The 56,737-nt window shown below is 70.5% G+C and carries 49 protein-coding genes, 1 pseudogene, 1 CRISPR repeat array and 1 riboswitch (1 of these 52 cut by a window edge); of the genes and pseudogenes, 27 read left to right on the plus strand and 23 right to left on the minus strand.

Features of this window, described 5'->3' with window-relative positions; translation table 11 throughout:
* Positions 1–142: 142 nt before the first annotated feature.
* A complete protein-coding gene (locus tag BLQ73_RS19430; RefSeq protein WP_245691216.1) occupies positions 143–853 on the plus strand; it encodes a sensor histidine kinase in 711 nt (236 codons plus the stop codon).
* A 31-nt stretch (positions 854–884) separates the two neighbouring features.
* Positions 885–1,213: a CRISPR direct-repeat array (repeat unit 24 nt; unit sequence CATCCCCGCGTGCGCGGGGAGCAC).
* 207 nt (positions 1,214–1,420) lie between these two features.
* Here BLQ73_RS19430 and folP read toward each other — a convergent pair.
* The gene (gene folP, locus BLQ73_RS19435) at positions 1,421–2,260 is read right to left on the minus strand and encodes a dihydropteroate synthase (protein ID WP_093171905.1); all 840 of its coding nucleotides are present in this window, start codon (positions 2,258–2,260) and stop codon (positions 1,421–1,423) included.
* 297 nt (positions 2,261–2,557) lie between these two features.
* Positions 2,558–3,427, minus strand: a complete 870-nt coding sequence (locus BLQ73_RS19440; protein WP_093171906.1) for a LysR family transcriptional regulator — start codon at positions 3,425–3,427, stop codon at positions 2,558–2,560.
* 995 nt (positions 3,428–4,422) lie between these two features.
* Here BLQ73_RS19440 and BLQ73_RS19445 point away from each other — a divergent pair.
* The 4 genes from BLQ73_RS19445 (at position 4,423) to BLQ73_RS34150 (ending at position 8,794) form a co-directional block, all read left to right on the plus strand.
* Positions 4,423–6,219, plus strand: a complete 1,797-nt coding sequence (locus BLQ73_RS19445) for an LCP family protein (protein WP_245691202.1) — start codon at positions 4,423–4,425, stop codon at positions 6,217–6,219.
* Positions 6,220–6,496: 277 nt separating this feature from the next.
* Complete coding sequence (locus tag BLQ73_RS19450; protein WP_093171908.1) at positions 6,497–7,846, plus strand: S8 family serine peptidase; 1,350 nt, start codon at positions 6,497–6,499, stop codon at positions 7,844–7,846.
* 10 nt (positions 7,847–7,856) lie between these two features.
* A complete protein-coding gene (locus BLQ73_RS19455; protein WP_093171909.1) occupies positions 7,857–8,087 on the plus strand; it encodes a hypothetical protein in 231 nt (76 codons plus the stop codon).
* Positions 8,088–8,632: 545 nt separating this feature from the next.
* Entirely contained in the window at positions 8,633–8,794 is a 162-nt protein-coding gene (locus BLQ73_RS34150; protein ID WP_245691203.1) for a hypothetical protein, read from the plus strand.
* Between the two features lie 44 nt (positions 8,795–8,838).
* Here the strand turns inward: BLQ73_RS34150 and BLQ73_RS19465 are convergent, their stop codons facing one another.
* Both BLQ73_RS19465 and BLQ73_RS19470 read right to left on the minus strand, forming a co-directional pair.
* Entirely contained in the window at positions 8,839–9,597 is a 759-nt protein-coding gene (locus BLQ73_RS19465) for an ABC transporter permease (protein ID WP_093171910.1), read from the minus strand.
* Positions 9,598–9,777: 180 nt separating this feature from the next.
* Entirely contained in the window at positions 9,778–10,554 is a 777-nt protein-coding gene (locus BLQ73_RS19470) for an ABC transporter ATP-binding protein (protein ID WP_093171911.1), read from the minus strand.
* 77 nt (positions 10,555–10,631) lie between these two features.
* Here BLQ73_RS19470 and BLQ73_RS19475 point away from each other — a divergent pair.
* Positions 10,632–10,766 (plus strand): annotated as a pseudogene (locus BLQ73_RS19475) (TetR family transcriptional regulator); the annotation flags it as partial.
* 176 nt (positions 10,767–10,942) lie between these two features.
* Here BLQ73_RS19475 and BLQ73_RS19480 read toward each other — a convergent pair.
* Positions 10,943–11,338: a RidA family protein gene (locus BLQ73_RS19480; protein ID WP_093171912.1), complete on the minus strand. Its 396-nt coding sequence runs from the start codon at positions 11,336–11,338 to the stop codon at positions 10,943–10,945.
* A gap of 126 nt (positions 11,339–11,464) precedes the next feature.
* Between BLQ73_RS19480 and BLQ73_RS19485 the strand changes: the two genes are divergently transcribed.
* Entirely contained in the window at positions 11,465–12,448 is a 984-nt protein-coding gene (locus tag BLQ73_RS19485; protein WP_093171913.1) for a helix-turn-helix transcriptional regulator, read from the plus strand.
* A 102-nt stretch (positions 12,449–12,550) separates the two neighbouring features.
* Here BLQ73_RS19485 and BLQ73_RS19490 read toward each other — a convergent pair whose 3' ends face one another.
* Both BLQ73_RS19490 and tnpA read right to left on the minus strand, forming a co-directional pair.
* Positions 12,551–13,741, minus strand: coding sequence for an RNA-guided endonuclease InsQ/TnpB family protein (locus BLQ73_RS19490; protein ID WP_093171914.1), 1,191 nt, complete (start codon positions 13,739–13,741; stop codon positions 12,551–12,553).
* Positions 13,728–14,150 (minus strand): IS200/IS605 family transposase, encoded by a 423-nt coding sequence (gene tnpA / locus BLQ73_RS19495; RefSeq protein ID WP_143020337.1) that lies wholly within the window; start codon positions 14,148–14,150, stop codon positions 13,728–13,730. The genes BLQ73_RS19490 and tnpA overlap by 14 nt, the downstream gene beginning before the upstream one ends.
* A gap of 285 nt (positions 14,151–14,435) precedes the next feature.
* Between tnpA and BLQ73_RS19500 the strand changes: the two genes are divergently transcribed.
* The gene (locus BLQ73_RS19500; protein WP_093171916.1) at positions 14,436–15,143 is read left to right on the plus strand and encodes a TetR/AcrR family transcriptional regulator; all 708 of its coding nucleotides are present in this window, start codon (positions 14,436–14,438) and stop codon (positions 15,141–15,143) included.
* A gap of 99 nt (positions 15,144–15,242) precedes the next feature.
* On the opposite strand, the gene BLQ73_RS19505 is transcribed toward BLQ73_RS19500, so the two are convergent.
* From BLQ73_RS19505 to rpsD, 6 genes are all read right to left on the minus strand, one after another.
* On the minus strand, positions 15,243–15,791 hold the full coding sequence (locus BLQ73_RS19505) for an NUDIX hydrolase (protein WP_093171917.1): 549 nt from the start codon (positions 15,789–15,791) through the stop codon (positions 15,243–15,245).
* Positions 15,788–16,531 carry a Rossmann-fold NAD(P)-binding domain-containing protein gene (locus BLQ73_RS19510; RefSeq protein WP_218125934.1) on the minus strand — a complete coding sequence of 248 codons (744 nt, stop codon included), beginning with the start codon at positions 16,529–16,531 and terminating at the stop codon, positions 15,788–15,790. Before BLQ73_RS19510 ends, BLQ73_RS19505 begins: the two co-directional genes overlap by 4 nt.
* Positions 16,485–16,994: a hypothetical protein gene (locus BLQ73_RS33485; RefSeq protein ID WP_218125935.1), complete on the minus strand. Its 510-nt coding sequence runs from the start codon at positions 16,992–16,994 to the stop codon at positions 16,485–16,487. Before BLQ73_RS33485 ends, BLQ73_RS19510 begins: the two co-directional genes overlap by 47 nt.
* Before the next feature lie 93 nt (positions 16,995–17,087).
* The gene (locus BLQ73_RS19515) at positions 17,088–17,957 is read right to left on the minus strand and encodes a helix-turn-helix domain-containing protein (RefSeq protein ID WP_093171919.1); all 870 of its coding nucleotides are present in this window, start codon (positions 17,955–17,957) and stop codon (positions 17,088–17,090) included.
* A gap of 28 nt (positions 17,958–17,985) precedes the next feature.
* On the minus strand, positions 17,986–18,717 hold the full coding sequence (locus BLQ73_RS19520; protein WP_218125936.1) for a DUF6879 family protein: 732 nt from the start codon (positions 18,715–18,717) through the stop codon (positions 17,986–17,988).
* A gap of 333 nt (positions 18,718–19,050) precedes the next feature.
* A complete protein-coding gene (rpsD, locus tag BLQ73_RS19525; protein WP_093171921.1) occupies positions 19,051–19,665 on the minus strand; it encodes a 30S ribosomal protein S4 in 615 nt (204 codons plus the stop codon).
* 78 nt (positions 19,666–19,743) lie between these two features.
* Between rpsD and BLQ73_RS19530 the strand changes: the two genes are divergently transcribed.
* Positions 19,744–20,478: a DUF2470 domain-containing protein gene (locus BLQ73_RS19530; protein WP_093171923.1), complete on the plus strand. Its 735-nt coding sequence runs from the start codon at positions 19,744–19,746 to the stop codon at positions 20,476–20,478.
* A 76-nt stretch (positions 20,479–20,554) separates the two neighbouring features.
* Here BLQ73_RS19530 and BLQ73_RS19535 read toward each other — a convergent pair whose 3' ends face one another.
* Positions 20,555–21,739 carry an ROK family transcriptional regulator gene (locus tag BLQ73_RS19535; RefSeq protein ID WP_093171925.1) on the minus strand — a complete coding sequence of 395 codons (1,185 nt, stop codon included), beginning with the start codon at positions 21,737–21,739 and terminating at the stop codon, positions 20,555–20,557.
* Positions 21,740–21,917: 178 nt separating this feature from the next.
* On the opposite strand from BLQ73_RS19535, the gene zwf reads away from it, so the two are divergent.
* Genes zwf through eda form a run of 4 tightly spaced genes read left to right on the plus strand, consistent with a single transcriptional unit; the run spans position 21,918 to position 26,901 of the window.
* Complete coding sequence (gene zwf / locus BLQ73_RS19540) at positions 21,918–23,414, plus strand: glucose-6-phosphate dehydrogenase (protein ID WP_093171927.1); 1,497 nt, start codon at positions 21,918–21,920, stop codon at positions 23,412–23,414.
* An 8-nt stretch (positions 23,415–23,422) separates the two neighbouring features.
* Positions 23,423–25,279 (plus strand): phosphogluconate dehydratase, encoded by a 1,857-nt coding sequence (edd, locus tag BLQ73_RS19545; protein WP_093172076.1) that lies wholly within the window; start codon positions 23,423–23,425, stop codon positions 25,277–25,279.
* On the plus strand, positions 25,276–26,247 hold the full coding sequence (glk, locus tag BLQ73_RS19550) for a glucokinase (protein WP_093171929.1): 972 nt from the start codon (positions 25,276–25,278) through the stop codon (positions 26,245–26,247). The genes edd and glk overlap by 4 nt, the downstream gene beginning before the upstream one ends.
* A 30-nt stretch (positions 26,248–26,277) precedes the next feature.
* Positions 26,278–26,901 (plus strand): bifunctional 4-hydroxy-2-oxoglutarate aldolase/2-dehydro-3-deoxy-phosphogluconate aldolase, encoded by a 624-nt coding sequence (gene eda / locus BLQ73_RS19555; protein WP_093171931.1) that lies wholly within the window; start codon positions 26,278–26,280, stop codon positions 26,899–26,901.
* On the opposite strand, the gene BLQ73_RS19560 is transcribed toward eda, so the two are convergent.
* A complete protein-coding gene (locus BLQ73_RS19560; RefSeq protein ID WP_093171933.1) occupies positions 26,898–28,508 on the minus strand; it encodes a glycoside hydrolase family 13 protein in 1,611 nt (536 codons plus the stop codon). The genes eda and BLQ73_RS19560 overlap by 4 nt on opposite strands.
* Positions 28,509–28,748: 240 nt before the next feature.
* On the opposite strand from BLQ73_RS19560, the gene BLQ73_RS19565 reads away from it, so the two are divergent.
* Positions 28,749–30,041, plus strand: a complete 1,293-nt coding sequence (locus BLQ73_RS19565) for an ABC transporter ATP-binding protein (RefSeq protein ID WP_093171935.1) — start codon at positions 28,749–28,751, stop codon at positions 30,039–30,041.
* Positions 30,042–30,073: 32 nt separating this feature from the next.
* Here BLQ73_RS19565 and BLQ73_RS19570 read toward each other — a convergent pair whose 3' ends face one another.
* The gene (locus BLQ73_RS19570; protein ID WP_093171937.1) at positions 30,074–30,730 is read right to left on the minus strand and encodes an ACT domain-containing protein; all 657 of its coding nucleotides are present in this window, start codon (positions 30,728–30,730) and stop codon (positions 30,074–30,076) included.
* 512 nt (positions 30,731–31,242) lie between these two features.
* Here BLQ73_RS19570 and BLQ73_RS19575 point away from each other — a divergent pair.
* The 3 genes from BLQ73_RS19575 to BLQ73_RS19585 all read left to right on the plus strand — a co-directional run bounded on the left by BLQ73_RS19575 (position 31,243) and on the right by BLQ73_RS19585 (position 34,344).
* A complete protein-coding gene (locus BLQ73_RS19575; RefSeq protein WP_093171939.1) occupies positions 31,243–32,070 on the plus strand; it encodes an aldo/keto reductase in 828 nt (275 codons plus the stop codon).
* Between the two features lie 1,076 nt (positions 32,071–33,146).
* Positions 33,147–33,395, plus strand: a riboswitch (cyclic di-AMP (ydaO/yuaA leader).
* A gap of 14 nt (positions 33,396–33,409) precedes the next feature.
* A complete protein-coding gene (locus tag BLQ73_RS19580) occupies positions 33,410–34,072 on the plus strand; it encodes a CHAP domain-containing protein (protein ID WP_093171942.1) in 663 nt (220 codons plus the stop codon).
* A gap of 44 nt (positions 34,073–34,116) precedes the next feature.
* Positions 34,117–34,344 (plus strand): hypothetical protein, encoded by a 228-nt coding sequence (locus tag BLQ73_RS19585; RefSeq protein ID WP_093171944.1) that lies wholly within the window; start codon positions 34,117–34,119, stop codon positions 34,342–34,344.
* 21 nt (positions 34,345–34,365) lie between these two features.
* On the opposite strand, the gene BLQ73_RS19590 is transcribed toward BLQ73_RS19585, so the two are convergent.
* Positions 34,366–35,382, minus strand: coding sequence for an aldo/keto reductase (locus BLQ73_RS19590; RefSeq protein WP_093171946.1), 1,017 nt, complete (start codon positions 35,380–35,382; stop codon positions 34,366–34,368).
* 1,127 nt (positions 35,383–36,509) lie between these two features.
* On the opposite strand from BLQ73_RS19590, the gene BLQ73_RS19595 reads away from it, so the two are divergent.
* The 4 genes from BLQ73_RS19595 to BLQ73_RS19610 all read left to right on the plus strand — a co-directional run bounded on the left by BLQ73_RS19595 (position 36,510) and on the right by BLQ73_RS19610 (position 40,782).
* Positions 36,510–37,529 (plus strand): LacI family DNA-binding transcriptional regulator, encoded by a 1,020-nt coding sequence (locus BLQ73_RS19595; RefSeq protein ID WP_093171948.1) that lies wholly within the window; start codon positions 36,510–36,512, stop codon positions 37,527–37,529.
* A gap of 85 nt (positions 37,530–37,614) precedes the next feature.
* Entirely contained in the window at positions 37,615–38,040 is a 426-nt protein-coding gene (locus tag BLQ73_RS19600) for an aldose epimerase family protein (protein WP_093171950.1), read from the plus strand.
* A 79-nt stretch (positions 38,041–38,119) separates the two neighbouring features.
* The gene (locus BLQ73_RS19605) at positions 38,120–39,346 is read left to right on the plus strand and encodes an FAD-dependent oxidoreductase (protein ID WP_093171952.1); all 1,227 of its coding nucleotides are present in this window, start codon (positions 38,120–38,122) and stop codon (positions 39,344–39,346) included.
* Between the two features lie 95 nt (positions 39,347–39,441).
* Positions 39,442–40,782, plus strand: coding sequence for a class II 3-deoxy-7-phosphoheptulonate synthase (locus BLQ73_RS19610; protein WP_093171954.1), 1,341 nt, complete (start codon positions 39,442–39,444; stop codon positions 40,780–40,782).
* Between the two features lie 81 nt (positions 40,783–40,863).
* Here the strand turns inward: BLQ73_RS19610 and trxA are convergent, their stop codons facing one another.
* Positions 40,864–41,241: a thioredoxin gene (gene trxA, locus BLQ73_RS19615; protein ID WP_093171956.1), complete on the minus strand. Its 378-nt coding sequence runs from the start codon at positions 41,239–41,241 to the stop codon at positions 40,864–40,866.
* Positions 41,242–41,753: 512 nt separating this feature from the next.
* On the opposite strand from trxA, the gene BLQ73_RS19620 reads away from it, so the two are divergent.
* The 3 genes from BLQ73_RS19620 to BLQ73_RS33490 are packed head-to-tail and all read left to right on the plus strand — an operon-like array spanning position 41,754 to position 44,492.
* On the plus strand, positions 41,754–42,398 hold the full coding sequence (locus BLQ73_RS19620) for a GOLPH3/VPS74 family protein (protein WP_176955550.1): 645 nt from the start codon (positions 41,754–41,756) through the stop codon (positions 42,396–42,398).
* 25 nt (positions 42,399–42,423) lie between these two features.
* The gene (locus BLQ73_RS19625; protein WP_218125937.1) at positions 42,424–43,899 is read left to right on the plus strand and encodes an APC family permease; all 1,476 of its coding nucleotides are present in this window, start codon (positions 42,424–42,426) and stop codon (positions 43,897–43,899) included.
* Complete coding sequence (locus tag BLQ73_RS33490) at positions 43,896–44,492, plus strand: GNAT family N-acetyltransferase (RefSeq protein ID WP_218125938.1); 597 nt, start codon at positions 43,896–43,898, stop codon at positions 44,490–44,492. Before BLQ73_RS19625 ends, BLQ73_RS33490 begins: the two co-directional genes overlap by 4 nt.
* A 150-nt stretch (positions 44,493–44,642) precedes the next feature.
* On the opposite strand, the gene cydC is transcribed toward BLQ73_RS33490, so the two are convergent.
* The 3 genes from cydC to BLQ73_RS19645 all read right to left on the minus strand — a co-directional run bounded on the left by cydC (position 44,643) and on the right by BLQ73_RS19645 (position 49,672).
* A complete protein-coding gene (gene cydC / locus BLQ73_RS19635) occupies positions 44,643–46,370 on the minus strand; it encodes a thiol reductant ABC exporter subunit CydC (protein ID WP_245691205.1) in 1,728 nt (575 codons plus the stop codon).
* Positions 46,367–48,004, minus strand: coding sequence for a thiol reductant ABC exporter subunit CydD (gene cydD, locus BLQ73_RS19640; protein WP_093171962.1), 1,638 nt, complete (start codon positions 48,002–48,004; stop codon positions 46,367–46,369). Before cydD ends, cydC begins: the two co-directional genes overlap by 4 nt.
* Before the next feature lie 252 nt (positions 48,005–48,256).
* Complete coding sequence (locus BLQ73_RS19645) at positions 48,257–49,672, minus strand: pentapeptide repeat-containing protein (protein WP_176955552.1); 1,416 nt, start codon at positions 49,670–49,672, stop codon at positions 48,257–48,259.
* Positions 49,673–49,972: 300 nt separating this feature from the next.
* On the opposite strand from BLQ73_RS19645, the gene BLQ73_RS19650 reads away from it, so the two are divergent.
* The 3 genes from BLQ73_RS19650 to BLQ73_RS19660 all read left to right on the plus strand — a co-directional run bounded on the left by BLQ73_RS19650 (position 49,973) and on the right by BLQ73_RS19660 (position 53,602).
* Positions 49,973–51,709, plus strand: coding sequence for an ExeM/NucH family extracellular endonuclease (locus BLQ73_RS19650; protein ID WP_245691206.1), 1,737 nt, complete (start codon positions 49,973–49,975; stop codon positions 51,707–51,709).
* A gap of 310 nt (positions 51,710–52,019) precedes the next feature.
* Positions 52,020–52,784: a hypothetical protein gene (locus BLQ73_RS19655; RefSeq protein ID WP_093171968.1), complete on the plus strand. Its 765-nt coding sequence runs from the start codon at positions 52,020–52,022 to the stop codon at positions 52,782–52,784.
* A gap of 224 nt (positions 52,785–53,008) precedes the next feature.
* A complete protein-coding gene (locus BLQ73_RS19660; RefSeq protein WP_093171970.1) occupies positions 53,009–53,602 on the plus strand; it encodes an ankyrin repeat domain-containing protein in 594 nt (197 codons plus the stop codon).
* Between the two features lie 235 nt (positions 53,603–53,837).
* Here the strand turns inward: BLQ73_RS19660 and BLQ73_RS19665 are convergent, their stop codons facing one another.
* Together BLQ73_RS19665 and BLQ73_RS19670 are read right to left on the minus strand one after the other, a co-directional pair.
* Positions 53,838–55,280 carry a S1C family serine protease gene (locus tag BLQ73_RS19665; protein ID WP_093172080.1) on the minus strand — a complete coding sequence of 481 codons (1,443 nt, stop codon included), beginning with the start codon at positions 55,278–55,280 and terminating at the stop codon, positions 53,838–53,840.
* A gap of 270 nt (positions 55,281–55,550) precedes the next feature.
* A protein-coding gene (locus BLQ73_RS19670; RefSeq protein WP_093171972.1) for a C39 family peptidase crosses the window boundary here: on the minus strand, positions 55,551–56,737 show its 3' portion. It continues 94 nt past the right edge of the window; the window shows 1,187 of its 1,281 coding nt (coding positions 95–1,281); its start codon lies off the right edge, out of view; it ends in the stop codon at positions 55,551–55,553.

Genomic DNA, 56,737 nt, shown 5'->3' on the forward strand with positions numbered 1-56,737 from the left:
GACGGTCGCGATCTGGCACAACCATCGCAGTGGTCAGCCCGTGACACGCTCCTTGATTGCCTATGACCACTGACCATTCGGAACTACTCATCTAGTCTCCGACGCCGCACACGAACTGCGCAGCCCCCTCGCCAGCATCCGGCTGCAACTCGAAGTCGCCCTCGGCCACCCCGACGGAACCGACTGGCGCGAAACCGCCGAAGGCGTCCTAGAGGACACCCTCCGGCTGTCCCGACTCGCCGAAGACCTGCTCTCCCTCGCCCGCCTCGACGAACGCGGCGGCACCCCCGCGCGGCGCGACCCCGTCGACATCGCCGACCTCCTGCGCCGCGCCGCCGCCCGGTACGGCGACGCCCGCGTCACCGTCACCGCCTCCCCGGCCGCCCCCACACCCGGCCCCACGACCGGCCCCCACGCGCCCGGCTCCCCCGCGTCTCGCGACCCCGCCCTCGCCGTCACCGGCGACGCCTCCGACCTCGACCGCGTCCTCACCAACCTCGTCGACAACGCCGTACGCCACGCCGCCTCCGCCGTACACCTGTCCGCCCGCCCCGACGGCCCCGACATCGTCGTCACCGTCACCGACGACGGCCCCGGCATCCCCCTCGCCGACCGCGAACGCGTCTTCGACCGCTTCACCCGCCTCGACACCGCCCGCAGCCGCGACAGCGGCGGAGCCGGCCTCGGCCTCGCCATCGTCCGCGAAACCGTCCTCGCCCACGGCGGCAGCGTCCACCTCGAAAACGCCGCCCCCGGCCTCCATGCCGTCGTCCGCCTCCCCAAACACCCCCGTACGGCTCCCGCCCCCACCCCGACCCACCACGCCGGCCCCGTGCCCGGGAAGCACCTCTGAGGGGCTTTGGGAAGAAGAGGACTTGGGGGACCATCCCCGCGTGCGCGGGGAACACGAGCGTCCGAACCCCGCTCACGTGTGGACCGCGGGACCATCCCCGCGTGCGCGGGGAGCACAACATCCCGCAGGACCCTCGCAAGATCTACCGCGGACCATCCCCGCGTGCGCGGGGAGCACTTCTTTCGATCTTGAGTTCGGGACATGGGATGGGGAGCATCCCCGCGTGCGCGGGGAGCACCCAACCGCGAGTACGCGGGGGCCGAGATCCGGCGGACCATCCCCGCGTGCGCGGGGAGCACGACGGCCGGATGCGGCTCACCACCCTGTTCGAGGGACCATCCCCGCGTGCGCGGGGAGCACCCTTAATGACCTGCTGGTTTATCGGCGTGGGCAGCCGTTTTTGAGCACTTCCTTGGAATCGGACAATTCGACCAGGGGGTGGTTCGAGCTCACCACGTTAGGGTGCCCGGACACTTTGCGATCCGCAAGCCTCCAAGGGGAGGACGCAGTGCGCGCGTCGGGCGGCGCCGGACGCGGCTGGGGAGAGGAGCCCGGGGGCCGGGGTGGTCAAGGGTGTCGGCGGAGGTGGGTGACGGTGGCCAGGGCTTGGCGGGCGGAGGCGGCGTCGTGGACGCGGAAGACGCGGGCGCCTTGCCAGGCGGAGATGGCGAGGGTTGCCATGGTGCCGGCGTGGCGTTGGTCCACGGGGAGGCCGCCGAGGGTTTCGCCGACGAAGTCCTTGTTGGAGACGGCGACGAGGACGGGCCAGCCGGTGGCGGTCATTTCGGTGAGGCGGCGGCTGACCTCAAGGGAGTGCCAGGTGTTCTTGCCGAAGTCGTGGGCCGGGTCGATCAGGATGGAGTCGCGGGCGACGCCGGCGCGGACGGCGCGTTCGGCGAGGTCGACGGTGAGGGAGATGACGTCGGCGACGATGTCGTCGTAGGCGATGCGGTGGGGGCGGGTGCGGGGCTCGACCCGGCCGGCGTGGGCGCACACGAGGCCCGTGCCGTACTCGGCGGCGACCTCGGCCAGGCGCGGGTCGACGCCGCCCCACGTGTCGTTCAGGAGGTCGGCGCCGGCCTTGGCCACGACTTCGCCGACTTCGGCCCGCCAGGTGTCCACGCTGATGATGAGGTCGGGGTGGCGGTCGCGCACCGCCTCGACCAGGCCGGCCACGCGCTGGATCTCCTCGGCTGGGCCGACGTCGTCACCGGGGCCCGCCTTGACCCCGCCGATGTCCACGATGTCGGCTCCGCCCGCCACAGCCTCGTCGACGGCGGCCAGCGCGGCGTCGAACCCGAAGGTGCGCCCCCGGTCGTAGAAGGAGTCGGGCGTGCGGTTGACCACCGCCATGATCGCGAACTGGCCGGGCCCGAACCGGCGGCCACGCAGACGCAGATTAGACATCGGAGCGAGCCTAATACCCATCGTGCCGCCACGCCTACGCCGATGGCCGCCTCGCGCGTCACTCCCCCGGCCCGGCCCGCGGGCGCGGCCCTATCTGGCCTGTCTGCGGCGCGTCGACCGGTACGGCTACCGCAGCGGCCCGCCGGCGAGTCTCGCCGAGACATGGGGCCGGGAAGGACGCCTCGGGGGCCGGCATGAGGCCGAGGCCGGGCGTCACAGCCGTACCCCGACTCGGCGCCTCGCCGTACCGCCGCTCGCCCGGCGGGCCACCCCGGTCCGGCCTCCCTGCCCCCGGGCTCAGGCGGCTGTGCCCTTCTCGGCTACGGCGAGGAATTCCTGGGCGATGGCGGAGAGGCGGCGGCGGGCATGGACGATGGCGACGACGCGGCGGATGGACGGGTCGAGGGCTCGGACGACGAGGCCGGCTCGGACGGCTTGTTCGGCCATGGCCCGGTACCAGAGGAGGGAGGCGATGCCGCTGCGGACGGCGGTGAGCCAGCCGCCGGTTTCGTCGGTTTCGAGGGTGCCGGCGGGGCTGACGCCGTACTTGGCGAAGAGGGCGTCGAATTCGCGGCGGCGGGCGGTGCCGGCGGCGGGGAGCAGGAGGTGCAGCCCGCTGAGGCTCCCGATGGGGACGGGGTCGGGGAGTTCGAGGCCGGGGGGCGAGATGAGGACGATCTCCTGGCGTTCGAGGGGGCGGGTGATGAGGTCGGCGGGGACCGGAAGGTCGGTGAGGCCGAGGTCGGCGCGCTGTTCGCGGATGGCGGTGACGACGGCTTCGCGGCCGTCGCAGCGGACGATGTGCACGCGGACGCCGGGGTGCTCGGCGGTGTAGGCGGGCAGGAGCCTGGCGGACAGGCCCGGTTCGAGGCTCGGGGTGGCGGCGATGCGCAGTTCCGCGTCGGGGGCGTGGCCGTGGGTCGCGAGGGATTCGATTTCGTGGATGGCGTTGAGCGCCTCGCGCGCGAGTTTCACCACCCGGCGGCCCTGCGGTGTGACGACGACGCCCCGCCCGGAGCGTGCGAAAAGCGTCATGCCGAGCTCCCGCTCAAGATCTCGGATCGCGCGTGAGAGAGCGGGTTGCGCGATGTACAGCGACCTTGCCGCGTCGGTCATGGTGCGGTGTTCCGCCGTCGCGACCACATAGCGGAGCTGCTGCAGATTCATGGCATCGAAGCTAGGACAACTCCACGTGATCGGTCTGGGACATCGCGGAGATCACCTTGGATGATTTCGGACTGTGACCGAACATGACTACATCCGTGACCAGTGGGAATGCAGTGCGCTTGTGTCCCGAATCCGAAGTCCTGGCCGGTCTCACGCCCGATGACCGGTCGGCCGTGTAAGTGGTCCCTTGTCCCGCCACCGACCCCTGAATGACGCGAAGGACGCGACAGTCGCCGGGAATCCAGGAATACTGCACTTTCGCACCGGCCACACGGCCTCTTGCTCGGGGAGCGGGAGAAAGCAGGTCCTGGGGATGCGACACTACGGTCGCACATCCAACGACATTGCCCCCGCTTTACCGTCCGTTTACGCCGCGTTGGCTATCTGTCTGTGATGCCCAACTATGGGGCGTAGAATCCTGGAAATTCCGTAGACCAACGGGGGCCAAGGGCATGTTTCGCCAGGTTGGCCATGACCTGGCGTGACCATGAGAGAGCGGAGTGACGATGGGCCAAGGGGGAAGCTCGGAGGAGCCCGCCGGCGAAGGGCGCAAGCGGCGCCCCCGACGACGATCCGCTTCTGGCGGCGGACGCACGACCCCCGGTGCGCAGGGGGCGCGCCCTCAAGGCCAGGGCACACCGGCACGTCCCGGCGGCACCGCCCCCGGGGAGCCCGGGCGACAGGGCCCAGGACAGCCGAATCGGCCCGGGCAGGGCTCCGGCGACCCGGTCGCGCGGCCCCACGGCGCGGGCGGCCCGGAGCAGGGCGGTCCCCGGGGAGCCTCAGGGCGCCCCTCCCCGGACCGGACGCAAGGACCCGGCGGTACGGCCGGCGGCCCCCGGAACACGGCAGGCGGGGCCGACGGTCGGCCGAGCGCGGGAGGCGCGCCGGAGGCGGGCTCTCGAATCCCGCAGAACTCCGCAGATGGCAGGCAGGGACCGGGCGACCGGAACGGGCCGGGACAGCGGCAGGGGCAGGGACAGGGCCGCGGAGCCGTGAACGGCCCCGGCCGCGAGCACGCGGGCCCCGACGCGGCGGGCGGGCCTGGCCGTACCGGCGGCTCGGCCGCCCCAGGAGACCGGAAGGGCCAGAGGGGTGCGGCGGACGGCGTGCCCCGGCCGGGGCACGCCACCAAGGGCGCCGGCGGGGCCGAGCGCCACGCCGTCCCCCCCGCGGGGAGCGGCTCGGCGTCCGGGGGCGGGCCTCAGGGCCGCCCGGACGCGGGAGCGCCGGGCTCGCCGAACCGCCCCCCCTCCCGCCCGGCGGCCCCCGCCGGCTCCTCCCGCCCGAAGGCGGGTTCGCCCCGCATCGCCAAGGGGGTGACGACGGCCTCGATCATCGGCTGGACCGGCCTGTCCGCACTGGTCCCCGGCGCGGCCCACCTGCGGGCCGGACGCCGGCGCCTGGGGTTCACACTCCTCGGCATCTTCGGCGCGGTCCTGGTGGCGACGGTCGTCTTCGGTGTCCAGGTGCTCAACGACACCGGAATCGTGGCCAGGGACAGCACCCTGATGATCGTGTCGATCACGCTGGGCGTGCTCGCGGTCACGTGGTTCGCCCTCGTGATCGTGTCCTACACCGCGCTCAGCCCTCGCAGGCTCACAAGAGGCGGTCAGATCATCTCCGGCGTCGCGGTGGGCATGCTGTGCGTGACCGTGATGGCGCCCTTCGCCCTGGCGGCCAACAGCCTCGTGACCGCCAGGAACACGATCAACGACATCTTCCAGCCCAATCAGGGCGCCGAAGCCCACCCGGTCAAAGCCGAGGACCCCTGGCGGGGACGCGACCGGGTGAACTTCCTGATGATCGGCGGCGACGCGGCCGGCAACCGGGAGGGCATACGCACCGACACCATGATGGTGGCCAGCGTCCACGTGAAGACCGGCAACACGGTGATGTTCAGCCTTCCGCGCAACCTGCAGTACGTGCGTTTCCCTCCAGGCACGCAGCTGGCCGCCAAGTTCCCGAACGGGTTCAACATCGGCGAAGGACTGCTCAACGAGGTGTGGTACCACATCGAGCTGGATCCGCAGATCACAGGCGCCAAAGGCCAGGGCCCCAAGGCCCTCAAAGAGGCCATCGGCCACACGCTCGGGATGAAGATCGACTACTACGCCCTGGTCAACATGTACGGCTTCGCCGCGCTCGTCGACGCCATCGGGGGTCTGAAGATCCGCGTCACACAGGACGTCCCCTGGGGCGGCACGTTCGGCACGGCGGGCACGATCAAGGTGGGCTACCGGACGCTGAACGGCGAGGAGACCCTCTGGTACGGCAGGTCCCGCGTCGGCACTGACGACTTCTCCCGCATGGAGCGCCAGCGCTGCGTCATCGGGGCGCTCGCCAAGCAGGCCACCCCGAGCGTGCTCCTGCAGAACTTCAACCGCATCGCCGGGGCCACCAAGAACATGGTCCGCACCGACATCCCCCGCGACCTGCTGGAGCACCTGGTTCCGCTCGGTATGAAGGTGAAGGACGCCAAGATAAGCAGCGTGCAGTTCAAGCCCCCGGCGATCCATCCAGGCAACCCTGACTGGCACAAGATCCGCACCATCACGGCGCGGGCGCTGCGCAACTCGCTGCGTTCCGAGCGCCCCGCCACGGCCGCCGCGTCACCGGGCGCGTCGTCCACGCCGTCGTCCACGCCGTCAGCGGGTGCTTCGGCTACGGCGACCGGGGCGGGAACCGGTACGGCCGCGGCCCGCCCGACGCCGCTCCAGACTCCCACGCCCAACCAGACCGCGAACGCGAACGGCCAGGCCGAGGCCCTCGAGAACGCGTGCGGCCTCTGACGGGCCGACGCCGCAGGTCGAGGTAGCCGCGCGGTCGCGGCAGCGGGGACATCCCCGGTGCCGCGACCGCCCGTCGACCTCCAGTCGTCTGCCCGTCGTCCGCCCGTCGACCTGCTTGAACGCCCCCGTGGTGATCAGAAATCCGGCTGGGATTCGTCGCCCTTTCTAGGTGAATAGCCTGGTCAGGAGGCATATCACCCGGTGGACATCGACGATCTCGATGACCGAACGTGGTCATGTCCGCTCCGCTGTCCCCCGATCACCACGGTGGTGCGCCATGCGAGTCATGATCCAACTCCGTCCCTCCTCCGACGTGGTCGCGGCCGTCGCCGACCCCGACCTCACCGCCACGGCGGCCGACGTCGCCGACAGGCTGCCTGGTGTCGTCCTCGACGACACCTACACCCCGGTCGCCGTCCCCCACCCCATCCCCGCACCGGGCGGCGACCCCCTGTCCCTGAGGCAGCCGCTCACCTACTCCCTCGCCCGCGAGGACGCCTCCGTCATGGTGCGCGGCGAGATCGCCGACGACGAGCTGTCGACCCGGCTGAACCTCCTTCCCCTGCTCCGCCGGGACGTCGTCGGCGTCTACGCCGACCCCGTCATCGAGACCAGCCTCGTCTGCGGCGGCGACCCCGCCGTCGGCGACTGGCACGACGTGGCCAGGCTGATGCGCGTCGAGGAGCTGCACGCCGCGGGGCTCGACGGGTCGGGTACGGCTCTCGCCGTACTCGACAGCGGCGTCAACGCCGCGCACGTGGCGCGGCAGCTCGGACGGGACGTGACACTCGACACGACCCGCAGTTGGAGCCCCTCGACGGTGGAGGGCGCCCCCGGCGAGTTCGACGTCGACCACGGCACGATGTGCGCGTTCGACGCGCTCATCACCGCGCCGAGAGCCTCAGTGATCGACATCCCGCTGCTGCTGTCGCGGGCGCGGGGCGGCACCGCGATCGGCGGAGTGCTGTCGGACGCGGTGGCCGCGTTCAGCCACCTGCGCGGCGTGCTCGACGCCCAGCCGGTCGAGACCCGCGCCCTGGTGGTCACGAACAGCTGGGGCTCGTTCTCCCCGCGGTGGGACTTTCCCGCTGGCCACCCGGGAAACTACTCCGACAACCCCTCTCATCCGTTCAACCTCATCGTGGCGAGCCTGGAGCAGGCGGGAGCCGACATCCTGTTCGCGGCGGGCAACTGCGGCGGCGACTGCGCCGACAGCAGGTGCGGCTTCGCCGACCGGCCGATCGTCGGGGCGAACTCCCATCCGCTCGTGCTGTCGGTCGGCGGAGTGGATGTCAGGGCCCGGCGCGTCGGCTATTCGTCGCAGGGGCCGGGCAGACTGTCGAACCGCAAACCCGACCTGTGTGCCTACACCCATTTCTCCGGGTCCCAGGCATATGCCCCCGCCCCGGATTCGGGTACCTCGGCCGCCTGCCCCGTCGCGGCGGGCCTGGTCGCGGCCATCCGCACCCGTTGGCCGGCGGCCCGCCTCTCCCCCGCCGAGCTCCGCACAGTGCTCCGCCGTACCGCCGACCACCCGAGCGGCGCCGGGTTCGACCATGATCTCGGCTACGGCATCGTGGACCCGGCGGGTGTCCTTGCCGCCCTCCGGCGGCGGGCGGGCGCGTAACGTTGCCCCTATGGTGCTTATCACCGTACGGCTCCCGCTTGAGGCGACCCTGCCCGGCGCGATGCACCACTACGGCCTGGCCAAAGACGAAGTCGACCTCAACTACGGGCTGGTGCCCATCGACCCCGTGCAGGGACTTTACGCACTACGTGTCACCGAGGACGCCTCTCACCGGCTCGGAATGGCGGTCGAGGGGCCTTACGCCGACCCCAAGATCGAGCCCTTCGGCCCTCCGCTCTAGACGCCCGAACCCACGCGGGCCCAGGTCCCGCAGGCGCGTTCTCCAATGAGATCCTTTCCCGCGGCAGGCCGCGCACGCCCGTCCTACGGGCGGTGCACGCCGGACGACCGGCTGTGTCACCCTGATAGGAACTGCCGACCGAACAAGTGCCGCCCGACCGAGTAGGGCAGGGGGACCTGACGTGGCCAGCGAACACCACAAGCCGCCGGGGCAACGCGCCTTCCTGCGGCGTCTTCTCGAAGAGAGTGCGGTGCGGCTCGGGGTGGCCGTCGTCGGCGACGTGGTGTTCGGCTGGCGTGACCGGACCATTGGATCGGCCGTCACATCCTCTGACGGCCGATTCTGGCTTCGCGCCACTGCTGAGCATCAGGACTGGGCGCAAGGCGAATCGTGGACAGGAAACCGCGACGCGGCAGAGATAGAGGGGGTGCCGAAGGTGGATCTTGGACTGGGAGTATTGGGGAACGGGTCCAGCCGGATATGGCGCCGCCTTGCTCTACTGTCACAGTCTCCTCGTACGTGAGACAGCCGAGAAGGTGCGCGACGTGTTCGCCGACGTGCTTGATACTCCCACCGGCTATGTCGCGCAGCTCAGCGCCGCCGCGCATATTCTCGGACGCGCCTATCGCGTCGATGACTATGCCGAGCTCCAATATCCTGTCCGAGAACATGCTCACCGGCTACTTGCCGAGGTGGAGAGGTCGTAGACCTCCCTCTAGCTGGAGAGGGATGCATTGGCGCAGCGGGTCTGTCAGGCGTTCAACCGCTGGAAGACGCGGGTGGCGATCGCCACGCAGGCCACGGTGAACACCGTCGTGATGGCCGCGCCGAGGGCGACGGCGGCGGTGAGGTAGTGGCCGGTGAGCAGGTCGCGCAGGGCGTCCACCATGTGGCGGAACGGCGTGGCCATGGACGCGGCGTTCAGCCAGGCGGGGGCCGACGACATGGGGAGCAGCGCCCCCGACAACAGCACGAGCGGCACGACGGCGGTGGTCATGACGGGGGCGAACAAGTTGTCGTCGAGCACCAGCGCCAGCGCGTTGGAGATCGCGGCGAGCCCGACGCCGGCGACGATCAGCAGGACGAACGCCAGCGCCATGCCGAGCAGCGGGGCCCGCAGGCCGAGCGCCGTGCCGGCGGCGAGCAGCAGTACGGCTTGGGCCGCCAGCGCGACCGAGGACCCGAGGGCCTGGCCGACCAGTAGCGAGACCCGGGGGGCGGGGCTGACCCGCAGCCGGTCGAGGACACCCGACCTGGCGTCGAACACGATGCCGAACCCGGCCATGCCGGCACTGAGCAGGCCGAGCTGCACGAGCAGACCGGGGACGAGCATCTCCCAGGAGCCGAGGCCCGACAGCAGCGGGCCGAACAGGACGAGGAAGAGCAAGGGCTGGACGGCCCCGAAGAGCAGGGCGATCTTCTGGCGTGCGGCGTTGCGGAGGTGACGGCGGAAGATCACCCAGGTGTCCTGCAGCACGCGGGTCCGCTCCGGCGTCGTCTGGGATGGCATGTCGTCGGGTCCTTTGTGTCGTGGGTGTGGTGTGGATGGCGGCCGGCCCCTGCGCCTGGGGGTGTCAAGACGCGGGGCCGAGGGACGGCGGGCGGACGGCGCGTCGGCGGTCGGGCCATGGAAGGGGGCACCGGGGGAACCGGCGCACGAGATCCGCGGGCCGGGGGTCGGCGCCGGGGGTCACACGAGGGCCTTCGGCTGCGGCTCCTCCTTGGGGGCCTTCCGCCCGGTCAGCCACCGGAACACCTCGTCCAGCGTGGCCGTCCCGCCGGGGACCCGGCTCTTGAGCTCGCCCGGTGAGCCGTCGGCCACCAGCGTGCCCCGGTCGACGATCAGCAGGCGGTCGCACAGGGCGTCGGCCTCGTCGAGGTAGTGGGTCGACAGCACGACGGTGACCCCGTGGTCCTCGCGCAGCTCGCGCACCAGGTGCCACAGCTCGGCCCGGGTGCCCGGGTCGAGGCCGAGGCTGGGCTCGTCGAGGAACAGCGCGGACGGCCGGTGGAGCAGTCCGAAGGCGAGGTCGAAGCGGCGGCGCTGGCCGCCGGAGAGGGTCTCGCCCGCGCGGGGGGCGAGGTCGGCGATCCCAAGGAGCTCCATCACCTCGCCGGCGCGGAGGAGGGCCTCGCGGCGGCTCATGCCGTACAGCATGGCCTGGTCGGCGAGTTCCTCTCCGAGGGGCCGGCCGTAGCCGGTGGCACCGCTCTGGGCGACGTAGCCGATGCGCCGGCGCACTCCGACCGGGTCGGCCAGCAGGTCGTGCCCGGCGACGACCGCCGTGCCCGAAGTGGGGGGCAGCAGGGTGGTCAGCATGCGCATCGCGGTGGTCTTTCCCGCGCCGTTGGGCCCGAGCAGGCCGATGATCTCGCCGGGGTCGACGGCGAAGGTGAGGTCGCGCACCGCGTCGACGGCCGCGCCGGCTTTGCCGTACGTCTTGCCGAGTCGGGAAACCTTGATCACCCGAGCACCTCCAATAGTTAGAGTGGCACTAATTTTGCAGCGACTCTAACTATTGGGCAACCCCATAGACTGAATTCATGAGTGAAGGCTTGCGCGAGCGGAAGAAGCGGGAGACCCGCCGCTATATCGCCGACATGGCGATGGGGCTGTTCATGGAGCGCGGGTTCGACAACGTGACCGTCGCGGAGGTGGCACGGGCCGCGGACGCCTCGGCGCTGGCGCACATCAAGCAGAGGCTGACGTTCGCGCGCTACAGCCGCTCCAAGATCGCGCTGATGTCGAAGCCGTAGACCCCGGTTGTCATGATTGTGAGCATCGGATGTTCCTCCATCTGCCTGCTGCTCGTGCCGGCTAGGCCGGCACGAGCAGCAGGAGTGGCAAGGTCGCGTTACGCGACGGCGGTCCCTTCGAGTTCGACCATCTGGCCGGGGATCGCCAGTCGCGTCACCCCGAGCATCGTGGTCGTCGGCGCGACACCGGCGGCTCCGAGCCGTCCGGCGAGCACGCCGTAGTGCGGGAACAGCGCATCCACGTCGGTGGTGTACACATTGAGACGGACGAGGTTCGCCAGGGACATGCCGGCCTCGGTGAGCACGGCTTCGAGGTTGTCCGCGGCCAACGCAAGCTGGGCTGCGATGTCCCCGTCGTGCTCGGGTCTACCGTCCTTGCTCATCGCGGTCTGTCCCGATATGTAGAGGGTCCGGGTCTCCCCGGAGACAACCTCACCCTGGTTAAACCCCATATCCAGCGACCACGTCACCGGGTTGACTACTGTTCGTTCCATTGCCACTCCAATCGTTGCGACTGCGTGCGCCCGGCAGCTCGATAGCCGCTGTCCTCGACGCCCACAAAACCAGCTTTCCAATGAATCACGACACCTTGTGTCATGTTTTTTGATCAGAATGAAACTATGCGCGCCGATCGGTTGGTCTCGCTGGTGCTGCTGCTGCGCCAGCGAGGTCGGATGACTGCGGACGAGCTCGCCAGCGAGCTAGAGGTGTCCGCGCGCACGGTGCTGCGCGACATCGAGGCGCTGTCCACGGCCGGCGTCCCGGTCTATGCCGAGCGCGGACGGCACGGCGGTTTCTCCCTGCTACCGGGGTTCCGAACCGAGTTGACCGGGCTGAACCATGACGAAGCTCTCGCGCTGCTCACCGCCGGGTCGGGTCGTGGCGAGAAGGTCTTCGGCCTCAGCACCGCGCTTGCTTCCGCGATGCGCAAGGTGGTCGACGCGCTGCCCGAAGGGCACCGTGCCAGCCTGGACGATGCCGCCAAACGGTTCCTGGTCGAGCCAGAGACCGACCTACTCTCACGCCGGCTGGTCACCGAGGACGTGGCAAGCGGGGTCATGGGCGTGGTCCGCCATGCCGTGCTGACCGGGCACAAGCTGCGCTTCCACTACGCCGCACCGGACAAAGAGCCCCGTTGGCACACCGTTGACCCGATCGGGCTGGTCACCGTCCGCGACCGTACCTACCTGCTGGCCGCCAAGTCGGGAGAGGATCGCACCTACCGGCTGACGCGCATGTTGACTGCCGAAGAGCTTCCGGAGCTCGCCGATCGTCCTGCTCAGGTTGACCTTGACCGAATCTGGGCCGAACGCAGCGCCCAGTTCTTGTCTGAGAACCACATCCCTGTACTGGTCAGGGTCAAGCCCGCGCGACGGGAGGAACTGCTGAGCACCGCGCGCGCTGTCCGCGCCGAGGAACCAGAGGCAGATGGTTGGGTGCGTCTCGACGTGACTTTCGAGGACCTCCGACACGCCGTGTGGGCAATCTGGCAACTAGACATGGCCGCTGAAGTGCTCGCCCCTGAGTCGCTGCGTGCAGCCCTACGCGACCGTGCAGAAGCTCTTGCTGCCACCTACGGAACGCGGCAACCACGAGCAGAGTAGGTAGGCCGCCAGCCGCCCTACGCCAGCCCGATCACGCCGGTGCTCTCCCGATGAGCCTCGCACGCGGTGACTCCTCCGCCCCCTAAAGGAGGCGGCTTCTCGCTAAGCCGCTTCCGCCGCCTCGCGAAGGGCAAGCCCTGCCCTGAGAATGTTGATCGCCGCGTTGACGTCGGCGTGCGCGGTATGCCCGCACGCCGAACACGCGAACTCAGCCTGGGTGGTGCGGTTCTCCTTCGCGCAGTGCCCGCAGCGGGCACAGGTGCGGGAGGTGTTGCGGGGATCGACTGCGATCAGCTCTCGACCGGCGCTTTCAGCCTTGTGCGACAGGATCGTCAGGAACACCCCCCAACCCGCGTCCAGAATGCTCCGGTTGAGTCCGGCTTTCCGGGCGACGTTGCAGCCCGGCCGCTCGATCGTGCCGGACGCCGAGCGGGTCATGTTCGCGATCCGCAGGTCCTCGTGCACGATCAGGTCGTAGGCGCCGACCAGGGCCAGCGCGGCCTTGTGCGCGCCGTCCAAGCGTTGCCGCCGCACCTTGGCGTGCAGCGCCGCGACCCGGGCGACGGCCTTGCGTCGGCGTTTGGATCCGCGTTTCTTGCGGGAGAGGTCTCGCTGCGCGACGGCGAGACGGTCAGCGGACGCCGCCAGGTGGCGCGGGTTGTCGAGGTGCTCGCCGTCGGAGGTGGTGACCAGCGAGGCGACGCCCATATCGATGCCCGCGACCGCAGCTGCGGCGGGCAGGGTCCGGGCGGGCACGTCGTCGCACGACAGGACGACGTACCAGCGGGAGCCTTCCCGTTTGACGCTGATCGTCTTCACCGTGCCCAGGACGCGGCGGTGCTGGTGGACGCGCACATGTCCGATGCCCTGGAGCCGGACGAACGTCACGGTGGGGTGTCCGGGCTGGGAGTCCCACCGGCAGCCGTCGCCGTCCTTGGGCCACTCCGCGGTGTCGAACCAGCCCTTGCCCTTGAAACGGGGGAAGCCGGGCGTGCGGCCCTGCTTGACCCGGTCGAAGAAGGCGCGGAACGCCTTGTCCAGGCGGCGCAGCGTGGCCTGCTGGGAGGAGAACGACCAGCGGGCCTGCCCGCCGGGGTCGTCGGCGCGGATGTGCTTCAACTCGCCCGACTGGTCGCCGTAGCGGATCGTCACGCACGCCTTGCGGTAGGCGGTGCGGCGGTGCTCGAGGGCGGCGTTGTAGAGCTGCCGGTGGTCTTCCAGGCACGCCGCGAGCGCGATCTCCTGATGCCGGGTGGGGCGCATCAGGAACTTGAACGACCTACGCACGGCCATCCCCCTTGGGGGTGCGCTCGTACTGCGTTTCGATGTAGCGCTGCACCGTCTCGGCGGACACGGCACCGACGGTGGCCACGAAGTAGGACCGTGACCACAGCGTGGGCAACTGGGAACGCAGGTGCGGGAATTCGGCGCGCAGGTGGTGGGAGGTGAATCCCTTGAACTGGTTGGCCACGTACGACGGCGAGTTCTTCGGGTGCGGCTTGACGAACAGGTGCACGTGGTCGGGCATCACCTCAAGCGCCACGATCTGCCGGCCGTGCTCGTCGGCCTTGGCACGGATCAACTCCTCCAGGCGGGTCTTCACCCGCCCGCCGAGGACCGGGCGGCGGTACTTCGGGCACCACACGACGTGGTATCCGAGGTCATACGCCGCACCGGGGGAGGTGCGCACCTGACGAGTCACACGATCGTTATAACAGCACCATCCATCTAATGCGCTATGAACGGAGATCTCTGATGCGCAGACCGGACGGGTCAGGGCACGCCCGGGCCTTGGCGGCCCTCCCACTCCCGATTCCCCCGTCGCCTAAAGGCGACGGTCCCCTCGGGAGAAACTGATGGGCGAGACCGAGATGATCGCCGATCGGGTCGTCCCGATGGACCAGAGCCGAGTGATCGGCGAGGCGACGTGAAGGACCCCTAATTTTGCAGCCACTCTAATTATTGTGCAACCCCATAGACTGACCCCATGGGCGAAGGGTTGCGTGAGCGGAAGAAGCGGGAGACCCGCCGCTACATCGCCGACATGGCGATGGGGCTGTTCATGGAGCGCGGGTTCGACAACGTGACCGTCGCGGAGGTGGCACGGGCCGCGGACGTGTCGGTGAACACGGTGTTCAACTACTTCCCCACCAAAGAGGACCTGTTCGCCGACCGGCAGGACGAGGTGGTGGGGCACCTGGCGGGGGTGGTGCGGGGGCGGCCCCAGGGCGAGAGTGTCGTGGCGGCGGTCCGGCGCGACTTCCTCGACGCGCTCGACACGGGCGACTGGCGCTACGGCCTGCACGAGGGCGCGACGGAGTTCAGCGACGTGGTCGAGGCCAGCCCCGCGCTCCAGGCGCGCTTTCGCCTGCTGCACGATCTGCGCGAGAACGCTCTGCTCGCCGCGCTGCGGGAGGAGGGCGGCCGCGACGACCCGCGCGACCGCGTCCTGGCGTCGCAGCTCGTCGCCGGCACCCGGGCGCTGTCGGCGTGGGGGGTCTCCCTGCTCCGCGCGGGCGAGCCCCTCGCCGCCGCGGCCATGCGCCTGCGCGCCGAGGCAGCCCGCTTCTTCGCCACGCTGGAGCCGTACGGCACCGCCCCGAAGACCCGCAGGGGAGCGCCTCCGGCGCCCAGTGCACTCCCCGGAAACCCTGACGACGGCCGCGCCTCGGGGAACGGCCCGGAAACGAGCTGAGGGGCGGCCGTGTGGCGACCGCCCCTCAGAATTCCGCGCGCGGGCGTGCGCGCAGGCCGTACTGGGGTGCTCACTACCACGTGTGGCGAGGCGAGCCGATCAGAGAGCGGGGAGCTTGGCCGCCAGCTTCGGGGTGGGGGCGTCGGTGAAGGTCCGCCAGGCGTAGCCCTCGACCTCTTCGGCCTGGAGCACCACCTTGGGCCCGGTCACCCGGAACACCCATCGGATGTCGGCATGCCAATGTTCCGGCTCATCCTTGGCCGGGTTGGCGGGGATGAGGTGGACGTCGATGTCGACGGGGGTGACATCCTGCCCCGGCGAGTTGACCGCACCGTCCCAGGAGATGCCGGTCTCCTCCTCCAGCTCCCGCAGCGCGGCGAGCATCAGCCCGTTATCGTCGGACTCCAGGTGGCCGCCGGGCAGGAGCCACCGGCCGAGGGCCTTGTGGTGGATGAGCAGCAGCCGGTCGGTGTCGTCGATGACGACGGCCCCGGCCGTGACGTGGCCTCCGTCGAAGGTCTTGCGAGAGGTGAGATCGGTTCCGCGTTCAAGCGCTCGGGTGAGGGGCGCCAGGTGCTCGGCCTCGCCGGGGTAGCGGTCGAGGTAGCGGGCGACGGTGGCGCGGATCTCGTCGGTGGTGATGCTCAAGAAGTGGCTCCATCGAAGTAACGCAGCCAGGTGGCCGCGATGAACGAACGGGTGGTCGCGTCGAGCTCGTGCAGGCCCGGCTCGTGGCCGGCGGATGCCAGAGTTGCCAGGGCGGCCAGGATCTCGGCCTGGACGAGGAAGATGAAAGCACCCACGCACGCGCCGTGCAGGAAATTGACCGCGTTCCCGTCGGCGAGCACGTAGAAGTAGTGCCCGGTCCGGGCATACCGCGTGATGTGCTCCCCTGCCGGGGTCCGCCCGTACAGACCACCGAGGGCGTCAAGCTCCAGCTCGTCGTCGGAACTGGTCACCGACGCGATGTACGCGCCGTTGGCGACGGCCGCGAAGTCATCCTCCTTGAGCGCCAGGTTGCCCGTGGCGCACACGATCAGCCCTGCCCCGGCAAGCGCGCGGGCAAGGGTGGGGGCTGTCCGGTGGCCCTGGCTGAGCGCCTGGGTGCGCTGGACGGGGTCGGAGTCGTAGACGGTGACCGCGACGTGCTTGGCGTGCAGCATCGCCGCGACCGACCGGCCGAGCTTCCCATACCCGATGACCGTTGCGGGGCGGCCCTGCAAGATGTCCCCACGGGAGCGGATCAGGGCCTCCGCGGAGAAGGTGACCGACTGGCCCACCAGGTAGTCCTCAGGGTCCTTCAGCGGAGACCGGGCGACGCTGAAGACAGGGCACGGCAGCTTATCCAAGGCCGCGTACCGCTGATGGCCGTTCTCGGTGTCTTCCACCACCCCCACGATCCGCCCCGAGAAATGCGCGCACATGTGCTTCAACGTGGGCGCGAAGTACCCTCCCACATCCAGCAGCACCCACATCGCGCCCGGCCGCCCGCGCTTCCAACACCGCGAGGACGTGGCCGGGGTCGGTAAACGCGGCCCGGTCCAACTCCTCCACCGGCATCAGCCCGGTGATCTCCCGCAGCGCCCGGGCGTCGATTGACTTCGGTTTCGGCAGCACCGCCGCCACCCCGACCGCTCTGCCGACCGCCCGCAGAAACGCTGGGCGCTCCGGCAACAAGTGGGTGATGACCAACGCCATCGTGTCGCCCGAGGCGGAGAACCGGCTGGTGACCTTCTTGAAGAAGGCGTCCACCCGGGAGACCTCGAAGTCCTCCATCACAACCACGACGGCCCGGGGCGGGTCGATGCTGGTTTCGGTGTCGACCTCACGGGGCCGGTCGCACGCTGGCATTGGTGGCCTCCTTGCCTGAGCGGTCTGGTCCGTTGCTCAGAACGCTAGGTGCCGCTCGCCTGCAGCGCCTAGGAGGTTGCCAAGGTTTGCCATCTATTCGCGCTCCAGCGCCTCCAGCGCGCTCCGGATGAGCGCCCGCGCTTTGTCACCGTGGACGGCCAAGCCGGACAACACGGTGAAGGACTTCCGGTAGAGGGCGATCTCTCTGGGCTGGGTGATGTTCAAGACGCCTGACACCAGCTCAACTGCTACAAGCTCGTCGTCGAACATCACGAACGACTCCTCGGGCCAGACCTTCAAGCGCGGCGCGTCGGTAGGGATGATTCCCAAGGAGACGGCCGGAAGCGACATCACGGTGAGGAGATGCTGGAGCTGCACGGCGTGCGTGGCGGCGTCGCACGTGCGATACCGCAGGACGGCCTCCTCGATGACGAACAGGAAGCGGCAGCGCCCCGACCATAGGACCTTCTGCCGCTCCATGCGCTCGGCGACCGCCTCGGCGACGTCGTTGACTGTGAGGCGGAGCGTGCGGCGCACCGCGTCGAGCTGCGCCGTCGTCGTCCCCGGCGTCTGGAGCAGGCCGGGGACGATCTTTGTCTGGTAGCTGCGGACCATGATGGCCCGCTCGTACACGGGCCGGACGGCTGTCTGCGCCTGCTTTAGGCCCGAGCGGTGGAGGCGGTTGTAGCTGACCCACATGCCGGCTACGGCGTTGCGCTCGGCCAGCAGTTCCTCTGTCCGTTCGGCCGGCACTTGGCAGACACGGCACCAAGTGCGCAGGTCTTCGGCGGAGATGGGCCGCTTACCATTCTCGACCCTGGAGACCTTCGCAACGCCGGGCCATCCGGCCAGCCGGGCCAGCTCCGTTCCGTTGAGCCCAGCGGCCTTGCGGATCTCACGGAGCTGGTCGGCCAGATGCTGGCGCGCCTCCTGGGCGCCGGACGATGCGGAGGTCGGGGGCATGGTGTCCTGATGCGAGGTCGGCGAACAGCTATTCGGGATGGTACTTCCCGTGCGGGATCGCGAGGTCCCAGAGCCGTTCGAACGCTGCGGCGTGCTCAGCGACCACGACCGTCTCCCGGATCATCTCGTCGCCGATCCTCACGCCTTCCGAGTCGTAAGAGTGCAGACGGAGCGCCCGGTTGTCGAAGATCCAGAAGTCACTGGCAGGCAGCAACCCTGGATTCTCCGGACGAGGCAGCCACCGCACCTCCTCCCCGGCAGCGACGTTCACCGCGTCGGTGATCTCGTACTCCCAGCGGACGTACTCGGTGACAGGCTCCGACACTACCCGCAGGCGGCGGACACGCACGCCCCGCGCAACGGCCGAGCCGATCAGCTCGCGCCACCGTTCGTCACGCTCGTCATCGGGATGCCTGCCAGTCTCCTTCCACGTGACGAACGCCGGGTCCTCCGGCCCGTAGAAGTCCCGCAGCTCCAGGTGGACGGCCGAGCGCTCGGTGTCGGCGAGAAACTCGGCGAACGTCGCCTGCCCCGGCCCCTTCAAGCCCTTCTCGTAGGTGTCCGCCGCAGCGTCGGCGATCGTCGGCCACATGCTCGCGGGCATTCGGAACACCGCCTCATCGGCCCCGATGCTCACGTGGTCGGCCACCTCCGCGATTATGCCCGGGTCGGTCACCACCTTCCCGACGAAGTAGCCGTCCCGTGTCTCCGGGTCCACGCACACAGCCGGGCAATTGTCGTGCTGGGAGTCGGGGTCCATGCCCACGAAATCTAGCGACACGCGATCCTCCAGGGCTCAGAGTTTGCCGTGGATTGCCGTTAAAAGCTTCGCCCGTCACGCCGTTGAAGGCAAGACCTCACGGCCGAGTGGTGTGGAGTCGCAGGCACACGAGGGGGCTGCCCGGTCACCAGCGCGCACCGTACGGCACCGCCCCGCAGGCCCGCAGGGGAGCGCCTCCGGCGCCCAGTGCACCCCCCGGCAACCCTGGCCATCCCGGCGGCCGGGCCTCGGGGAACGATCCGGAAACGAGCTGAGGGCGGTCGCGTGGCGACCGCCCTCAGCGGGGCCGCGTGCGGGGACGCGGCGGGTGGGTCAGCGCGAGTAGTGCTCGACGACGAGTTGCTCGTCGACGGGCACCGCGACCTGCTCGCGCTCGGGACGGGCGAGCAGGGTGACGCGGAGCTCCTTGAGGTCCACCGAGAGGTAGGGCGCGGTCCGATCGTCGGCGTAGATGCCTTCGGTCGCGGCGACGAACGGCTGCATTTGGCGTGACCTGGAGCGCACCCCGATCGTCTGGCCGGGTTTGACCAGGTAGCTGGGGATGTCGACCTTGCGGCCGTCGACCGTGATGTGGCCGTGCGTGATGTATTGCCGCGCGGCGTAGATTGAGGGGGCGAGGCCCGCTCGGAGGACGATGGACGCGAGGCGCGTCTCCAGCAGCACGACGAGCTCGGCTCCGGAGCGGCCCGGCTTGCGCAGGGCGATGTCCCAGTAGCGGCGGAGCTGCTTTTCCGACACGTCGTAGTACCACCGGAGCTTCTGCTTCTCCATGAGACGCGTGCCGTAGTCGCCCGCGTTGCGCCGGTTGGTCTTTCGTCCGTGCTCGCCCGGCGGGTAAGGCCGCGCCTCGAAGTAGCGCACGGCCTTCCTGGTCAGGGGGACGCCCGCACGCCTCGAAAGTCGCACTTTGGGCCCGGTGTAGCGCACGTTCACCTCTCTATGGTTAGGTAATACTTACTAAGGCAAGCCTTACCTTAACAGATGATCGACTCTAGGAGACCGGGAATGCAGCAGCCGCTCACCGCCCCTCCGATCCCCGAAAGGATCCGCTCGCTGGCCGCCGTCGCGGTGCCCGGCCATGTGTCCGTCGCGGGTTCTGAGTCGCCCGCGGCCACCGCCCGGGGCGGTGTCGACGCCAAGGGCCGTCCGATCCTGCTCGTCCGGCCCGGCGAGCCGCTGCACGCGGCGGCGGGCGAGACCGTGGTGACGGTCGACCTCACCGCGACCCGCAGCCTCGGCGCGGTGGAGCAGCCGCGCGGGCTGCTCAAGGTGCAGGGGTGGGCCGAGGAGGTGCCGGCGGCGGACGCGCGGGTGGCCGCGATCGCGATCGCCGAGCGCTGCCCGGACGAGGGGCTGTTCGAGGCGTTGGAGCGCAGGGGCGAACCGGGCGCGCCGCGCCTGCTCCGGGTGGATGTCGGCCAGGTGATCTACCTCGCCGGGGGCGAGTCCGGTGTCCTGGACGCCGGTGACTACCTGGACGCCTCCCCCGATCCCTTCGTCGAGGCGGCCGAGAACATGATCCGCCACGTGAACGCGGCCCACCGCGACCAGGTGAGGACGGTCGCGGCGTCCGTCATGGGTGAGCCGGCGCCCGAGGCGTGGCTGTGGGAGCTCGACCGGTTCGGCGCGACGCTGCGCGCCGGGCTGGAGCGCCCGACGCTGATCCGCCTCCCGTGGCCCCGGCCCACGGCCACCTGCCAGGCTCTGGAGCACGCGCTGCGCTGCCTGCTCTGCGACTGAGCGCGACCGCCCGGCGGCAGGCGGGTACGGCGAAGCCGCCCCGGGACCCTCCGGGGCGGCTTCGCCGTACGCGGCGTCAGAGCGGCTGCGCCGCCAGGCCCGCGTCGATGACGTCGGGGGCGAGGACGTGGTCGACGACCATCAGGGCGCATCCGGTGATGCCCGCCCCCGGCCCGAGGCGGCTGAGTTCGATGCGCAGATTGCGGGTGGCCAGGGCGGTGGAGCGGCGGTAGACGACTTCGCGCACCGCTCCCACGAGCGGCTGGAACGCCTCGGCCACTTCGCCGCCGAGCACGACGACCGACGGGTTGAGCACGTTGACGGCGGTGGCGATGACCTCGCCGAGGTTGCGGCCGGCCTCGCGCACGATGGTCATGGTCTCGGCGTCGCCCGCTCTGACCAGGGCCACCACGTCGGCGAGGGAGGTGACGTCCCGGCCGCGCTCCCGCAGGTCGCGCAGGATGGCGGTGCCGCTGGCGACCGAGTCGACGCAGTCGACGTTGCCGCACCGGCACAGCACGCCCGAGCCGTGCTGGACGGGGATGTGGCCGATCTCTCCGGCGGCGCCGAGCGCGCCGCGCAGGATCTGCCCGCCCGCGACGATGCCGGCGCCGATGCGGGTGGACACCTTCACGTACAGGAGGTCGGCGACCTGGTCGGCGTAGGCCGCCCGGTGCTCGCCGATGGCGATCACGTTCACGTCGTTGTCGACGAAGACGGGCACCGGGAAGCGTTCGGCGATGATCGGCGGGATGACGACGCCGGTCCAGCTCGCCATGACGCGGGCGCTCTCGGCGCGGCCGGCGGCGAACTCGACGGTGGCGGGCACGCCCATGCCGACGCCGCGCACCAGGGAGGCGGGGCGGTCTCCCAGCAGGTCGGCCCAGGTTTTCAGCACGAGCGGCAGGACCGCGCCGGGGCCTTCCTCGACGTCGATCGCGAGGTCGGTGCGTTCCAGCGCCGTGCCCGACAGGTCGCAGACGGCGATCTGGGTACGGCTCGCGCCGAGGGCGGCGGTGAGGATGACCCCGCCGGCGGCGTTGAAGACGAGGCGGGTCGGGGGCCTGCCGCCGGTCGACGGCCCGTCGCTGTCCTCCACGACCAGGCCGTGCTCGATGAGCTCGCTGACGCGGAGCGAGACGGCGGGTCGGGACAGGCCGGTGACGCGGCCGAGGTCGGATCGTGTGACGGCCTCGCCGGTGCGGATCAGGCGCAGCACCTCTCCGCTGGTGGCGAGTGCTGCGGCGGTACGTCGAGACATCAAGAAGTAAGTCAATCACACCCCCTTCGGACATGAGAAGTCACCACTTATTCATCTTGAATAACAAAACTAAGCTTGAACACGACCAAACATCCGGGATAGTGTCCCGTTCTGTCCTTCTTTGGTAGATCGTTCGGAGCACGACCGTGTACAACCCGCGCAGCCAGCAGAGCCTCCGTTGAGCGCGGCCCCCGCGCGAAGGCCCGCCGACCTGGTCATCTTCGGAGGCACCGGGGACCTCGCCATGCGCAAGCTGATCCCCGCCCTCTACCACTGCGATCGCGACGGCCTCCTCCCCTCCGGCACGCGCGTCATCGCGATGTCCAGGAGCGGCCTCGGCGACGCCGACTACCGCGACAAGGTCCGCGCCGAGGTGAGCGTGCCCGGGGCGACGCCGGATGACTGGCGGCGCTTCCTCACCCGACTGCACCACGTGTCCGTCGACATCTCCGCCGGCGTGTCCGCTGGCGGCACGAACGCCGGCACCGGATGGGACCACCTCACCGCGCTGCTCACCGGCGGCGAGGAGCGCGACCGGGTGTTCTACCTGGCCAGCCCCCCGATGACCTTCGGGCCGTTCTGCCGGGGGCTGGGCGCGGCCGGGCTGGTCACCCCCGCGTCGCGGGTCGTGCTGGAGAAGCCCCTCGGGCGCGACCTCGCCAGTGCCCAGCGCATCAACGACGAGGTCGGCGAGATCTTCTCCGAGTCGCAGATCTTCCGCATCGACCACTACCTGGGCAAGGAGACCGTTCAGAACCTGCTTGTGCTGCGGTTCGCGAACGCCTTCCTGGAACCCATCTGGAACTCCCTGTGGATCGACCACGTGCAGATCACCGTGGCCGAGACCGTGGGCACCCCGGGGCGGCGCGGCTACTACGACCACGCCGGCGCGCTGCGGGACATGGTCCAGAACCACCTGCTGCAGCTCCTCTGCCTGGTCGCCATGGAGCCGCCGTCCCGCAACGACCGCGAGGCCATCCGCGACGAGAAGGTCAAGGTGCTGCAGGCGCTGCGGCCGATCTCCGGCACCGAGGCCGACCGGTTCACGGTCCGCGGGCAGTACACCGCCGGACATGTCGGCGGCTGTGCCGTACCGGGCTATCTGGACGAGCCGGGGAGCACGCCGCCGACCGAGGCCAGCGGCCGAGTCGAGACGTTCGCGGCGATCAGGGCCGAGGTGAAGAACTGGCGCTGGGCCGGGGTGCCGTTCTACCTGCGCACCGGCAAGCGCATGCCGTTCCGCCACTCGGAGATCGTGGTGCGCTTCAAGGACGTGCCGCACTCCATCTTCCCCGGCGGGTCCCCGAACCGGCTGGTGCTGCGGCTCCAGCCGAGCGAGGGCATCGAGCTGCACCTCATGGCGAAGGAACCGGGCGCGGGAGAGGTCGCGCTGAGGCCGGTACCGCTGTCGCTGAGCTTCGGCCAGGCGTTCCAGGGCCGGGTGCCCGAGGCGTACGAGCGGCTGCTCATGGACGTGCTGACCGGCAACCCGACGCTGTTCATGCGCCGCGACGAGGTGGAGGCGGCCTGGCAGTGGATCGACCCGATCCTCGCCACCTGGGAGACGGCCGGCACGCCCCCCGAGCCGTACCCGGCGGGTACGGCGGGGCCCGACGGCGCACGTGAACTGCTCGGCCGCAGCGGCCGGACCTGGCATGAGGAGGAACCGGCGTGAACACCGTGATGAGCAGGATCGCCGAGGTCACCGAGCGCATCCTTGCGCGCAGCGCGGCCGGGCGGGCCGCCTACCTCGACCGGGTGAGCCGCGACGCCGACGCCGCGGCCGAGCGCGGCCCCGCCCGCACGGCGCTCGGCTGCGCCAACCTCGCCCACGGCTTCGCCGCCTGCGGCCCGGCCGACAAGCTGGACCTGCGCGGGGCGGCCAAGCCGGGCGTGGCCATCGTCACGAGCTACAACGACATGCTGTCGGCGCATCAGCCGTACGAGACCTACCCCGCGGTCCTGAAGGCCGCGGCGCGCGAGGCAGGGGCCGTGGCGCAGGTCGCCGGGGGCGTCCCGGCGATGTGCGACGGCATCACGCAGGGGCGCGCCGGCATGGAGCTGTCGCTCTACAGCCGGGACGTGATCGCGATGTCGACGGCCATCGCGCTGTCGCACGACATGTTCGACGCGGCGCTGCTGCTGGGCGTGTGCGACAAGATCGTGCCGGGTCTGCTGATCGGCGCGCTGCGGTTCGGGCACCTGCCCGCGCTGCTGGTGCCCGCCGGGCCGATGACCTCGGGGCTGCCCAACAAGGTCAAGGCCCGCAGCCGGCAGCTCTTCGCCGAAGGCAGGATCGGCCGGGCGGAGATGCTGGACGCGGAGGCGCAGTCGTACCACTCGCCCGGCACGTGCACCTTCTACGGCACCGCCAACTCCAACCAGGTGCTCATGGAGGTCATGGGGCTGCACCTGCCGGGGGCCACGTTCGTCAACCCGCACACCGAGCTGCGCGCCGCGCTGACGAAGGCGGCGGCGCGGCGGGTGGTCGAGCTGACGGCGCACGGCCGCGAGTACACCCCGGTGGGCCGGTTGGTGGACGAGAAGGCGATTGTGAACGCGGTCGTGGCGCTGCTGGCCACCGGCGGCTCCACCAACCACACGCTGCACCTGATCGCGATCGCCGCCGCCGCGGGCATCGAGCTGACGTGGGACGACTTCGCCGACCTCTCCGCCGTGGTACCTCTGCTCACGCGGATGTACCCGAACGGCCAGGCCGACGTGAACCACTTCCAGGCGGCCGGGGGCATGCAGGTGCTCATCGGCGAACTCCTCGACGCCGGGCTGCTCCACGGGGACGTGCTGACCGTGGCGGGCCGCGGGCTCGACCTCTACCGGTCGGCGCCCGAGCTGAAGGACGGCGGGCCGGTGTGGCGCGAGCGCGCCGAGCCGAGCTCGGACACCGAGGTCCTGCGGGGGGTGGCGGAGCCGTTCTCCGCCGACGGGGGGATCCACATGCTCAGCGGCAACCTCGGGCGTGCCGTGAGCAAGGTGTCGGCGGTCAAGCCGGAGCACCTGGTGGTCGAGGCCCCGGCGCGGGTGTTCGACGACCAGGCGGAGCTGCTGGCGGCGTTCGAGGCCGGGGAGCTCGACGGTCTGGACTTCGTGGCGGTCATCCGCTACCAGGGGCCGAGCGCGAACGGCATGCCCGAGCTCCACAAGCTGACGCCGCCGCTGGCCGTGCTGCTCGACCGGGGGCAGCGCGTGGCGATCGTGACCGACGGCCGCATGTCGGGCGCCTCGGGCAAGGTGCCCGCGGCGATCCACCTGTCGCCGGAGGCCGCGCGGGGCGGCGCGCTCGCCCTCGTCCGCGACGGCGACCTGATCCGGCTCGACGGGGCTGCGGGCACGCTCGACCTGCTGGTCCCCGAGAGCGAACTGGCGGAGAGGACGCCGTCGGGCGCGCCGCCGGCCCGCGGCGCGTGGTCGGGCACCGGACGCGAGCTGTTCGAGGTGTTCCGGCCCGGCGTCGGGCCCGCGGAGCGCGGGGCCTCCGTCTTCGACAGCGTGTTCACCGCTTCCGCGGGGCAGGCCGAATGAGCGCCCCGCTGACGCTGCCCTGGCTGGTCGCCGACATCGGAGGCACCAACGCCAGGTTCGGCCTGGTGAACGAGCCCGGGGGAAGGCCCGAGGCGATCGCAGTACTGCCCGGAGCCGACTACAGCGGGCTTCCCGGAGCCGTAGCCGCCTATCTCGATGAGCATGGGGGCGGAGTGCGGCCGGGAGCTGCCTGTCTGGCTGTGGCGGGTCCGGTCAAGGGGGACAGGTACAAGCTCACCAACGCGGGCTGGTCGGGGTCGGTGCTCGACCTCGGCCTGCCCGAGGTCGAGCTGCTCAACGACTTCGAGGCTCTCGCGTTGTCGTTGCCGTACCTCGAAGGGGACGATCTCGTCTCGCTGGGCGGGCCGCCGCCGGGCGACGGGGTGAAGGCCGTGCTGGGCCCGGGCACCGGGCTCGGCGTGGCCGGTCTCGTCCCGACGCCGACGGGGTGGATGCCCGTGCCGGGTGAGGGCGGGCATGTGGCGGTGCCGGTGGTCGACGAGCGCGAGGTCGAGGTCGTCCGCGTCCTGCGCGCCGACGGGGTGCCGCACGTGGTCGCCGAGCACCTGCTGTCGGGGCCGGGGCTGTCCCGGCTCCACCGGGCGCTGTCGCTGGTCCACGGCGTGGAGGCCCCGCGTCTGAAGGCGGCCGACATCGTGACGCGGACCGGTGATCCTCTGTGTGTCGAGGCCATCGAGGTGTTCTGCGGGCTGCTGGGGAGCTTCGCCGCCAACGTCGCGCTGACGCTGGGGGCGAGGGGCGGGGTGTACATCGGCGGAGGTGTACTCCCGCGCATAGTGGACATGGTGGAAAAGAGCGATTTTCGGGCGAGGTTTTCGGCCACCCCGACCCTGGACGGCTACCTCACCGCGATCGCGACGACCCTGATCGTCGCGCCGCAGCCCGCACTGGTGGGAGCGGCGCTCTGGCTCACCCAGCGGTCCCGGCACCGCGCGTTGAACGTTTGACCGGCATTCGAATCCCGAGGAGAACGCCTGATGAGCAGCCTGCTCGACCTTGCCCCTGTCGTGCCCGTCGTCGTGATCGAGGATGAGAAGACCGCGGTGCCGCTGGCCCGCGCCCTGGTGGCGGGAGGTCTGCCGGTCATCGAGGTCACGCTCCGCACCGAGGCCGCCCTCGCATCGATCGAGAGCATCGCCGCCGAGGTGCCCGAGGCCGTGGTCGGCGCCGGCACGATCCGCACCTCGGCCGACGTGCGTGCCGCCACGGCCGCCGGGGCGGCCTTCCTGGTGTCACCCGGCACCACCCCGGAACTGGCGACCGCCCTGATGGCCGCCGACGTGCCGTTCCTGCCGGGCGCGGCCACCGCCTCCGAGGCGATGGCCCTCGCCGAACGCGGCATCACCGAGCTGAAGTTCTTCCCCGCCGAGGCCGCGGGCGGGGTCGCCTACCTGAAGTCGCTGGCCGGGCCCCTCCCGGACGTGCGCTTCTGCCCGACCGGCGGGATCCGCCCGGACACCGCGGCGGACTACCTGGCGCTGCCCAACGTGGGGTGCGTGGGCGGCACCTGGCTGACCCCCGCCGACGCGCTCGCGTCGGGCGACTACGCCCGGGTGGAGCGCCTGGCCGCCGAGGCGGCCAAACTGAGACAGGGGCTCTAGCCCCACCAGGCGGCCGAGTCGGGCGGGAGCCGTACGGCGTCGGCGCCCTGCGCCACCTCGGCGCTGGCCAGCAGCAGGTCGCCGCCGGGGCGGGGCAGGTCGACGGCGCGGGGCGAGGTGTTCACCGCGCACACCAGGCCCGCTCCGCGGCGGAACGCCAGCACGCCCTCGGGCGCCGGCAGGAAGGCCAGCGGGCCGTCACCGAGGTCCGGGTGCTGTCGCCGGATGCGCAGCGCCTCCCGGTAGAGGGCGAGGGTGGAGCGCGGGTCGGCCGACTGGCGCTCCACGCTCAGCTCTGCGAAGGACTCCGGCACGGGCAGCCAGCTCGCCGCCGACCCCGGCGGGCCGAAGCCGAACGGCGGCGCCGCGCCTCCCCAGGGGATCGGCACGCGGCACCCGTCGCGCCCCTCCCCCGGCGACCGCAGCCGCTGCGGGTCGCGCTGCGCCTCCTCCGGCAGGTCGAGCACCTCGGGCAGGCCGAGCTCCTCCCCCTGGTAGACGTAGGCCGAGCCGGGCAGCGCGAGCGTGAGCAGCGCCGCCGCCCGCGCCCGGGCGAGGCCGACCGGGCCTCCGCCGTATCGCGTGACGTGCCGCTTGACGTCGTGGTTGGACAGCACCCACGTGCAGGGCGCCCCCACCGACCGCGCGGTGCGCAGCGACTCGTCGATCACCTCGCGGAACGAGGCGGCGTCGAAGCCCGCGGTCAGGAAGTGGAAGTTGAACGCCTGGTGCAGCTCGTCCGGCCGCACGTAGCGGGCCAGGCGCTCGGGGGTCGGGGCCCATGCCTCGGCCACGCCGACGCGGTCGCCCGGATAGGCGGACAGAACCCGCCGCCACGCCCGGTGGATCTCGTGGACGCCGTCCTGGTCGAAGTACGGCAGGACCTCGGTGCCGAGCATCTTCGCCTGCTCTCCGGGCCCGACGTCCGGCAGCCCGGCGGCCTTGACCATGCCGTGGGCGACGTCGACGCGGAACCCGTCGACCCCGAGGTCCAGCCAGAACCGCAGCACCGACTCGAACTCCGCCCGCACCTCGGGGTGGTCCCAGTCGAGGTCGGGCTGCTCGGAGGCGAACAGGTGGAGATACCACTCCCCGTCGGGCAGCCTCGTCCACGCCGGCCCGCCGAAGACCGACTGCCAGTCGTTGGGGGGCAGCTCCCCCGCCGTGCCGCGGCCGGGCCGGAACAGGTAGCGGGCGCGCTCCGGGCTGCCGGGCCCGGCGGCCACGGCCCGCTGGAACCAGGGGTGCCGGTCGGAGGTGTGGTTCGGCACGACGTCGAAGATGACCTTCATGCCGAGGCGGTGGGCGTCGTCGATGAGGCCTACGGCGTCCGACAGCGTGCCGAAGACCGGGTCCACATCGCGGTAGTCGGCCACGTCGTAGCCGAAGTCGGCCATCGGGGACGGGTAGAACGGCGTCACCCACACCGCGTCGACGCCAAGACCGGCCAGGTGCCCCAGGCGCTGCCGCAGCCCGGGCAGGTCACCGACCCCGTCGCCGTCGCCGTCGGCGAAGCTGCGCACGTATACCTGATAGATCACCGCGTCGCGCCACCATGGTGCGGTCCGCGCTTCCGGCTCGCCGAGATCACGGATGAGATCGGTCATTGGGCCCCCCTTTAGCGATCGCGACGCTCAGAACCGTAACTGTACGGTCACCCGGATCGCAGGCGGACATCCGAAAGGCACGACACTGGACGCCCCCACGCAATGCCAGGCGAATTATGCCGACATCTCTGGTGATTGCTATGGACATGGGACGTCTTCACGCGGTGTACTACCTCATCAATCACATAACGCACATTGCTGGATCCGGGCACTGCGGGCGCCCGGGGGGAACGAGCGACCATGAGCACCGTCGTCCTCGACAACGTGTCCAAGGTCTACCCGGGGGGCGTCCTCGCGGTGGACCGGATGAATCTGCGGGCCAACGAGGGGGAATTGCTCGTACTTCTCGGTCCGTCCGGATGCGGGAAGTCCACGCTGCTCCGGATGATCGCCGGCCTTGAGGAGATCACCTCCGGAGACCTGTGGCTCAACGGGGAGATCGCCAATGGGATGCCCCCGCGTGACCGGAACGTGGCCATGGTCTTCCAGAACGGTGCCTTATACCCCCACCGGACCGTGCGGGGCAACCTCGCGTTCCCGCTGGAGATCGCCAAGGCCGATCCCAACCTGGTCCGAGACCGCGTCACCGAGTTGTCGCGGGCCCTGCGCATCGACGAGACCCTTGACCGCAGGCCCGGCACGCTCTCCGGCGGCCAGCGCCAGCGGGTGGCGATGGGCCGGGCCATCGTGCGCCAGCCGTCCCTGTTCCTGATGGACGAGCCGCTGTCCAACCTCGACGCCGGCATGCGCACCGAACTCCGGATGGAGATATCCGCGCTGGTCAGAGCCCTCGGCATCACCACGATCTACGTGACGCACGACCAGGTCGAGGCGCTCACCCTGGCCGACCGCATCGCGATCATGAACCGCGGCGTGCTCCAGGACGTCGGCACCCCCGGGCAGATCTACAACGACCCCGCCACCGCCTTCGTGGCGGCGTTCCTCAGCTCCCAGCAGCTCAACCTCGTGGCGTGCACCGTGCGCGCGCCGCAGAACCAGTACATCCTCCTGGACTTCGGAGCCCACCAGCTCACCATCCCGTGGAGCGACCCCCGCGCGTACGCGATCTCCCAGCACACCGGGCAGCAGATCATCGTCGGCATGCGGCCCGACGCCCTGTCACCGGTCCCCGACACCTATGAAGGGGCCACCCTCTCCGGACGGGTGCGCACCCTCGAATACCACGGTCACGAGTGGCTCGCCTACATCGAGGCGGGGCTGCCCTCGGTGGCCGCCCCCGAGCCCCCGGACCCGCGCGGCCGCGCGGCGGACCTGGAGCAGCGGAACGGCTCGGGAGGCAGGATCAGGGCCATGGTGCGCCGCCTGATCTCCGGTCCCCCGGACGACGACATCCCGGACCACCCCAGTGGAAGCGCCTCGAACTCCGGCAGCCACCGCCGCGCCGACCTCATCGTACGGCTCGGCGCCCGCCCCGCCTGGCGGGCGGGCGACGGCGCGCGCGTCGCCGTCGACCTCAGCCGCCTCATGGTGTTCAAGCTCGACGGCTCGCGGATCGACACGCCGAAGCGCTGATCGGCGGGCCCCGCCGCGGACGCCGGGGACTCTCACACCCCTTCGGCCGCCACCGGGACGTTCCTCGCCCCGAGGGCCATCACCAGGGAGATGATCTCGACCACCCGCGCCGCCCGGTCGACCTCGGCCCGGTGGAACGGCGGGCCGCTCGTGCGGGCCACCACCAGATAGAGGCCCTCCTCCCCCAGGGGCATGCCCATGGAGGGCCGTCCGTCCCAGCCGAAGGCGGCGGGTCGTTGCAGCCCCAGCGAGCCCTCGGCGACCTCCCGGGGGTCGAGCGGGTCGGGCGTGTGCATACTGCGGTGCAGGATCTCGGCCGCGGGCGTCAGTATGACCGCCCAGTCCGCCGCGACGACGCCGGGCAGCGCGTCGACCAGCGTCAGACAGGCCCTGGCGGGGTCGGCCGCGACATGGCGCAGCAGGTCGTAGTCGGGCGCGGCTCCGGGCATCTCGCGGGTCGGCCAGACACCCTCGACCCGCACCCCGGGCACCGCCGCCAGGCGATCGGCGACGTCCTCGCCGCCCATGAAGCCCGGCCAGGCGACGGTGAAGTCGTCCACCGCCCTGCCCGTCTCACGTTCGAGCACCGTCAGATGGAGAATGTCCGCCCCCAGCGCGCCGAGCACCCGGGCCACCTGTCCCAACGCCCCCGGCCGGTCCGGCAGCGACACTCTCACCCTCAGCGACATCACACATCACCTCTCTCGCAGCACGTTCATCCCCCACGGCCATCCCCCGCGGCGATCCCCACACCGCGCCGCCACCGGCGCGCCGCACGCTCACGGGGCCGGCCGCCGCCGGGCCGCCGCGGCCTCTCTGAGAGGCCTGTGAGAGCGCCCTGGCGGCGCTCCACGCGCTCGGCCGCATCGCCTCCGTGGTACCCGCCTCCGCGACGCCCCCGTGAGGCCGGCGCGGGCGCGGGGCCGGTCGTGTCCGCCGTGTCCAGGCCACCATGCCTGACACGTGTTTCATGGCTGTTCCAGCCATATGTCGGAAATGTGGCTGGATTCATAGTGTGCATGAGTCGGTCGCCCCAGACGGGGCTTGACGTGGATTTCCCGCGGGCTTGCATGAAACTTCAGCCACGTCACAGGCTCAAGCCCGGCCTGGCACCCCGCGTGTCCCCGGTTCCCCGCCCGCCACGAATGCGATCATGGTGCGTCGGCACCCGTCCCTGGCGGTTTCCCCTTCGGAGCATCGGATGACAACGACGGAGATCACCCTCAACAACGGTGTGGCCATGCCCCAGCTGGGGTTCGGGCTGTGGAAGATGACCGACACCGAGGCGGAGCGGGCCGTGGCCACCGCTCTGGAGGCCGGCTACCGCAGCCTGGACACGGCCAAGCTCTATGAGAACGAGGAAGGCGTGGGCAGGGCCGTACGCGCCTCCTCCGTGCCCCGGGAGGAGCTGTTCATCACGACGAAGCTGTGGAACGACGAGCACGACCACCACCGGGCCCTCGCCGCCTTCGACACCAGCATGAGCAAGCTCGGGCTCGACTACCTCGACCTCTACCTCATCCACTGGCCGGCCCCCGGCCAGGACCGCTACCTCGACGCCTGGCGGGCGCTGGCCGAGCTCTACGCCGACGGCCGCGTACGTGCCATCGGCGTGTCCAACTTCACCGCCACCCACCTGACCAGGCTCATCCAGGGGTCGGGCATCGTCCCGGCCGTCAACCAGATCGAACTCCACCCATGGCTCACCCAGCGCTCCCTGCGCGCCTTCCACGCCGAGCACGGCATCGCCACCGAGGCATGGAGTCCGCTCGGCCAGGGCCGGGGCGTCCTCGGCGAGCGGGCCGTCACCGACGTGGCCGCCAAGCACGGGAGAACCCCCGCGCAGGTGGTGCTGCGCTGGCATGTCCAGCTCGGCAACATCGCCATCCCCAAATCGGTCACGCCTTCGAGGATCTCCGAGAACCTTGACATTTTCGGTTTCGAGCTTGATGACGAGGACATGGGCGCGATCTCCCGTCTCGACGCGGGCCGCCGCCTGGGGCCGGACCCCGACGTCTTCGGCGCCTGACACGGCTTCCCCGGCCCCCGCTTCCCCGTAGACGTCGGCGGATCGGGCGGGCGCGACACCGTACGGACGACACGAGGACGTCCCATTCCTGAAATACACGGTGAGCATTTATGACTCATTAGGAAATGACGGTTTATGAAACGTTACTCATTTCATAACAAGAGCGATTCGCAACCGCCTCGCCATGGCCCGTATTCGTCTCCCGGGCGTCACGGCATGGAATGCCCCCCGGGAGGTGCACCGGCACCGCACAGCCGGGATCCGGATTCCCCTCTCCTCCACCCTGAAAACCGGCAGAAGACCTCAAAGATAGGGAATCCCGACGCATCACCAGCCTCGAGATTCCCAAAAGACCCATAAGCTTCTTTGGTCGCGCATGCATCGTTAATTGCACAAGCATCACCAGCCTCTCAACACCGCTCACACCGTACGATCCGAACAGGCAGGACACCGCCTCCCATCTGCGACGCAGGGCGGGGGCCGGGCAGGGCACCCCCGGCCCGGCGTGAACGGCGAGCGGGAGCGACGCCCGAGCCGAGCCACGTCGGAGGACGGACGCGTGGTCGTCGAGGGCGGCGGCGAGGCACGGGAACGCCCACCGAGAACCTGTACGCCGAAGGCCCGGATGACCGGGAAAGCGCTGCTCGGCTCTCGGCCGAGTCCGCTGTGAAACATGTGCCGGCAGCCGGGAAGAAGCACCTTCCCGACCGACGCCTCCACGGCGTGCACCATGACTCGGATCTTTACGAATCCCGGATGAAACCGCTGGACACCCCTCTGTCCAGGCAAAGAAGGGCCGCCCCCCGGCCCCCGGGACGGCCATCATTCCATGATCATCCACGCCGTTCCCATGACCTTTACCCACGATGTGCAAGGTCCCGTTATCGCCGCGATATAGGGGGGTTTGGGGACTTTACTCCCTTTGATCAAAAAATAAGTTGGTTTAAGACGTTTGTGTTTCCTTGTCCGGTGTATTACGTTGAGGGCACTCAAGGCAGTCGTCGTACGTGATCCCACACGTGCAGCCGTTGCCATCACATTGCCCGGACCGTGTCCCCACAGACGATCACTCCACGGAGACACGGCCGCCGAATCCGCGACATGCGGAACCGGGGACCCACCGAGCGCCGCTCGTCCAGTCCCGGACCCGGACCTTAGGCCGATTCCCCCCGGAAGACGCCTTCCCCGCCGGGCCCACCCGACCTGACGACGAAGCTCACGTCCCAACAGGGGTGAATCAGCACGGCCGCCCACGCGGCCCGCGCTGTAGGGCACTTCCAAGCCCGAACCCGTCAGCTAACCCGGTAGGCGGCATGGAAGCAAGGGAGTTCACCCCCTCATGCGCAAGTTCCCCTTTACCCCCAAGAGCACGAAGCGCCTCGCCACCGTCCTGATCGGGGCCGCTCTGGCCACCGGAACCGCCTCCGGAGTGGCCCTGGCCGACAGCTCGGTCAACCACCAGCCCGCCAAGACCCCGCTTGAGCTCAAGGCCGCGTCCCTGCCTCAGGTGACCGCCAAGCAGCTCATCGACCTGGCCACCGCGCAGGTCGGCATCAAGGAGAACTCCAGCGGCGGCGGAACCAAGTTCCAGCAGTGGTACGCGTCCTCTGAGCGGGCCCGCGAGACCCTCGCCCGCGACGGAGGCGGCACCCCCTCGGCCTACGTCAACGCACCCTGGTGCAACATGTTCGTCTCCTGGGTCGGCGACCAGCTCGGCATCCGCCCGACCGTCGGCTGGGACGCCTACACCGTCGCCCACGCCAAGTGGTTCCAGAAGAACCAGCACTGGGGCAGCAAGGCGGAGCCCGGAGCGGTCGTCTTCTTCGCCTGGGGCGGCGGCGGCGTCGAGGGCATCGACCACGTGGGCTTCGTGGTCAAGGACAACGGCGACAGCACCATCACCACGGTCGAAGGCAACACCGGCAACGGCGCCGTCGAGATCCGCCAGCGCAACAAGTCCGACGTGGCGGGATACGGCTATCCCGTCTACGCCAAGGCGTAATCAGCAGGACGTACGCCAAAAAGAGGGCCGCACGCACCCACCGCGTGCGGCCCTCGCCATGTCCGGAGACACCCGGATATGATCGCGACCGGTCGGCCGTCCGCAGGGCGGCGGACCGGCGCTACCGCCTGGACAGTTCCAAGATCTCGGCCGAGCTGGGCTTCCGGCCGTACATCCCCTTCGCCCAGGGCCTGGCGGACACCGTGGACTCGTACAAACGCAACCGCGCCTGGTGGGCTCCGCTCAAGAAGGCGGCGGACGGCACCCTCTAGCCGTCGCGTCCCCGGGCGCGCTCACCGGCCCTCCGGCGGCACGCCTCCGGTGTCGGGCGCGCCTCCGGTGTCGGGCGCGCCTCCGGTGTCGAGTGGAGGGAACAGCGTGTCCAGCCTGGCCAGGAGGTCGTCGTCGAGGGCGAGGGCCAATGCCCGCTCCGCGCCGTCGAGGTGCTCCATGGTCCGGGGGCCGATGACGATCCCGGTCACCCCGGGCTGGGACAGCACCCAGGCCATGGCCACCTCGGCCGGGTCCAGCCGGAGATCCGCGCAATCGTCCTCGTAGAGGGCGATGGCCCGCCGGTGGGCGTCGAGCGCGACCTTGGCGCGGCCTTGGGCGGTTTTGACGGCGGTGCCGTCGCCGAGTTTGCGCAGCGCGCCGCCGAGTAGGCCGCCGTGGAGCGGAGACCAGGCGAACACGCCGATGCCGTACGCGAGGGCGGCCGGGATCAGGTCTACTTCGACATGCCGGGTCACGAGGTTGTAGACGCACTGCTCGGAGACCAGGCCGAGGAAGCGCCGGTCGTGGGCCGCCTCCTGGGCCGCGGCCAGATGCCATCCGCCGAAGTTGGACGACCCGACATAGCGGATCTTGCCCTGCTGGACCAGGGTCTCCATCGCCCCCCACACCTCCTCCCAGGGGGCCGACCTGTCGACGTGGTGCATCTGGTAGAGATCAATCCAATCGGTGCGGAGCCTGCGGAGCGAGTCCTCGCACGCGGCGACGATGTGCCGGGCCGACAGGCCGCCATCATTGGGCCAGTCACTCATCGGGCTGAACACCTTGGTGCCGAGGACGACTTTCTCCCGCCGCCCGCCCCCTCCGGCGAACCACTCGCCGATGAGCTCCTCCGTCAGCCCCCGGTAGACCTGCCACCCGTAGTGGTCGGCGGTGTCGAAGAAGTTGATCCGCCGGTCCAGCGCCTCGTCCATGAGGCGGAAAGCGTCCTCCTTGGAGGTGCGGACGCCGAAGTTCAGGGTTCCGAGGCACAGCCGGCTCACCTTCAACGCGGTACGGCCGAGCCGCGAGTGCTGCACGTCCCCACTTCTCCTCTCATCTGCTTCTCGAACCGCCGCGCGCGAAGCCGCCGGACGCGGTCGAACACCGGGGAGTTATTGAAGGAGGCAGGCCCGCCAACGAAACGCGAGACCCATGGGAAAGTCTCACTTTTAGCCCCCGACGGGTCGGCGAAACCGCTCCACGGCTCGAATATGAGCGCTTGTCCGAGCGGACCGGTCGGAGCGCGTCGCCATGCTAATGGCTCCTAATGCCACAGTGGGCTGCCTCGCAGCCGACTCGGCATTAACGCAGGGTATAACACCGCACCATGGGTCACAAGGTATGCCCCGGCTTACAGTGCCGCATGGAGCGGTGCCATCGCGAGGCGGGGACGCCCCCGGTGGCCGGGCGGCCCGACTATCTGCGGGAATATGACGGCGAGCGCAATGACCTGGGCTTATTCGGCGCCGGTGTGAAGCGGTTCGATTACGCTCGCGAATCCGCGGGACGCCGGGGATGTCCGGGGACGTTCCCGGGACGTCCTGGAGACGTTCCCGGGGACGCGGCGTCCCAGATGGCGTCCCAGATGGCGTCCCAGGTCGTGTCCCGGGTGGCGTCCCAGGCCCGTGCCGTACGGCGAGGCGGCGCGCGCGGAGCGCTCCCGGCGGGGAGGGAAAAACCCGTCCCGCAATCCCGCTGAATGCCGTCCGTATCTCCGGGTTACGTGAATTAAGGCCTGCCGCGCACCCGGCACCCGGAAATCGTTACGCTCTGTGAGCGCATTTCGACCCGGCGGAGCGTGCCCCCGCGGTGGGCAGGTCCTTTCCTTAACCCGCGGCCCGTGCGCCCTATCGGCCGCGCGGGTTTGAAAGGGGCCCACGGTCCGGCGAATACCTCGGCCGGCGGCGCCGGGCATTAGTCGCCCGTCTCCGTAGGGAGCGTCCGGGCGGTGTGCGGGGCCTGCCGTAGGGAAAGCCCTGTCCGCTCAAGAAAAAAGACAAAACATCTCCCATATTTTCCAGCGGAACCCCTGCGCCTCGGCCACAATAGGGGGCGCATCCCGGGCGGAGCCCCATGCACTTCTCCGGTTGTTCCTTGTCTCGCCGGAGACCCGCGGGATGACAGGAGAGAGACTCACTGACCACCACCTCAAAGGGGCTGGTTCATGTCCGGGATCCAGCGCACGACCGTTCGACCGACCCTTGAGGCGGTCGCCGCGAGAGCCGGTGTCGGGCGCGGCACGGTCTCGCGGGTCGTCAACGGGTCGCCCAAGGTGAGCGAGAGGGCCCGCGACGCCGTGCTCCAGGCCATCGACGAGCTCGGCTACGTCCCCAACCGGGCGGCGCGCAGTCTGGTCACGCGGCGCACCGACACCGTGGCCCTGGTGGTGTCCGAGAGCCGCCGGCGGATCTTCGACGAGCCTTTCTTCGCGGACACCATCCGGGGCATCGGCGCGGCGCTGTCGGAGACGGGGCTGCAGCTCATCCTGGCGATGGCGCAGTCGAGCGAGGAGCACGAGCGCCTCGCGCGCTACCTGACATGCCAGCATGTGGACGGCGTGCTGCTGCTGGCCCTTCCCGCCGGCGACCCCCTGCCGAGCCGCCTGGAGGCGATGGGGGTGCCGACGGTGATCGGGGGCAGGCCCGTCGGAGTCGACCCCGCGTGCTACGTGGACGTGGACAACCGGGCGGGGGCGCGGCTGGCCGTCGAGCATCTCATCGCCCGGGGCCGCCGCCGGATCGCGGCCATCGCCGGCTCTCAGGACATCGGTGCCGGGGTGGACCGCCTGGCGGGGTTCCATGACGCCGCCGACCCGGCGGGCGTGGCGGGCCCCGTCGCCTACGGCGACTTCAGCGAGGTCGGCGGCATGGTCGCCATGCGTGAGCTGCTCGCGGTCGATCCAGGCGTCGACGCGGTGTTCGCGGCGTCCGACCCGATGGCGATCGGGGCGATGCGGGTGCTGCGGGAACGCGGCCTGGCCGTGCCGGGCGACATCGCCGTGGCGGGGTTCGACGATTCGGGCGCGGCCGCGCACACCGATCCCCCGCTCACCACCGTGCACCAGCCGACCGACACCATGGGGCGGCGGATGGCGCACCTGCTGATCGCCCGCATCAACGGCGACACGCCGCTGACGCCCGCGGTGATCCTCTCTCCGCACCTGGTCGCCCGAGCGTCCACCTGAAGCCCCGCGGCGGACGACGATCCGGCCTGGAAGGTTGAGCGAACCCGTCCTCCGCCCGGCCGACCGCATCATGAAGGGACCATCTGTGCCCGACTCCCCCGCGCCCATCGACGCCGTGCCACGACGCTACATCCTGAGCCTGGGCGGCTGGCATGCGGAGATCAACGAGCGGGGCGCCGCCGTCCTGTCGCTGAGCCGCGGCGGCCGGTCCCGCCCGCCGCTGCCGAGGGTGCCGTACGGCCCCGCCGCCGACGCCGACTGGCGGCTCACCGAGCTGGTCGTGGTGGAGGACGACTGCGGGTTCGCCACGCTGGTCCACGTGCTGCCGCCGGAGGACGGGAGACCGGAGCTGCGGCTCCAGGTGAGATACGACTTCAGCATCGAGGGGTTCACCACCGCGTTCACCGTCGAGAACACCGGCGGTCGCGCCGGGGCGGTGGAGCTCGGCGGCACGGTGGTGACCCTGTATCCGGGTGACAGGCATGTGAGCGTGTCCACCGACTCCGTCTGAGCGTCTCCGACGGCGATCGCGCCGCGCCGTTCAGCGCGGCGCGTTGCCGTGTCCGGCGTCCCGGCGATGAGATGGGGTCATGGACACGGCATGTGTAATCGCAGGTGGCGGCCCTGCCGGGGCGATGCTGGGCCTCTTGCTCGCGCGTTCGGGCGTCGATGTGACCCTGCTGGAGAAGCACGCGGACTTCCTGCGGGACTTCCGCGGCGACACGATCCATCCGTCGACGCTTCACGTGCTCGACGAGCTGGGGTTGGCCGAGGAGTTCCACCGTCTTCCCCACCACAAGATGTACTCGTTGACCTTCCAGGCCGACCGCGGCAGCAGCTTGGTGGCCGACCTTCGCGGGCTCCCGGGGAAGTACAACTACATTGCCTTCATCCCGCAATGGGATTTCCTCACCCTGGTGATCACAGAGGCGAGGCGCTACCCCAACTTCCGGCTGATCATGGAGGCGGAGGCGACGGATGTGATCCACGAGGACGGTGTGGTTCGCGGAGTGCGCTATCGCGACCCTTCCGGCACCGAACACCGGATCGGGGCGAGACTGACCGTCGGAGCCGACGGCCGGAGCTCGGATGTGCGGCGGGCCGTCGGCCTCGCGCCCCGGGATCTCGGCGCTCCCATGGACGTCGTCTGGTTCCGGCTCCCGATGGAGGAGGGAGACCCCAAGGACATGTTCCTGCGGGCGTCCACGGGCGGTTTCATGGTGTGCATCAACAGGGACACCTACTGGCAGCTCGCCTACGTGATCGCGAAGGGCGGGTTCGGGCGGCTGAAGGCGGCGGGGATCGAGGGGTTCCGGGAGTCGGTGGCGCGGCTCCTGCCGTACTTCGCCGGACGGCTGGAGGGGATCAGGAGCTTTGACGACGTGAGCGTGCTGGTGGTGGCGCTCAACCGGCTGCGCCGCTGGCACCTGCCCGGGCTGCTGTTCCTCGGGGACGCCGCGCACGCGATGTCCCCGGTGTTCGGCGTCGGGATCAACCTCGCGATCCAGGACGCCGTCGCGGCGGCCAATCTGCTGGCCGAACCGCTGCGCTCCGGGGCCGAGATCCCCGACTCGATGCTGGCCCGCGTCCAACAGCGGCGGGAGTTCCCCACGAAAGTCACCCAGTTCGCCCAGCGGATCGTCCAGAATCGCGTGATACGCCCGACGCTGGAGGCCATGGCGGCCCCGCCTCCGATTCCCGAGTTCGTGAACGCCCTGCCCTTCACCCGGTCGGTGGCGCGGCGCTTCGTCGGTCTCGGGGTGCGCCCGGAGCACGTACGGATCGCTCCGGCGGCCCCACCTGGTGGTCTGGGATAGTCTGACCGGAGAAATCCCCCCGCTCCACCCAACCGTTTCTCAGAGAACGGACAGGCTGCCGACCTGAGTTCACAGGTGCAATAGCCTGGTGTGTTGTGAGCGCTGAACCGATCAATCTCGATTCCTGGCGGGAACTCCCCGCCGCTCAGCAGCCCGAGTGGCCTGACCGTGACGAGTTGACCAGGGTCGTCGGCAAACTCGCCGTCGCCCCACCGCTGGTGTTCGCCGGCGAATGCGACCAGCTCAAGACCGAGCTGGCCGCCGTCGTGCGCGGCGACGCCTTCGTGCTGCAGGGCGGCGACTGCGCCGAGACCTTCGCCGGAGCGACCGCCGAGGCCGTCCGCAACAAGATCAAGACCCTGCTCCAGATGGCCATCGTCCTGACCTACGCGGGCAGCGTGCCGGTGGTCAAGATCGGCCGGATGGCCGGGCAGTTCGCCAAGCCGAGGTCCAGCTCGGTCGAGGTCCGCGACGGTGCCGAGCTCCCCGCCTACCGGGGCGACATGGTCAACGGCTTCGAATTCACCGCCGAGGACAGGAGGCCGAACCCCGAACGGCTGCTGCGCGCCTACCACTCGGCCGCGGTCACGCTCAATCTTTGCCGGGCTTTCACCAAGGGCGGATACGCGGACCTGCGCCAGGTGCACACGTGGAACCGCGACTTCGTGGCCGAGTCACCGGCCGGGAGGCGCTATGAGCAGCTCGCCAGAGAGATCGACCAGGCTCTGTCGTTCATGCACGCGTGCGGGGCCAACCCGTCGGAGTTCCACACCGTGGAGTTCTACTCCTCGCACGAGGCGCTGATCCTCGACTACGACCGCGCGCTCACCCGCATCGACTCGCGCACCGGCCTGCCGTACGACGTGTCCGCGCACATGGTGTGGATCGGCGAGCGCACCCGGCAGCTCGACGGCGCCCACGTCGAGTTCTTCAGCCGGATCCGCAACCCCATCGGCGTCAAGCTCGGCCCCACCACCTCGCCCGACGACGCCTTGGCCCTGGTGCGCAAGCTCAACCCCGAGAACGAGCCGGGACGGCTGACCTTCATCACGCGCATGGGCGCCGGCAGGATCCGGGACGTGCTCCCCGACCTCGTCGAGAAGGTCACGGCGAGCGGCGCTCAGATCGCGTGGATCTGCGACCCCATGCACGGCAACACCTTCGAGGCTCCGAGCGGCCACAAGACCAGGCGCCTCGATGACGTGCTGGACGAGGTCGCGGGCTTCTTCGAAGTGCACCGCGCCCTCGGCACCCACCCGGGCGGCATCCACATCGAGTTCACCGGCGACGACGTCACCGAGTGCGTCGGCGGCGGCCACGCCATCGCCGAGGACGACCTGTCCCGTCGTTACGAGACCGCGTGCGATCCGCGGCTCAACCGCAGCCAGTCGCTCGACCTCGCGTTCCGCGTCGCGGAGCTCTACCGGGCGATCTGACGGGCGGCCTGATCAAAATCGTGAAGGGCCCGGGCCGTATGGCCCGGGCCCTTCACGGGTTCGCGGCACCCGCCGCGGCGGTCACTTCTTGTCGTCGGCGGCGCTCATTTCGGAGGCGATCTCGGAGCGGATCGTCTCCATGTCGAGGGCGCGGACCTGACCGATGAGGTCTTCGAGCGCGGCGGCGGGCAGCGCGCCGGGCTGCTGGAACACGACGATGCCGTCGCGGATCGCCATCACGGTCGGGATGGACCGGATCTCGAAGCCCTCGGAGAGCGCGGGCTGGGCGTCGGTGTCGATTTTTCCGAAGGTGATGTCGGTGTGCTTATCCGATGCCTTCTCGAAGATCGGTCCAAATGTGCGGCATGGACCGCACCACGCGGCCCAGAAGTCCAGCAGCACAATCCCCTGGTCCGCGACCTCATTGAAGTTCTGCTCAGTGATCTCGACCGTCGCCACCAGTGGTTCCTCCGTCTCGGCGTTTGCTGTCCAGGTGTGACAACCACCCGCCGCCGCTCAGCATTCCATGCTTCGCCGCCGCTGCGCCCGCCCCGCGCCGAATCTTTCGGGACGGAGTTCGGCGCCGCGCGCCCTGGCGGGCCGTGCGCACAAATCCTGGCGCGTTCCAATCTTCACGGCCGAACAGGGGCGCCGTGGCTGCCACTATTCGGCGGCAAACGATGGCACGCAATGCCCATAGGACAAAAACCGGGTTAGCCATGATCCGAAACTCCCCCGGCGGTGAACACGAGCCCCGCCCATGTTCCAACCATGCACTTCACCCGAAGACAGGCGAATCATCATCGACTTCCGGCGGGGACCGAAACCCTATCCAAACGATCTCCGGACGGGACATATAGGCAGGTTCCGGACAGCCCACATCCCAAAAACCGCAGGTAGAACGATTCGAAACTCGAACGTTATGTATATATCGATATAAAGTGTGAAATCTGGATATACGATCGCGGTTCGTGTCCAAAGATCATCTTTCGGGCTTCCGGCTGGCCGATGACCTGTTCTTTGTCTTGCACAACGACAGGACCGGCCGGATGCGGCTGAACCAGCGAGTGACAGGCCTAGGACTGGCCGGCGCCGTACTCGGCGAGCTCATGTTGGCCGGACGTATCACGGCAGGCATGGCCGTGGGAGAAGTGCGACTAGCCGTAGTCGACATGACACCCACTGGCGACAATCCCACGCAAGAAGCGCTGAATCACATCATCGCCGAACCGTCGCACTCCTTCCGTACCTGGCTGCAGTTCCTCGGCCAGACGGCACAGGCCAACGTGGCGGCCCGGATGATCGAATCCGGCCACATCCACAGGCCGCGGCGATCATGGCTGAGCAAAACCCCCGCCTACATTCCGGTGGACACCAACACCGCGGTGTGGCCCACCGGGCGGCTCAACCTTGCGATGCAGCGCCGAAACGCGCTCACCGAGCAGGACGCGGTCCTGCTGGGCCTGCTTATGGCCTGTGGCGGCGAGAGGGCTTTTCTGTGGGAGCGCGACCCGGAATACCTGGCCCAGACGACCGCCTCACTCCCCGCGCACCTGCGCGAACTCATCGCGCAAACCGAAGCTGCTGTCGGCGACGCCGTCATCAGCCGACGATGAACCCACCCCCTTCACGGAGTACGTAATGTCCCTCAAAGAGCACAGACCCAGTGCCGTTACTTCGGCGCTGGCCAAGGACCGCCTTGGCGTACCGTCGGTGATCTTCTTTGTTATCTCGGCCGCCGCGCCGCTGACCGTTGTCGCGGGCAGTGTGAGCACGGCGTACGCCGCAACCGGCGTGACCGGCGTACCACTCGGCTTCCTCCTGCTCGGGGCAATCCTCGGAATATTCGCTGTCGGCTACGTCACCATGGCCCGCCATGTGGTGAACGCGGGAGCCTTCTACGCCTACACCGCCAAGGGCCTCGGGCGGCCCGTGGGCGTGGCCACCGCCTGGGTCGCGCTCCTCGCCTACAACGCGCTGCAGGTGGGGCTCTACGGCGCCATCGGCGCCTCTACGCAGCCGCTCATCGCGGACGCGTTCGGCGTGGAGCTCCCCTGGTGGGTCATCGCCCTGTTCTTCTGGGCGCTCACCGGAGCGCTCGGGCTCATGCGCGTCGACCTCAACGGCAAGATCCTCGCGATCCTGCTCCTGACGGAGATCGCCGTCGTGCTGCTCTTCGACGTCGTCGACCTGGTGAACCCCGCCCCCGGCACCGGCTACAGCCTGGACGTCTTCGACCCCGCCAACCTGTTCGTCCCCGGCATCGGCGCCGTGATCGCCACCTGCGTCGCGTCCTTCTCCGGTTTCGAGTCCTCGGTGGTGTTCGCCGAGGAGTCCAAGGACCCGCGCCGTACGGTGCCCATGGCGACCTACATCGCGCTCGCCGTCATCTCCATCCTCTACGCCTTCTCCGCGTGGGCGATGACCGTGCCGATCGGCACCGACAAGATCGTGCAGGAGGCCCGCGACCAGGGGCCGAACCTCTACTTCGCCACACCGGGCGAGCAGCTCGGGTCGACCGTCAGCACCATCGGCTCGGTCCTGCTCGTCACCAGCATCATGGCCGCCCTGATCGCCTTCCACAACACCATCTCGCGCTACTTCTTCGCCCTCGGCCGCGAGCGCGTGCTGCCCGAGATCTTCGGCCAGACCTCCGCTCCGACCGGCGCGCCGCTCACCGGGTCGATCACGCAGACCATCGTCGGCTTCATCGTGATCATTCTGTACGCGCTCTTCGACCTTGACCCGTTCATCCAGATGTTCTTCGTCTTCGGATCGTTCGGCGGCCTCGGCGTCCTGCTGCTCCTGTGCGCCACCTCGGTCTCCGTGATCGCCTACTTCGCCAAGAACCCCGCCCCCGAGACCGCCTGGCGCACCAAGATCGCTCCGGCGATCGCGAGCATCCTGCTGCTCATCGTCATCACGCTCGTCATGGTGAACTTCGACACGGTGCTCGGCGTCCCGCCGGACTCCTGGCTCCGCTGGGCGCTCCCGGTCTTCTACGTGGTCGCCATCGTGTTCGGCGTCCTGTACGGCCTGTCGCTGCGTAAGAAGCGCCCCGAGGTCTATGCCGCCATCGGGATGGGCGCCCACGCCTCCGTGAGGAGCGGCCAGTGACCGAGGTCGTCCACGTCACCGACACGCCGGGGGCCGCGGAGGCCGTCGGCGAGGTCATCGCCACCGCGTTCCACCCGGGCGCCGCCCAGGTGTGGGCCGTTCCGCCGGAGGACATCCGCGAACAGGTCTGCCCGCCCTACTTCGCGATGTTCGCGGAGCACGCCTTCACCTACGGCGACGTCTACGCGACCAGCGACATGTCCGCGGTGGGGGTGTGGTTCCGCAACACCGAGCCCTACCCGGACCCGCCGAACCTGGTGGAGCGCGCCGTGGAGATCGCCGGGCCGTACGCCGAGCGCCTGCTCGCCGTCGGCGACGCGCTCGCCGCACGGCACCCGCACGGCGAACCCCACCACTACCTGAACTTCCTCGCGGTACTGCCCGGACACCAGGGCAAGGGGCTCGGCGCCCTCCTGCTCGACGCGCACCACGGCGCCGTCGACAAGGCGGGCCTTCCGGCCTACCTGGAGGCCAGCAGCCTCCGCAGCCGGGCGTTCTACCTGCGCCACGGCTACCACGACCTCGGCGACCCGATCGACATTCCGAACGGCGGCCCCCCGATGTACCCCATGTGGCGCCCCGCCCAGAGCTGACGCCTCACACCTGACGCCTTACGCCCCCGGCCCGCCTCCGCACCCGCGAGGCCGGGGGCTCCGTCGTTCTCAGGGCCGCGTCGTTCTCGGAAGCCCGCCATTTCGGCCGGCCGCCACGTCATTTCGGACGTCCGGGGGCGCGGCGCCGGATCAGCGGGTAAGCGCCTCGGACCGCCAGAGGTCGCGGTAGTAGCCGGGTTCCGCGGCGAGGACGGCGTGGGGACCCCGCTGCGTGATGCGGCCGTTCTCCAGCACGAGGATCTCGTCGACCTGGTCGAGGCCGCGCAGACGGTGGGTGACGAGCAGCGTGGTGTGCCCGTGGGTCGCGTCGAGGAGGTCGGCCATGAGGGCGTCGGCGGTCTCCTCGTCGAGGGCCTCGGCCGGCTCGTCGAGGACGAGGACGGGCGGCGCGCAGAGGAGGGCACGGGCGAGCGCGAGACGCTGCAGCTGACCTCCCGACAGGGTGCGGCCGTCCTCTCCGAGCGGCGTGTCCCATCCGACGCGCTCGGCCCACCGGTCGAGCCTGGCGCGTCTCAGGGCCTCGCCGAGGGCCGCGTCGTCCGCGCCGGGGCCGGCCAGGCGGAGGTTGTCGCGGAGGCTCGCCGAGAAGACGTACGGGTCCTGGGTGAGCCCGGTGACCCGTTCCCGAACGTCGTCGGGCGACAACTCCCGGATGTCGGTGCCGCCCAGCGTGATGGTGCCCGACTCGGGGTCGACGAACCGCATCAGCGCGCTGATCAGAGTGCTCTTGCCTGCCCCGCTCGGCCCCACGACGGCGACGCGGCGGCCGGGGGCCAGGGTGAGGCTGACGCCGTCGAGAGCGGCGGGCCTGTCGGGCGCGTGCCGTACGACGAGGTCGTCGACCTCCACGGTCATCGGCCCCGACGGCGCGGGCGCGGGGCGTTCAGGGGCGCGTACGGCGGGCGGGGTGTCGCCGACCTCCCGTAGGCGGCTCAGGGCGCCGAGAATGCCGGGCAGCCTTTCGCCCGCGGCGGCCAGAGGCAGCACGGTCTCGAAGGAGACGAGTGCGGTGAGCGCGAGCACCGCGGTCGTGACCTCGCCGATGCCGGCCGCCTGGGCGGCCAGGACCACCATGACGACCGTGACGCCTTGGAGCAAGACGCCGACGGCGGCGGTGAGGGCGTGGGCCCGGGTCCTGCGGCGCTCCAGGGCCGCGAGGCGGCGGTCGGCCTCGGCGGCGGCGCGGACCGCGCCGTCCCCGGCGCCGTAGGCCGCGAGGTCGGCCGCGCCGTGCACAAGATCGGCGACCCGCTCGGCGAGTTCGGCCCGGGCGGGGGCGATCGCGGCCGACCAGCGGCGGGCTACGGCGGCGGTCGCGGCGGGGACGAGCACGCCGGCCGCACCGAGGCCGGCGAGCATCGCCAGGCCGGCCGCGGGGAGGAGGACGAAGCCCAGGGCGACCACCGTCAGGCCGGTGACGAGCGCCGCGGCGAAGGGCAGCAGGCAGCGTACGAGGAGGTCTTGAGCGGCGTCGGTGTCGTCGACCATGCGGCTGAGCAGGTCGGCTCCCCTGCGGCGGAGCACTCCGGCGGGGATCAGCGCCTCGTAGAGGCGCTGCCGGGTGGCGGCCTGCGCCCGGAGGGCGACGTCGTGGCCGGTGAGGCGTTCGCCGTACCGGAAGACGCCGCGGGTGGTGGCGAAGGCGCGGACGGCGACGATGGCGACGCTCAGCGCGGCCAGCGGCGGCTGCTGGGCCGCGCGGGTGATCAGCCAGGCGGCGCAGGCGATGAGCGCCACCGCGGCGAGCTCGGCGACGGCCCCTGCGGCCACCGCCAGCGCCAGCCGTCCGCGTGAGCCGGGGATGAGCCACGCGCGGGCGACGGCCCGGCCCGCGCCGGTGTCCGGAACCGTGATCACGCGACCTCCTCAAGCACCCGCGCTCCCGACACGCGCACCACGCGGTCGGCCAGTTCGATCATGGCGGGCCTGTGGGCGACGACGATGGCGGTGCGCCCTTCGCTCAGAGCCCGCGTGGCCTCGACGACGGCCGCCTCGCTGCGCCCGTCGAGCCGGGCCGTCGGCTCGTCGAGGAGCAGGACGGAGGCCGAAGGGCGGCAGAACGCGCGGGCCAGCGCCACCCGCTGGCGCTGGCCGGCCGACAGGTCGGCGCCGCGCTCACCCAGCACCGTGTCGTACCCCTGCGGCAGCTCGGATACGAAGCCGCCCGCCTGCGCCCGCTCGGCCGCCCGCCGCACCAGGGCGGGATCACCTCCGAGGGCGATGTTGTCGGCGACTGAGGCGGCGAACAGGTGCGGCCGCTGCGGCACGAAGGCGAGCCGTTCGCGCCAGGCGGCGAGGTCCAGGTCGGCGAGGTCGACGCCGTCGACCAGCACGCGCCCCTCGTCGGGGGCGACGAAGCCGAGCAACACGTGGAGCAGGGTGCTCTTGCCCGCGCCGCTCTCCCCGACCAGCGCCACCTTCTCCCCCGGCGCGACGACCAGCGAGACGTCCTCCAGTGCCGCGTCGTCCCTGCCCGGATAGCGGACGGTCACACGCTCGAACCTGATCTCCGGCGCGGCGCCGGGCTCGATCCGCCGCCGGCCGCGCCGCGCGTCCCGCGTCTCGCCTTCCAGTACGGCGAAGGCCGCGTCGGCCGCGGCCACCCCCTCCATCGACGCGTGGAACCGGGTGCCCATCGCCCGCAGCGGCAGGTACGCCTCGGGCGCGAGGAGCAGCACCAGCAGGGCCGTGTCGAGGTCCAGCGTTCCGGACAGCAGCCGCAGGCCGACGGGCACGGCGACCAGCGCCAGGGAGAGCGAGGCGACGAGTTCGAGCACGAGGGCCGACAGGAACGCGACCCGCAGGGTGCGCATGGTCGCGGACCTGTGGGCCTGCGCGACATCGGCGATCACGCCGGCCTGGAATCTGGCCCTGCCGAAGGCCCGCAGTGTCGGAAGGCCGCGCACCACGTCGAGGAAGTGGCCGCCGAGCTGGGCGAGGGCCTTCCACTGGCGCTCGGTGACGACCTTGGTGTGCCATCCGACGAGCGCGCCGAAGATCGGGATGAGCGGCAGGGTCAGCAGGACGATGACGGCGCTCGCGAGGTCGGCCGTGAACAGGCGCACCAGCACCGCGATCGGCACGACGCCGGCGACGGCGACCGCGGGCAGGTAGCCGGTCAGGTAGGGGTCGAGCGCGTCGAGTCCGCGTCCGCTCAGGGTGACCAGTTCGCCCGAGCGGTGGGTGGTGAGCCGCGCCGGGCCGAGGTCGCCGATCCTGGTCAGCAGCCGTCCCCGCAGGGCCGACTTCACCCCGGTGGCTCCGGCTCCGGCCCACATCCCCTGCGCGAAGTGCAGCAGGGCCCTGACGGCCGCGGCGGCGGCGAGCGCGCCGAGCGCCCAGATCTCGAAGCGGCCCGACAGGGCTCCGGCCAGGAGTTCGGCCGTGACCAGCACGAGGAGCCCTCCCATGACGGCGGCGGCCAGGCACAGGGCGAGGTGCAGGCGCACCGCCCGGTCGCCGCGGGCGAGGTTCAGGAGATCTCTGTGCATGGCCTCTGCGGGGTGGCTCGGTGACCGGTCGGAAGAAGGACGGCGCGGGCTCGGCGCGGCGTCCCGGGCGGAACGTGCGCCAGACCAGCGCCTGTGCCGGGATCAGTAGCGGCGCGAACGGCACCACCACGAAACCGGGCACGTTCAGTGTTTCATCAGCGGTCGCCCGTCCCACGATCGGCGGTGCCATAAGCACCCGATATCATCCGGCGCCGTTCACGCCGTTCACGCCGTTCACGCCGTTCACGCCGTTCACTCGGATCCGGGCGGGTGGGCGGTTCCGGGCGGGTGGGCGGCCGGTGCCTTCCCCGAGCTGTGCGGCGGCCACGTGGTCAGATGCTCGGTCGTGCTCCACAGCACGGCCCCCGCCGTGAGCACCGCGACCAGGGCCAGCCAGGCGAACACCCGGCCCATGCGCAGGCCGTACCCGCAGGCCAGCCAGGAGATCGACAGCAGCCAGCGCGTCACGCTGCGGCTGCCGTGCCTGCGCATCTCCATCGCGGCGAAGGCGAAGTCCGCGGCGGTGCGCTTGTCCTCGGTGACCGCGCCGAGCCCGGTGTAGAGCGCGGCCAGGCGGTCGGGCGTCGTCGCGCCGCCCGCCTGCGCGTCCAGCATCTCGGGCGACCATCCCCGCCAGGCCGCCTCGTCGGCCAGCGCGGCCCGGGTCGACCACCAGCGCAGCGGCGGCCACCCGAGCCCGACGCGGACGCCGCGCGGTGGCGCGGCGAAGTTGCAGCGTGACAGCCGGAGCGCCTCGGGGGTGTGCAGGCCGTCGAAGCGGCAGGTGGACAGGTCCATCTCGGAGAGCGTCAGCCGTTCCGCGTGGACCCCGCGCAGCGAGGTCAGGCGCGACCCGCGCCCCGTCACCGTCGCGGGGCCGCGGAGTACGGCGCCGGCCAGGTCGGCCTCGGCCTCGGCGAGGCGCAGGCGGCTCGGCCCCAGTACGGCGACGCGCCGCAGATCGACCGAGCACCCGGCGGCGGCGACCTCCAGGGACTTGTCCGCGCGCGCCCCCGCGAGGGTGATGCGGCGGCCGACCGAGCTCGGGGACAGGTAGACGGCGGCGGTGAACCTGACCGCGTCGAACACGGCCGAGCGGGCGAACGCCGACCGGCGGAAGGACACCGCCCGACCGAACCTGCTGCCGCGGAAGCTGACCTCGTCGCCGAAGCGGGCCTCGTCGAAGGCCGCGAACCCGTCGAACCTCGCGCCTTCGCACGACAGGGCGCGTTCGAACCGGGCCTTCCCGAACAGCGCGTCGCTTCCGACGATCACGCGGTCAAAGGAAGTGTGTCCGGCGACCCGGACCTCATGAAAGGAGAGTTCACGGAGGAAATGCGCGCCACGAAATGAGACATTTCGCTTAAATCGAGCATCGAAGAAGGAGGCGAGCCGCTCGAAACGGGCGTCGTCGAATGACACATCCCCGGTAAACAAAACCTCCCGGAAACGGGCTTCCCCGGTGAACCTGGCACCGTCGAACCGGGCCCGGCCGAGCACCGGGACACCTTTGTCGCGTGCCGCGTCGAGGAGAAGGGAGAGCAGGTCGTCGTCCAGTGCCGTACCGCGCGCGTCAAGCGCCTTTCCCGGCGCGAAGGAGGCGAGAACGTCGGCGAGCTCGTCCTGGTCCAGATGGGCGAAGCACCGGCCGTACGGCCGGTGCGCCACGCCGCGGCATTGGGGCGTGGCGGCACAGCTTGTCCAACCCGAGCTGTGCAAGGGGGATCGTGCGGGGGCCATATCCATCCCATACCCGTATATCGGTGGACAGGTTCGGAGATCGGCGACCGAACTCACACTTCTGGGTTGGTCAGGTTACGCGAGAGGCAGGGTCCGGCGGGATCTACAGCGAGACGTTACAGAGGATTCATCCCCTCATTGAGTAGATGTGTCAATACTTGCGAATATCACTTGGTTACTGGGGATAATCTGGCAAATACCAAGTAATACAACCGTATGCTGCGAGTTATGCGCGCTCTCTCACGGGCGTACTCCGCCCTGGCGGCCGTACTGGCAGCCGCCCTCATCACGCTTCCCGCCGCCCACGCCACGAGCCCTCAGGCGGCACAAGCCGGCTGCGCCGTACCGGCCACCCACCAGATCGCCGAGGTCCAAGGCACGGGCGACACCAGCCCGCTCGCTGGGCAGACCGTCCGCGTCGAAGGCATCGTCACAAGTGACCTCCAAGGCGCCGGCCAACTGCGGGGCTTCTTCCTGCAGGACCCCACCCCCGACGCCGACCCGGCGACCTCCGACGGCCTGTTCGCCTTCGCCGGAACCGCGCTCGCCGACGTCGCCGTCGGCGACCGCGTGCTCGTCAGCGGAAAGGCCGTCGAATTCAACGGATGGACGGAACTGTCCCCGGTCAGCGCGGTCGACCGCTGCGGCACCGGGACCGTCAAGGCCGTGCCGTACACCCTGCCGCGCCCCGCGGGGTCGACGTTCGAGCCGCTGGAGAGCATGCTCGTCACCTTCCGGCAGTCGCTGACGGTGTCCGAGCACTACAACCTCGGACGGTACGGCGAGGTCACCGTCTCGTCAGGCGGTCGGCTCTACCAGCCGACCGACCGCCCCGGCGCGGACGCGGCGCGGAACGCGCGGCGCACCCTCCTCCTCGACGACGGCTCCACCGTCCAGAACCCGCCCGTCATCCCCTACACCGATCCCCGCGTGGTCCGCGTCGGCGACAGCGCCTCCGGCGTGACCGGCGTCATCGGCTACGGATTCGGGCAATACCGCCTGCATCCCACCAAGCCCATCTCCTTCGTGCGGACCAACCCGCGCCCGTCCCGACCGCGCCCCGTCGGCGGCAATGTCAAGATCGCCAGCCTCAACACCCTCAACTGGTTCACCACCCTCGGATCCCGCGGCGCGAGCGACGCCGCCGAACGCGACCGCCAGCTCGCCAAACTCGTCGCCACGCTGAAAGCCCTCGACGCCGACGCCGTCGGATTGATGGAGGTGGAGAACAACGGGCAGACCGCGCTCGACGCCCTCGTCGCCGCGCTGAACGCCGAAGTGGGCGCAGGCACCTACGCCGCCCTCGCCCATCCCGCCCCCGGCACCGACGCCATCCAGGTGGGCGTCATCTACAAACCCGCCGCGCTGCGGCCGGTGGGCGACCCGCAGACCTCCGCATCGCCCGTGTTCCGCCGCCGCCCGCTGATCCAGACCTTCGCCCGCGCCCGCGGCGGGTCCACGCCCTTCACCCTGCTCGTCAACCACTACAAGTCCAAGGGCTGCGACGGCGCCACCGGCACCGATACCGACCAGGGCGACGGCCAGGGGTGCTTCAACGCCGAACGCGTACGGCAGGCGCAGGCCACCCTCGGCCTCATCTCCGACCTCGCCCTGCGCAACCCCGTCGTTCTCGGCGACTTGAACGCCTATGGAGAAGAAGATCCCCTCGACACCCTCCGCGCGGGCGGCCTGACCAGCGCCACCAAGCGTTTCGTCCCCGCCTCCCAGCGCTACAGCTACGTCTTCAACGGCCTGTCCGGGGAACTCGACCACGCCCTCGTCGGCCGCGGCCTGCTCCAGCGCCTGACCGGAGCGACCATCTGGCACACCAACGCCGACGAGGCCCGCATCCTCGACTACAACACCGAGAACAATCCACCGGCGCTCTACGAACCCGGCCCGTTCCGGGCCTCCGACCACGACCCGGTCCTCCTGGGCCTCGAACTGCCCGCTGGGCGGCGCTGACCGGGAACGGCCGTGAGCGTCGAATCCGCCCTCCGGCGGGGGATCCCGCCGGAGGGACCGGCGCACTAGGCTGGCAGACTACGACGCGGCCGGTTGAGGCGCGGCGTGGCCGGCGTGCGGTGCGCACGCACGGCCATGCCTTGTCGCCGTCGGCGGCCTGTCACGACACTGGTTCTCTCCCACCGGCCGGGCGGCGCCACGCCGCCCGCGCGCGGACCAGTGGAAGCTGCACGCTCATGCGAGGTCCATTCACGTTCTGGTGTACTCGGCGCCGAACGTCGCTCCACCCACGGCTATAAGAGGTGCGACTTTGGACGGCTACTGGGAGTCGATCGCCATCGCCGCCCCGGTGATCGGGCTGGCGATCGTCGTCGAACTGCGTCTTCTCCAGGCGGAGTGGCAGAAGAGCCGCTGCACGCCGAGACTCCAGATGACGCTGGCCGCGCCGTTCATCGCCTACCTCTTCTGCGCGGCCTTCGTGGAATACGAGGCCCTGGTGCAACTGCGGTCGGAGCCCATGACCAGAGCCTGGGCCTCCTTCGCCGAGTTCACCCTCGGCGCGGGGCTCGCCGTACTGGTCGTCGGCCCCGTCTCGACCCACCTGCTCCGGCTGCCCGCGGTACTCACCGTGCTGCGCTACGCGCTGACCCCATGGCGGACGATCACGCATATGCGGCTCAGGCAACTGCTCAAGCACCACGCCGACCGGCATCTCAGGCTCCGCATCTCGATCCGCGAAGGCGAGATGGCGGCGTCGCTGCACGAGCTGCGCATCGCGCACCTGCAACTCCTTGAGCCGGGGCGGTCCGTACCGAGGGACCTGCTCGACCAGCGCGAAAGCCTCAACGGGTACGTCACGGACGAGACCTCGGCCCTCCGCGAGCTCGAACGGAAGACGCGCGGCGTCGAAGAGCGCATCGTCCGACTCCGCCGCGACCTGCGCCGCGCCACCCACGAGCCGGCGTCCGCCGGCCGCCGCGGTCTCGCCCGCCCGTCGAACCGGCGCCCCTCCGCCGCGGGAGTGGCCTCCGGCCGCCTGAGCGAGCCGGACTGGGCGTGGCGTCCGGCCGCCTGAGCCGGGCGGATCCGCGCGGGAGAGCACCGTCTCCGCGGTTCGGCGGCGGGCCGGTCCGCCGTCCGCCGGGTGCGTGCCGTAGGTTCGATTTCTGGTAGGAGAGTGAGGGCGGAGAGGCGGCACAGGCCGCCTCACCTCCGGGTTCGTCCTCACCGCGGGAGCGCGTCCTCCGGTCCCCGACCGGGCCGGGCGCGCCGGCGGATCCCCACTGGAAAGGAGCAGACGTGTTCGACGACCAACTGCTGCGGGCCGCCGCCACGGGTGACGCCCCCGGTGTGAGAGAGGCCATCGCCGGCGGGGCCGACCTGGAGGTCCGCGACGCGCACCGGCGCACCCCCCTGCTGCTGGCCTCGGCCGCCGACCACGTCGAAGTCGCCGAGATCCTCGTGGCCGCCGGCGCCGACCCCGACGCCCCCGACGACCGCCACGACACCCCGTGGCTCGTCACCGGCGTCACGGGGAGCGTCGCCATGCTCCGGGCGCTGCTCCCGGCGCGGCCGGACCTCACCATCACCAACCGCTACGGCGGGGTCTCCCTCATCCCCGCCTGCGAACGGGGCCACGTGGACTACGTGCGCGAAGTCCTCAAGACCGATATCGATGTCGACCACGTCAACAACCTCGGCTGGACCGGCCTCCTTGAGGCCATCGTCCTCAGCGACGGAGGCGAACGCCACCAGGAGATCGTGAGGCTGCTCATCGCGGCGGGGGCCGACGTCGGCCTGCCCGACGGCGACGGCGTCACGCCTCTCCGGCACGCCGTCACCAGGGATTACCACGAGATCGCCGCCCTTCTCCGCGCGGCGGGAGCCCGCTGACCGGTCGCGGCGGCGGCGGTGGCCCGGGCCCCCGTTCAGGCCGGGCCGCTCGCGATGACCGCGTTGGGCGCGTTGGCCGCGTTGATCGTGACGGCCGTGCAGTCGGCCGCTGCGCGAAACGCCGCCCGACCGGGCGGCGTGCGGCATGCCCGCCAGGTATGCGGACGGACATGCGGAGAGGTGTGCCGCCGAGTCCGCAGCGACCTAGGCGACACACCTCTCCCCCCTCAGCATCTCACTCCGCGGGCTTCTCCGCGAGTGAGACCGTGGCGGTCTGCGTCTGACCACCACGTACATAGGTGATCGTCACCTGATCGCCGGGTTTGAAACCTCTGACCGCTCCGACAACATCATCCGATTCGTCAACGTTCGTATTGTGAATCTTGGTGATGACGTCCCCTTGGCGCAGGCCCGCCTTGTCCGCCGGGCTCCCCTGCGTGACCTCGGCGACATGCGCCCCCTCGGTGCCGTTGGCGGCGTCCGCGAGGCTGACCCCCAGATAGGCGTGGCTGACCTTGCCCCCCTTGATCAACTGGTCGGCGATGTCCTTGGCGGTGTTGATCGGTACGGCGAAGCCGACCCCGATGTTGCCGTCGCCGCCGTTCGTGGCGATCGCGGTGTTGATACCGATGACCTGCCCCACCGCGTTGACCAGGGCTCCGCCGGAATTGCCCGGGTTGATCGCCGCGTCGGTCTGGATGGCACCCCCGATGGTGGTGGGGCCGCTGTCGGCCGGCGCCTGCTCCTGCCTGCCCCAGCCGGGCGGGAACTGCCTCTCGCCGCCGCCACCGCCGCCGCCCACGGTCAGCGTGCGGTTGAGGGCGCTGATGATCCCCGCGGTGACGGAGCTTTCCAGGCCGAGCGGGCTCCCGATGGCGAGCACCGAGTCGCCGACCCGGAGCTTGCCGCTGTCCCCCAGCGACGCCTTGGTCAGCCCAGAGACGTTCTTGGCACGGATGACGGCGATGTCGGTCGTGGCGTCGGTGCCGACGATCTCGGCCGGAGCCGACTTGCCGTCGGTGAACTTCACCGTGATCGAGGCGTTGGAACCGCCTCCGCTGACCACGTGGTTGTTGGTCAGGATGAGCCCGTCCTCCGACAGGATCACGCCGGAGCCCTCCGACTGGCCGACCTCGATGGAGACCACAGACGGCTGGATGTTCTTGGCGACGTCGGCGATCGTGTTGGCGCCGGCCGCGACGGGGTTCACGATCGGGCTCGACGCGGCGACCTGCGTGACCCCGTTGCCGCCCGCGATCAGGGCCCCGGTGACGCCGCCGCCGACCGCCATGGCCGCGAGCGCGAGACCCGCGATGACCTTCTGACCCGCGGTGAACCGCATCCGCTGCCGCGGCACGGCGGGCGTCTCGGAGCCGGGCGGGGGCACCGCCCCGGGTCCGGCCAGGGCGGGGTGCTCAGCCGTACGGCTCGTCGCGTCGTCCGTCGGCGGCGGCCCCACGGCGACGAGGCGGTCGGTGTCCTCCCCGGCCTTGCCGTACCGGCCGGCTCGGGGCGGCTCGTTTCCGAACTGGGTCCAGCCGGAGCGGGGGTCCCGCGCGGCGCTCTCCTGCGCGCGGCTCTCCTCCGCCCGACCGTCCTTGGCCTCCGGCAACTCGGCGGCGCCGGTCGCCGGGTCTTCCGGCGCCGAGTTGTGCTCCCGCGGCTCGTTGTTCGACATGCCTTCCTCCCTGTTGCTCACCGTGGACGCCACGGCGGCGACCGGTCGATGTCCTGTCCCGGTACAAAGAGAGTGACAAACCGTCGATAAGAGCTGACTAAGCGAACGAACCTGCAGGTCAACAGGTCCTGACAAGGGCTTTATCAGCCGTGCTCAGGGGGTGTCGGCGCGGGCTGGGAGAAGTCCGAAAAATCTTTCCGCCGAGGCAGATCAAGAACCCATCGGCGCTGCTCCCCGGTGTCGGGCACGAGGAACGTAACGACCGCCCCCTCACCAGTTGGGTGAATTCCCGGGTTCGGGGGCCGGGAGCGGGTGGCCGGGCGGGTGGATGATGTAGGCGATGCCCCGGCTGTTGGATCCGCGCAGCCAGACGTTCTCGAAGTCGGCCCGGGAATAGACCCTGCGCACGCCGTCGTCGGTGGGGGCCGCCGGGTCGTTGGCGATCACGTCGCCGGTGCGGGTGAACCCGATCACGACCATGAGGTGCCCGTCGGTGGCGTAACCGGCCCCGCGCAGCTCCGCCGGGGTGAACGACTGCGAGGTCACCACAGGCACGCCCGCGGCCGTGAACCTCTCCAGCTCGGCCAGCGAACGCAGCCGCGTCACGAACCCTTCGAGGCCGTGATGGCCGGCGTAGGCGACGTTGAAGGGCCAGTTGCCCGCGCCCTTGTAGGCGTAGTCGTAGACGTGCCTGGCCGCGTGGTCCACCTCGGGGGCCGGGTCGGACCGGTCGACCCACGCGGTCTGCCGGGCGGAGGGGCCCTTGCCCCAGTATTCGAGCACCATCGCCACCGACGTCGGGCTGCACCACGCCTGGCCTCCGCCGTTCCACTGCGGGTAGTGGCCCCGGTGCGCGTGCTGCGAACGCCTCGGCACCTTGAGCTCCGTGCCCCACGCGGTGCCCCCGGTGCTCACCGCGACCCTCCGTGCCGCCGGTACGGCGGAGGCCATCGTGCCCAGCGACCGCACGACGGGGGTGGCGGCGCTGCCCGGCGACCGGTACAGGGTGGCGCGCAGCTGGTAGGCGGTGACGGGGCGGCCCGCGGCGGCGACGAAGGTGTCGGTGTCGACCCGGCCGTCGCGGTCGCGCTGTCCCGTGACGGAGGTGCGCAGGATGTCGGCGTCGCCGTACGCCCAGCGGCCCATCGAGTACCACCGGGTGAGGCCGGCGGCGTTGCGTCCGCGGAGCTCGATCTCGATCCAGGTGCCGGCCGGTGTGTCCGCCGTCCAGGACGCGATCAGTTCGGTGGCCGGGAACCCGACGGCCCGCTCCGGCCCCGTCCAGCGGGCGAACTCCCAGGTCTTGGCGCCGAGCGCGTCGGTGCGCTCCGCGGTGCCGACCGGCGAGGCGAAGCCGAGCCGAGGGCCGGTGTCCGCGCCCTCGCCCTCGCCCGTGCCCGTGCCCTCGCCCTCGCCCGTGCCCTCGCCCGTGCCCTGCCGGAAGTCCTCCCGCCGGT

This window comes from Sinosporangium album (genome assembly GCF_900100605.1).
In the GTDB taxonomy this organism is placed as follows: domain Bacteria; phylum Actinomycetota; class Actinomycetes; order Streptosporangiales; family Streptosporangiaceae; genus Sinosporangium; species Sinosporangium album.

What these genes read in the sequence shown, in the direction of transcription:
- BLQ73_RS19595 (WP_093171948.1), top strand. Translation starts at nt 36,510, where the DNA reads ATGTCCGGGATCCAGCGCACGACCGTTCGACCGACCCTTGAGGCGGTC.
- BLQ73_RS19650 (WP_245691206.1), top strand. Translation starts at nt 49,973, where the DNA reads ATGCGCGCTCTCTCACGGGCGTACTCCGCCCTGGCGGCCGTACTGGCA.
- BLQ73_RS19485 (WP_093171913.1), top strand. Translation starts at nt 11,465, where the DNA reads ATGCGCGCCGATCGGTTGGTCTCGCTGGTGCTGCTGCTGCGCCAGCGA.
- BLQ73_RS19455 (WP_093171909.1), top strand. Translation starts at nt 7,857, where the DNA reads ATGGTGCTTATCACCGTACGGCTCCCGCTTGAGGCGACCCTGCCCGGC.
- BLQ73_RS19535 (WP_093171925.1), bottom strand. Translation starts at nt 21,739, where the DNA reads ATGTCTCGACGTACCGCCGCAGCACTCGCCACCAGCGGAGAGGTGCTG.
- BLQ73_RS19565 (WP_093171935.1), top strand. Translation starts at nt 28,749, where the DNA reads ATGAGCACCGTCGTCCTCGACAACGTGTCCAAGGTCTACCCGGGGGGC.
- BLQ73_RS19530 (WP_093171923.1), top strand. Translation starts at nt 19,744, where the DNA reads ATGCAGCAGCCGCTCACCGCCCCTCCGATCCCCGAAAGGATCCGCTCG.
- BLQ73_RS19560 (WP_093171933.1), bottom strand. Translation starts at nt 28,508, where the DNA reads ATGACCGATCTCATCCGTGATCTCGGCGAGCCGGAAGCGCGGACCGCA.
- BLQ73_RS19605 (WP_093171952.1), top strand. Translation starts at nt 38,120, where the DNA reads ATGGACACGGCATGTGTAATCGCAGGTGGCGGCCCTGCCGGGGCGATG.
- BLQ73_RS19625 (WP_218125937.1), top strand. Translation starts at nt 42,424, where the DNA reads ATGTCCCTCAAAGAGCACAGACCCAGTGCCGTTACTTCGGCGCTGGCC.
- folP (WP_093171905.1), bottom strand. Translation starts at nt 2,260, where the DNA reads ATGTCTAATCTGCGTCTGCGTGGCCGCCGGTTCGGGCCCGGCCAGTTC.
- cydD (WP_093171962.1), bottom strand. Translation starts at nt 48,004, where the DNA reads ATGCACAGAGATCTCCTGAACCTCGCCCGCGGCGACCGGGCGGTGCGC.
- BLQ73_RS19580 (WP_093171942.1), top strand. Translation starts at nt 33,410, where the DNA reads ATGCGCAAGTTCCCCTTTACCCCCAAGAGCACGAAGCGCCTCGCCACC.
- BLQ73_RS19570 (WP_093171937.1), bottom strand. Translation starts at nt 30,730, where the DNA reads ATGTCGCTGAGGGTGAGAGTGTCGCTGCCGGACCGGCCGGGGGCGTTG.
- BLQ73_RS33485 (WP_218125935.1), bottom strand. Translation starts at nt 16,994, where the DNA reads ATGCCAGCGTGCGACCGGCCCCGTGAGGTCGACACCGAAACCAGCATC.
- BLQ73_RS19490 (WP_093171914.1), bottom strand. Translation starts at nt 13,741, where the DNA reads ATGGCCGTGCGTAGGTCGTTCAAGTTCCTGATGCGCCCCACCCGGCAT.
- edd (WP_093172076.1), top strand. Translation starts at nt 23,423, where the DNA reads ATGAGCAGGATCGCCGAGGTCACCGAGCGCATCCTTGCGCGCAGCGCG.
- BLQ73_RS19665 (WP_093172080.1), bottom strand. Translation starts at nt 55,280, where the DNA reads ATGTCGAACAACGAGCCGCGGGAGCACAACTCGGCGCCGGAAGACCCG.
- BLQ73_RS19440 (WP_093171906.1), bottom strand. Translation starts at nt 3,427, where the DNA reads ATGAATCTGCAGCAGCTCCGCTATGTGGTCGCGACGGCGGAACACCGC.
- glk (WP_093171929.1), top strand. Translation starts at nt 25,276, where the DNA reads ATGAGCGCCCCGCTGACGCTGCCCTGGCTGGTCGCCGACATCGGAGGC.
- BLQ73_RS19500 (WP_093171916.1), top strand. Translation starts at nt 14,436, where the DNA reads ATGGGCGAAGGGTTGCGTGAGCGGAAGAAGCGGGAGACCCGCCGCTAC.
- eda (WP_093171931.1), top strand. Translation starts at nt 26,278, where the DNA reads ATGAGCAGCCTGCTCGACCTTGCCCCTGTCGTGCCCGTCGTCGTGATC.
- BLQ73_RS19575 (WP_093171939.1), top strand. Translation starts at nt 31,243, where the DNA reads ATGACAACGACGGAGATCACCCTCAACAACGGTGTGGCCATGCCCCAG.
- BLQ73_RS19480 (WP_093171912.1), bottom strand. Translation starts at nt 11,338, where the DNA reads ATGGAACGAACAGTAGTCAACCCGGTGACGTGGTCGCTGGATATGGGG.
- BLQ73_RS19450 (WP_093171908.1), top strand. Translation starts at nt 6,497, where the DNA reads ATGCGAGTCATGATCCAACTCCGTCCCTCCTCCGACGTGGTCGCGGCC.
- BLQ73_RS19520 (WP_218125936.1), bottom strand. Translation starts at nt 18,717, where the DNA reads ATGGACCCCGACTCCCAGCACGACAATTGCCCGGCTGTGTGCGTGGAC.
- BLQ73_RS19465 (WP_093171910.1), bottom strand. Translation starts at nt 9,597, where the DNA reads ATGCCATCCCAGACGACGCCGGAGCGGACCCGCGTGCTGCAGGACACC.
- BLQ73_RS19515 (WP_093171919.1), bottom strand. Translation starts at nt 17,957, where the DNA reads ATGCCCCCGACCTCCGCATCGTCCGGCGCCCAGGAGGCGCGCCAGCAT.